General features: G+C 57.5%; 63 protein-coding genes (1 of these 63 only partly in view). 34 read left to right on the top strand and 29 right to left on the bottom strand.

The window, feature by feature from the left end; all coding sequences use genetic code 11:
* Together VEG30_14560 and VEG30_14555 are read left to right on the top strand one after the other, a co-directional pair.
* Positions 1-1,025 carry the 3' portion of an amino acid permease gene (locus VEG30_14560; protein ID HXZ81148.1) on the top strand. 370 nt of this gene lie to the left of the window's left edge, so 1,025 of the gene's 1,395 nt are visible here — the last part of the coding sequence; the start codon falls outside the window, past its left edge; its stop codon occupies positions 1,023-1,025.
* Positions 1,026-1,134: 109 nt separating this feature from the next.
* Positions 1,135-1,488 (top strand): PilZ domain-containing protein, encoded by a 354-nt coding sequence (locus VEG30_14555; protein ID HXZ81147.1) that lies wholly within the window; start codon positions 1,135-1,137, stop codon positions 1,486-1,488.
* A gap of 100 nt (positions 1,489-1,588) precedes the next feature.
* Here the strand turns inward: VEG30_14555 and glgA are convergent, their stop codons facing one another.
* The gene (gene glgA, locus VEG30_14550; protein HXZ81146.1) at positions 1,589-3,046 is read right to left on the bottom strand and encodes a glycogen synthase GlgA; all 1,458 of its coding nucleotides are present in this window, start codon (positions 3,044-3,046) and stop codon (positions 1,589-1,591) included.
* Positions 3,047-3,138: 92 nt separating this feature from the next.
* On the opposite strand from glgA, the gene rsmA reads away from it, so the two are divergent.
* Both rsmA and amrB read left to right on the top strand, forming a co-directional pair.
* A complete protein-coding gene (gene rsmA / locus VEG30_14545; GenBank protein ID HXZ81145.1) occupies positions 3,139-4,065 on the top strand; it encodes a 16S rRNA (adenine(1518)-N(6)/adenine(1519)-N(6))-dimethyltransferase RsmA in 927 nt (308 codons plus the stop codon).
* A 291-nt stretch (positions 4,066-4,356) separates the two neighbouring features.
* Positions 4,357-5,169 carry an AmmeMemoRadiSam system protein B gene (amrB, locus tag VEG30_14540; GenBank protein ID HXZ81144.1) on the top strand — a complete coding sequence of 271 codons (813 nt, stop codon included), beginning with the start codon at positions 4,357-4,359 and terminating at the stop codon, positions 5,167-5,169.
* 153 nt (positions 5,170-5,322) lie between these two features.
* Here amrB and VEG30_14535 read toward each other — a convergent pair whose 3' ends face one another.
* The 4 genes from VEG30_14535 to VEG30_14520 form a co-directional block, all read right to left on the bottom strand.
* On the bottom strand, positions 5,323-6,801 hold the full coding sequence (locus tag VEG30_14535; GenBank protein ID HXZ81143.1) for a FecR family protein: 1,479 nt from the start codon (positions 6,799-6,801) through the stop codon (positions 5,323-5,325).
* A gap of 126 nt (positions 6,802-6,927) precedes the next feature.
* Entirely contained in the window at positions 6,928-7,653 is a 726-nt protein-coding gene (locus VEG30_14530; protein HXZ81142.1) for a hypothetical protein, read from the bottom strand.
* 37 nt (positions 7,654-7,690) lie between these two features.
* A complete protein-coding gene (gene ruvC, locus VEG30_14525) occupies positions 7,691-8,191 on the bottom strand; it encodes a crossover junction endodeoxyribonuclease RuvC (protein HXZ81141.1) in 501 nt (166 codons plus the stop codon).
* A 54-nt stretch (positions 8,192-8,245) separates the two neighbouring features.
* Positions 8,246-8,602 carry a DUF962 domain-containing protein gene (locus VEG30_14520; protein HXZ81140.1) on the bottom strand — a complete coding sequence of 119 codons (357 nt, stop codon included), beginning with the start codon at positions 8,600-8,602 and terminating at the stop codon, positions 8,246-8,248.
* A gap of 207 nt (positions 8,603-8,809) precedes the next feature.
* Between VEG30_14520 and VEG30_14515 the strand changes: the two genes are divergently transcribed.
* The 10 genes from VEG30_14515 to VEG30_14470 all read left to right on the top strand — a co-directional run bounded on the left by VEG30_14515 (position 8,810) and on the right by VEG30_14470 (position 16,236).
* Positions 8,810-9,901, top strand: coding sequence for a 6-phosphofructokinase (locus tag VEG30_14515; GenBank protein HXZ81139.1), 1,092 nt, complete (start codon positions 8,810-8,812; stop codon positions 9,899-9,901).
* Between the two features lie 209 nt (positions 9,902-10,110).
* The gene (locus VEG30_14510) at positions 10,111-10,584 is read left to right on the top strand and encodes a helix-turn-helix domain-containing protein (protein ID HXZ81138.1); all 474 of its coding nucleotides are present in this window, start codon (positions 10,111-10,113) and stop codon (positions 10,582-10,584) included.
* 96 nt (positions 10,585-10,680) lie between these two features.
* Positions 10,681-11,280 carry a DinB family protein gene (locus VEG30_14505; protein ID HXZ81137.1) on the top strand — a complete coding sequence of 200 codons (600 nt, stop codon included), beginning with the start codon at positions 10,681-10,683 and terminating at the stop codon, positions 11,278-11,280.
* Between the two features lie 173 nt (positions 11,281-11,453).
* On the top strand, positions 11,454-11,915 hold the full coding sequence (locus tag VEG30_14500) for a hypothetical protein (protein HXZ81136.1): 462 nt from the start codon (positions 11,454-11,456) through the stop codon (positions 11,913-11,915).
* A gap of 151 nt (positions 11,916-12,066) precedes the next feature.
* Complete coding sequence (locus tag VEG30_14495; protein ID HXZ81135.1) at positions 12,067-12,438, top strand: VOC family protein; 372 nt, start codon at positions 12,067-12,069, stop codon at positions 12,436-12,438.
* A gap of 47 nt (positions 12,439-12,485) precedes the next feature.
* Positions 12,486-13,628 (top strand): exo-alpha-sialidase, encoded by a 1,143-nt coding sequence (locus tag VEG30_14490; protein ID HXZ81134.1) that lies wholly within the window; start codon positions 12,486-12,488, stop codon positions 13,626-13,628.
* The gene (locus tag VEG30_14485; protein ID HXZ81133.1) at positions 13,625-13,921 is read left to right on the top strand and encodes a MoaD/ThiS family protein; all 297 of its coding nucleotides are present in this window, start codon (positions 13,625-13,627) and stop codon (positions 13,919-13,921) included. The genes VEG30_14490 and VEG30_14485 overlap by 4 nt, the downstream gene beginning before the upstream one ends.
* 258 nt (positions 13,922-14,179) lie before the next feature.
* Positions 14,180-14,506 carry a hypothetical protein gene (locus VEG30_14480; GenBank protein ID HXZ81132.1) on the top strand — a complete coding sequence of 109 codons (327 nt, stop codon included), beginning with the start codon at positions 14,180-14,182 and terminating at the stop codon, positions 14,504-14,506.
* A 131-nt stretch (positions 14,507-14,637) separates the two neighbouring features.
* Positions 14,638-15,000, top strand: coding sequence for a hypothetical protein (locus VEG30_14475; protein ID HXZ81131.1), 363 nt, complete (start codon positions 14,638-14,640; stop codon positions 14,998-15,000).
* A 321-nt stretch (positions 15,001-15,321) separates the two neighbouring features.
* On the top strand, positions 15,322-16,236 hold the full coding sequence (locus tag VEG30_14470; protein HXZ81130.1) for a pirin family protein: 915 nt from the start codon (positions 15,322-15,324) through the stop codon (positions 16,234-16,236).
* A gap of 5 nt (positions 16,237-16,241) precedes the next feature.
* Here the strand turns inward: VEG30_14470 and VEG30_14465 are convergent, their stop codons facing one another.
* The 7 genes from VEG30_14465 to VEG30_14435 all read right to left on the bottom strand — a co-directional run bounded on the left by VEG30_14465 (position 16,242) and on the right by VEG30_14435 (position 21,745).
* Positions 16,242-16,478, bottom strand: a complete 237-nt coding sequence (locus VEG30_14465) for a hypothetical protein (protein ID HXZ81129.1) — start codon at positions 16,476-16,478, stop codon at positions 16,242-16,244.
* The gene (locus VEG30_14460; GenBank protein HXZ81128.1) at positions 16,475-17,665 is read right to left on the bottom strand and encodes an ArsA family ATPase; all 1,191 of its coding nucleotides are present in this window, start codon (positions 17,663-17,665) and stop codon (positions 16,475-16,477) included. The genes VEG30_14465 and VEG30_14460 overlap by 4 nt, the downstream gene beginning before the upstream one ends.
* Positions 17,662-18,300 carry a hypothetical protein gene (locus tag VEG30_14455; protein HXZ81127.1) on the bottom strand — a complete coding sequence of 213 codons (639 nt, stop codon included), beginning with the start codon at positions 18,298-18,300 and terminating at the stop codon, positions 17,662-17,664. The genes VEG30_14460 and VEG30_14455 overlap by 4 nt, the downstream gene beginning before the upstream one ends.
* Positions 18,297-18,767, bottom strand: a complete 471-nt coding sequence (locus tag VEG30_14450; GenBank protein ID HXZ81126.1) for a MarR family winged helix-turn-helix transcriptional regulator — start codon at positions 18,765-18,767, stop codon at positions 18,297-18,299. The genes VEG30_14455 and VEG30_14450 overlap by 4 nt, the downstream gene beginning before the upstream one ends.
* A gap of 74 nt (positions 18,768-18,841) precedes the next feature.
* A complete protein-coding gene (locus VEG30_14445) occupies positions 18,842-20,428 on the bottom strand; it encodes a class I adenylate-forming enzyme family protein (GenBank protein HXZ81125.1) in 1,587 nt (528 codons plus the stop codon).
* A 15-nt stretch (positions 20,429-20,443) separates the two neighbouring features.
* Positions 20,444-20,689 carry a glutaredoxin family protein gene (locus VEG30_14440; protein ID HXZ81124.1) on the bottom strand — a complete coding sequence of 82 codons (246 nt, stop codon included), beginning with the start codon at positions 20,687-20,689 and terminating at the stop codon, positions 20,444-20,446.
* A gap of 102 nt (positions 20,690-20,791) precedes the next feature.
* Positions 20,792-21,745: a thiamine pyrophosphate-dependent enzyme gene (locus tag VEG30_14435; GenBank protein HXZ81123.1), complete on the bottom strand. Its 954-nt coding sequence runs from the start codon at positions 21,743-21,745 to the stop codon at positions 20,792-20,794.
* Between the two features lie 108 nt (positions 21,746-21,853).
* On the opposite strand from VEG30_14435, the gene VEG30_14430 reads away from it, so the two are divergent.
* The 7 genes from VEG30_14430 to VEG30_14400 all read left to right on the top strand — a co-directional run bounded on the left by VEG30_14430 (position 21,854) and on the right by VEG30_14400 (position 27,275).
* Positions 21,854-22,207 (top strand): metalloregulator ArsR/SmtB family transcription factor, encoded by a 354-nt coding sequence (locus tag VEG30_14430; protein HXZ81122.1) that lies wholly within the window; start codon positions 21,854-21,856, stop codon positions 22,205-22,207.
* Positions 22,204-22,770: an SRPBCC family protein gene (locus VEG30_14425; GenBank protein ID HXZ81121.1), complete on the top strand. Its 567-nt coding sequence runs from the start codon at positions 22,204-22,206 to the stop codon at positions 22,768-22,770. Before VEG30_14430 ends, VEG30_14425 begins: the two co-directional genes overlap by 4 nt.
* Positions 22,771-23,121: 351 nt before the next feature.
* Positions 23,122-23,562 (top strand): DUF1801 domain-containing protein, encoded by a 441-nt coding sequence (locus tag VEG30_14420; protein ID HXZ81120.1) that lies wholly within the window; start codon positions 23,122-23,124, stop codon positions 23,560-23,562.
* A gap of 352 nt (positions 23,563-23,914) precedes the next feature.
* Positions 23,915-24,679 carry a TlyA family RNA methyltransferase gene (locus VEG30_14415; protein HXZ81119.1) on the top strand — a complete coding sequence of 255 codons (765 nt, stop codon included), beginning with the start codon at positions 23,915-23,917 and terminating at the stop codon, positions 24,677-24,679.
* 239 nt (positions 24,680-24,918) lie between these two features.
* Positions 24,919-25,326, top strand: a complete 408-nt coding sequence (locus VEG30_14410; protein ID HXZ81118.1) for a nuclear transport factor 2 family protein — start codon at positions 24,919-24,921, stop codon at positions 25,324-25,326.
* 153 nt (positions 25,327-25,479) lie between these two features.
* Positions 25,480-26,337, top strand: coding sequence for an NAD(+)/NADH kinase (locus VEG30_14405; GenBank protein ID HXZ81117.1), 858 nt, complete (start codon positions 25,480-25,482; stop codon positions 26,335-26,337).
* Positions 26,338-26,420: 83 nt separating this feature from the next.
* Positions 26,421-27,275, top strand: coding sequence for an alpha/beta hydrolase (locus VEG30_14400; protein ID HXZ81116.1), 855 nt, complete (start codon positions 26,421-26,423; stop codon positions 27,273-27,275).
* An 81-nt stretch (positions 27,276-27,356) separates the two neighbouring features.
* Here the strand turns inward: VEG30_14400 and lysA are convergent, their stop codons facing one another.
* The 3 genes from lysA to hpt form a co-directional block, all read right to left on the bottom strand.
* Positions 27,357-28,673, bottom strand: coding sequence for a diaminopimelate decarboxylase (gene lysA, locus VEG30_14395; protein HXZ81115.1), 1,317 nt, complete (start codon positions 28,671-28,673; stop codon positions 27,357-27,359).
* Entirely contained in the window at positions 28,670-30,454 is a 1,785-nt protein-coding gene (locus tag VEG30_14390) for a GAF domain-containing protein (GenBank protein ID HXZ81114.1), read from the bottom strand. Before VEG30_14390 ends, lysA begins: the two co-directional genes overlap by 4 nt.
* A 79-nt stretch (positions 30,455-30,533) precedes the next feature.
* Complete coding sequence (hpt, locus tag VEG30_14385; GenBank protein ID HXZ81113.1) at positions 30,534-31,079, bottom strand: hypoxanthine phosphoribosyltransferase; 546 nt, start codon at positions 31,077-31,079, stop codon at positions 30,534-30,536.
* 222 nt (positions 31,080-31,301) lie between these two features.
* Here hpt and VEG30_14380 point away from each other — a divergent pair, with 222 nt between their 5' ends.
* Genes VEG30_14380 through VEG30_14370 form a run of 3 tightly spaced genes read left to right on the top strand, consistent with a single transcriptional unit; the run spans position 31,302 to position 33,146 of the window.
* Positions 31,302-32,024 (top strand): metal-dependent hydrolase, encoded by a 723-nt coding sequence (locus tag VEG30_14380; protein HXZ81112.1) that lies wholly within the window; start codon positions 31,302-31,304, stop codon positions 32,022-32,024.
* A 35-nt stretch (positions 32,025-32,059) separates the two neighbouring features.
* Positions 32,060-32,749 (top strand): O-methyltransferase, encoded by a 690-nt coding sequence (locus VEG30_14375; protein HXZ81111.1) that lies wholly within the window; start codon positions 32,060-32,062, stop codon positions 32,747-32,749.
* A 19-nt stretch (positions 32,750-32,768) separates the two neighbouring features.
* Entirely contained in the window at positions 32,769-33,146 is a 378-nt protein-coding gene (locus tag VEG30_14370) for a nuclear transport factor 2 family protein (GenBank protein HXZ81110.1), read from the top strand.
* A 24-nt stretch (positions 33,147-33,170) separates the two neighbouring features.
* Here the strand turns inward: VEG30_14370 and bshB1 are convergent, their stop codons facing one another.
* From bshB1 to coxB, 10 genes are all read right to left on the bottom strand, one after another.
* Positions 33,171-33,995, bottom strand: coding sequence for a bacillithiol biosynthesis deacetylase BshB1 (gene bshB1 / locus VEG30_14365; protein ID HXZ81109.1), 825 nt, complete (start codon positions 33,993-33,995; stop codon positions 33,171-33,173).
* Positions 33,992-34,873, bottom strand: coding sequence for a farnesyl diphosphate synthase (locus VEG30_14360; protein ID HXZ81108.1), 882 nt, complete (start codon positions 34,871-34,873; stop codon positions 33,992-33,994). Before VEG30_14360 ends, bshB1 begins: the two co-directional genes overlap by 4 nt.
* A gap of 74 nt (positions 34,874-34,947) precedes the next feature.
* Positions 34,948-35,319, bottom strand: coding sequence for a hypothetical protein (locus VEG30_14355; GenBank protein ID HXZ81107.1), 372 nt, complete (start codon positions 35,317-35,319; stop codon positions 34,948-34,950).
* Positions 35,320-35,388: 69 nt separating this feature from the next.
* On the bottom strand, positions 35,389-35,628 hold the full coding sequence (locus VEG30_14350) for an exodeoxyribonuclease VII small subunit (protein ID HXZ81106.1): 240 nt from the start codon (positions 35,626-35,628) through the stop codon (positions 35,389-35,391).
* A gap of 147 nt (positions 35,629-35,775) precedes the next feature.
* The gene (locus tag VEG30_14345; GenBank protein HXZ81105.1) at positions 35,776-36,009 is read right to left on the bottom strand and encodes a hypothetical protein; all 234 of its coding nucleotides are present in this window, start codon (positions 36,007-36,009) and stop codon (positions 35,776-35,778) included.
* Positions 36,006-36,338 carry a cytochrome C oxidase subunit IV family protein gene (locus VEG30_14340; protein HXZ81104.1) on the bottom strand — a complete coding sequence of 111 codons (333 nt, stop codon included), beginning with the start codon at positions 36,336-36,338 and terminating at the stop codon, positions 36,006-36,008. Before VEG30_14340 ends, VEG30_14345 begins: the two co-directional genes overlap by 4 nt.
* 9 nt (positions 36,339-36,347) lie before the next feature.
* Positions 36,348-36,971 carry a cytochrome c oxidase subunit 3 gene (locus VEG30_14335; protein ID HXZ81103.1) on the bottom strand — a complete coding sequence of 208 codons (624 nt, stop codon included), beginning with the start codon at positions 36,969-36,971 and terminating at the stop codon, positions 36,348-36,350.
* A gap of 220 nt (positions 36,972-37,191) precedes the next feature.
* Positions 37,192-37,941, bottom strand: coding sequence for a cytochrome c oxidase subunit 3 (locus tag VEG30_14330; GenBank protein HXZ81102.1), 750 nt, complete (start codon positions 37,939-37,941; stop codon positions 37,192-37,194).
* 39 nt (positions 37,942-37,980) lie between these two features.
* Positions 37,981-39,738, bottom strand: coding sequence for a cbb3-type cytochrome c oxidase subunit I (locus tag VEG30_14325; GenBank protein ID HXZ81101.1), 1,758 nt, complete (start codon positions 39,736-39,738; stop codon positions 37,981-37,983).
* Entirely contained in the window at positions 39,739-40,542 is an 804-nt protein-coding gene (gene coxB, locus VEG30_14320; GenBank protein ID HXZ81100.1) for a cytochrome c oxidase subunit II, read from the bottom strand.
* A gap of 527 nt (positions 40,543-41,069) precedes the next feature.
* Here coxB and VEG30_14315 point away from each other — a divergent pair.
* On the top strand, positions 41,070-42,368 hold the full coding sequence (locus VEG30_14315) for a di-heme oxidoredictase family protein (protein HXZ81099.1): 1,299 nt from the start codon (positions 41,070-41,072) through the stop codon (positions 42,366-42,368).
* A gap of 515 nt (positions 42,369-42,883) precedes the next feature.
* On the opposite strand, the gene VEG30_14310 is transcribed toward VEG30_14315, so the two are convergent.
* Positions 42,884-43,993: a radical SAM protein gene (locus VEG30_14310; protein HXZ81098.1), complete on the bottom strand. Its 1,110-nt coding sequence runs from the start codon at positions 43,991-43,993 to the stop codon at positions 42,884-42,886.
* Positions 43,994-44,157: 164 nt separating this feature from the next.
* Between VEG30_14310 and VEG30_14305 the strand changes: the two genes are divergently transcribed.
* The 7 genes from VEG30_14305 (at position 44,158) to VEG30_14275 (ending at position 49,875) form a co-directional block, all read left to right on the top strand.
* Entirely contained in the window at positions 44,158-44,793 is a 636-nt protein-coding gene (locus VEG30_14305; GenBank protein ID HXZ81097.1) for a class I SAM-dependent methyltransferase, read from the top strand.
* 204 nt (positions 44,794-44,997) lie between these two features.
* Positions 44,998-45,480 (top strand): PaaI family thioesterase, encoded by a 483-nt coding sequence (locus VEG30_14300; GenBank protein ID HXZ81096.1) that lies wholly within the window; start codon positions 44,998-45,000, stop codon positions 45,478-45,480.
* 372 nt (positions 45,481-45,852) lie between these two features.
* On the top strand, positions 45,853-46,770 hold the full coding sequence (gene pdxS / locus VEG30_14295; GenBank protein ID HXZ81095.1) for a pyridoxal 5'-phosphate synthase lyase subunit PdxS: 918 nt from the start codon (positions 45,853-45,855) through the stop codon (positions 46,768-46,770).
* 90 nt (positions 46,771-46,860) lie between these two features.
* The gene (gene pdxT / locus VEG30_14290) at positions 46,861-47,451 is read left to right on the top strand and encodes a pyridoxal 5'-phosphate synthase glutaminase subunit PdxT (protein ID HXZ81094.1); all 591 of its coding nucleotides are present in this window, start codon (positions 46,861-46,863) and stop codon (positions 47,449-47,451) included.
* A 142-nt stretch (positions 47,452-47,593) separates the two neighbouring features.
* Positions 47,594-48,964 carry a tRNA (N6-isopentenyl adenosine(37)-C2)-methylthiotransferase MiaB gene (miaB, locus tag VEG30_14285; GenBank protein ID HXZ81093.1) on the top strand — a complete coding sequence of 457 codons (1,371 nt, stop codon included), beginning with the start codon at positions 47,594-47,596 and terminating at the stop codon, positions 48,962-48,964.
* Positions 48,965-48,993: 29 nt separating this feature from the next.
* Entirely contained in the window at positions 48,994-49,482 is a 489-nt protein-coding gene (locus VEG30_14280; GenBank protein HXZ81092.1) for a bifunctional nuclease family protein, read from the top strand.
* 84 nt (positions 49,483-49,566) lie between these two features.
* Positions 49,567-49,875: a hypothetical protein gene (locus tag VEG30_14275; GenBank protein ID HXZ81091.1), complete on the top strand. Its 309-nt coding sequence runs from the start codon at positions 49,567-49,569 to the stop codon at positions 49,873-49,875.
* Here the strand turns inward: VEG30_14275 and VEG30_14270 are convergent.
* The 3 genes from VEG30_14270 to truB all read right to left on the bottom strand — a co-directional run bounded on the left by VEG30_14270 (position 49,872) and on the right by truB (position 52,249).
* On the bottom strand, positions 49,872-50,603 hold the full coding sequence (locus VEG30_14270; GenBank protein HXZ81090.1) for a hypothetical protein: 732 nt from the start codon (positions 50,601-50,603) through the stop codon (positions 49,872-49,874). The genes VEG30_14275 and VEG30_14270 overlap by 4 nt on opposite strands.
* A 206-nt stretch (positions 50,604-50,809) precedes the next feature.
* A complete protein-coding gene (locus VEG30_14265; GenBank protein HXZ81089.1) occupies positions 50,810-51,187 on the bottom strand; it encodes a rhodanese-like domain-containing protein in 378 nt (125 codons plus the stop codon).
* A gap of 177 nt (positions 51,188-51,364) precedes the next feature.
* Complete coding sequence (gene truB, locus VEG30_14260; GenBank protein ID HXZ81088.1) at positions 51,365-52,249, bottom strand: tRNA pseudouridine(55) synthase TruB; 885 nt, start codon at positions 52,247-52,249, stop codon at positions 51,365-51,367.
* A 90-nt stretch (positions 52,250-52,339) separates the two neighbouring features.
* Between truB and VEG30_14255 the strand changes: the two genes are divergently transcribed.
* A complete protein-coding gene (locus tag VEG30_14255) occupies positions 52,340-53,044 on the top strand; it encodes a rhomboid family intramembrane serine protease (protein HXZ81087.1) in 705 nt (234 codons plus the stop codon).
* Between the two features lie 171 nt (positions 53,045-53,215).
* On the top strand, positions 53,216-54,732 hold a 1,517-nt coding region (locus VEG30_14250), incomplete at its 3' end, for a carboxypeptidase regulatory-like domain-containing protein (protein ID HXZ81086.1).

The raw sequence follows: 54,732 nt of genomic DNA, 5'->3' as shown, positions 1-54,732 counted from the left end.
TGCGCATTCTGGGCACGTTTGCGCCTCTGGCATTTCTGCCGCAGGTGGTGATCCGAAACCCCGTCGTCATCACTTGGGGCCAACTGGTCGCGATCGGCGCCATCGCACTCATTTCTTTCATCAACTACATCGGGGTGAAGCGGGCGGGAGAATTTCAGCTATTTTTCACCCTGCTGAAAGTTGCCATCATTTTCGGGATCGTGGCCGCGGGATTCAGCTACTCGCGAGGCAGTTGGACAAATTTCGCCACCACATATCCGCAGGCAGTCGGTGGTTTTGCGGGATTTATGACTGCACTAATCGCCGCGCTCTGGGCCTACGACGGCTGGAACCTGGTGACGACGGTTTCAGCGGAGATGCGTGACCCGCAGCGCAGCCTTCCCATTTCCCTGATCTTTGGTGTGGCCACGGTGGCCGCGCTCTACATGCTGGTGAACGCGGCTGTGCAGTTCGTGATGCCGGCGGGAGCGATCGCCTCATCGCCGCGTCCGGCATCGGATGCCATGGCGCGAGTGGCAGGACCGCTGGGCGCGGGCGTCGTGTCGGCTGGCATGGCTCTTTCAATGCTGGTGACGCTCAACGGAAGCACCTTAACCGGGGCCCGCATTCCCTTTGCTCTGGCGCGCGACGGCTATTTTTTCCGCTCCATCGCCCGCATCCATCCTCGCTTCCATACGCCCTCGACCTCCATCCTGGTACAGGCCCTGGTGGCGTGCCTGCTGGTGCTCTTCGCCGGCAATTTTCAGCAGCTGTTTTCGCTGACTCTGTTTGCAGAGTGGCTGTTCTACATGCTGGCAACGGCCTCGGTCTTCATCTTCCGCGTCCGGGAGCCAAACGCGAATCGTCCCTACAAGACCTGGGGATATCCGCTCGTACCGGCAGTTTTCATCCTGGCATCGGCAGTACTGCTGTATTACTCCTTTATGGCCAACTGGAAAAATTCGATCATCGGCGTGATCGTGATTCTGGCGGGTATCCCTGTCTTCTACCGCTTTTCCTCCAAACGTGCTAGCCGGGAGAGCTAATACTTGCCTGGGATGGTTCGCGAACTCGATCCACAAGCCCTGGAGGTTGCGAAGCCACGCCTCTTAGCTTAAGCTTCGGTTCGCAGTCTCAGCCACTTCGGGAGAAGAAATGCCAAGTAAACCCAGGAACGAACAGCGGCGCGCCAAGCGCATTTCCGCCAGCGTCCCCGTGTCAGCAAAGCGGATGGGCGATGGCGCATTGGAATTAACGGGCCAGACGCGCGATGTCAGTATCAGCATGCGCGGGGTATTCATGTATTTAAGCAATCGTGTTGCGGAGGGCTCTGAATTGGAGCTGGTTTTTCCTATGCCGCGCGGTGTCTCGCCGGCCGAGGATACATGGGTGCGTTGCAAGGCTCGCGTCTTGCGCGTTGAGAAAGAAGAGAATGGAACCCGCTTTGGGGTAGCCGCGGTGATCGAGACGTACGAAAATCTGGCCGACACCGTCGCCCACCCGGCCTAATGACTCTGAAAGGCGAGGCTTCAACCCAACATCAGCGGGCGAAGCATCTGTGCATTAAGCGGCCAACGCGGCCGATATTCCCACCAGACAGTCCCGCTAGCTAGGTCGACTCCCGGATCTGCTTTGCCCGCTCATACACTTCAACGTACTTTCTGGCCGAGGCCGTCCACGAAAAATCCTTGTTCATGCCGTTGCGCATCAGCGTGTGCCAGTTGGTCTGATCGCGGTAGGCCGCAAGTGCCTGCTTCAGCGTGGCAAACAACGCGTCTCCCGAATACTCGGTGAATTTGAAGCCGGTCCCTTTACCGGTCTTGGGATCCCAGGGTTCGACCGTATCATCGAGTCCGCCAGTGGCGCGCACCACGGGGACGGTTCCATACCTAAGGGCGTACAACTGGTTCAGCCCGGACGGTTCATACCTCGAAGGCATGAGGAACATGTCCGCGCCTGCCTGAATCTTATGTGCCAACGGCTCGTCATAGGCGAACTTCACTGCGAATTTTTGCGGATATTGCTTGTTCAAACGCCGGAAAAGATCCTCGTAGTGCTTGTCGCCGGTGCCGAGCACAACTAACAGCAACTCCTCGCGGGCCAGGCGGTCGGCGATTTGCGATAGCAGATCGAATCCCTTCTGCGCGGCGAAGCGTGCCACGATGCCGATCACCGGCCGCTTCACCTCCGAGCCGTCCTGTCCAAAAACACTCAACAGGTCTTTCTTGCAGTCGGCTTTGCCGCTCAAATCCCGCGCCGAATAATGATGGGCGAGGTATTTGTCTTTTTCCGGATTCCATTCGTTGTAGTCCACGCCGTTCAGGATGCCGGTTACGGTTGCGGCTCGGCCCTTCAGCACTCCTTCCAGACCGAAGCCGAATTCAGCCGTCTGGATCTCCTGGCTGTAGCGCTTACTGACGGTGGTGATGAAGTCGGAAAACAGCAATGCGCCTTTCAGAAAGCTTACTTTGCCGAAGAATTCCATCTTGCCGATGGTGAACAGGTCCCAGGGAAGCATAAGCAGTGGCAGTATGTCGGCAGGAAACTGGCCCTGGTAGCCAATGTTATGGATGGTAAACACCACCGGGACTTGCTGGAACGAAGGATCCTCGTCGTACATAGTACGCAGCAGAACCGGGATCAGCGCCGATTGCCAGTCGTGGCAGTGAAATACCTCCGGCGCCCCCAGAATTTTGGAAGCCTCCAACACCGCGCGGCAGTAAAGTGCAAAGCGCTCGGCATTGTCGCGATAATCGCCCAGAGCAGTCCCGTAGAGTGCCTCCCGATCAAAGTAGGGCGGATAATCTATAAAATAGAATTTGACGCCATTGCGTGAGCCACCGTCGAGGATGGAACAAAAGCGGTACTTATCATCAAAGGGAATGGTGAGACTGGAAATGACCTTTCTTGTGTCCGGGGGAAGCTGGGTTTGTTTGTAAAGCGGCAGATAGACCGTAACCTGATGCCCCAACTCCACCAGGGCCGCCGGCAGTGCCCCCACGACATCGGCCAGTCCTCCGGTCTTGGCAAACGGCACACATTCAGACGCTGCAAACACAATTCGCATCTATGGGAATGCCTTTCATTGCGGAATGGGAAGATGATTGTGTGCCAGAAGGTTCCAGGTTCGGCTAATTAACATCCGGAAGGTGAGTCTAAATGGCCAATGGAAATAGGGTCAACGCTGAGACAGCCGCTGAAACAGTTGGCCCAGCAATGCGCAGGAATGGCACGGCCAACGGCAGGCGCCCGCAGAAGCCCAAGCTCGGTCAGCACTTCCTAAGCGATCCCAAAGCTGCGAAGAAGATAGTAGAGGCTCTCGGAGACATCTCGCATCAGATCGTTGTGGAAATCGGTCCCGGCGGCGGAGCCCTCACCGATCTGCTTGTGCAACGCGCCGGTCATCTCATCGCCATTGAGCTGGACCGCGTGCTGGCTGCGCAAATGCGGCTGCGCTATACGCGCTTCCCCAACGTGGAGATCCTGGAAGGCGACTTCCTGAAGCTCGAGTTCCCAACCGTGCTGGGTCATCGTCCGGGCCTGCTCACCGACCGCTCGCCTCACACCCAGCTCTCCACTGCGCGCGTCGTCGGCAACATTCCTTACTACATCAGCTCCGACATTCTGCTGCGGCTGTTCGAGTTCCACGACCGTATCGATACGGTGGTGATCATGCTGCAGAAAGAAGTGGCTGACCGCGTTGCCGCCCGCCCTGGCGGCCGCGAGTATGGACTGCTGTCCGCAACTGCGCAGCTCTACGCCAATGTCGAGAAGTTATTCACTCTGCCGCCGGGAGCCTTCTCGCCACCGCCGAAGGTCCACTCGACGGTGCTGCGGCTTACTATGGCTCCACAATTCCAGGCTCTCGGAGTGGACGAAGAAGGCTTCATCGAGTTCCTGAAACTCTCCTTCGGCAAGAAGCGAAAGATGCTGGTAAATAATCTGAAAGAGCGCTACGCAGGCGAGTCGATTCGCGCCGCGCTCAAGCAGGCGGGTGCGCGCAGCGACGTCCGCGCCGAGGCCTTGTCGCTGGACAAGATGGCAGCTTTGTACGGGGCGCTGGCGGTGAAGGTGGTGGCGGGCTAGCTGCCATCAAGTTTTGTACTGCCTTTCGCGGGATAAGCATAAGCGATTGGTTTGTCAGCACGAGACTGCAGAGGCATCGAGGAATCTGCACTTCCTACACTGGGTCGTTTCTGAGCGCGGCGCGACCAGTTCTTCCCCGCACGCGTAGCGCGCGGTCGCACCGAGCGAAGAATCTCTGCTTTTCAAAGCGTGATGACAGTTCGAACCCCATAGTATAATTCGCTGGAATCAAGCTGAGCTCTTGCCGGCTCCAGCCTTTGGCTCCGAAACCTGCTTTACGGGAGATGAACCATGGCCACGTTCATCCGCCCACCCGCTGTCGCCGGACAGTTCTATCCCGGCAAGCCCGAAACTCTTCTGCGTGAAATTCACAGCTACACTGATGTTGGTGGGGAAAAGCTGCGCGCCCTCGGCTGCGTCGTGCCTCACGCGGGATACATGTATTCGGGTCATGTTGCGGGCGCGGTTTACGGGAGATTGGAGCTTCCGCAGCGCTTCATCATTCTCTGTCCCAATCACACCGGCTACGGCGAGCCGCTCTCGATCATTCGCGAGGGGCGCTACCAGACTCCCCTGGGCGAAGTCGCCATCGACTCCGAATTGGCAGAGGAACTGATGTCCAAGGACCCCTTGCTCAGCGAAGATTACGATGCCCAGCGCCACGAGCACGCGCTCGAGGTGCAGCTTCCATTTTTGCAAAGCCTGCTTCCGAGTTTTGGGTTTGTGCCCATCACGGTGGGCGTCCGCCGCTACGAGTATCTCGAACAGTTAGGGACAGCGGTAGCCGAGGTAGTGAGCGCGCAGGCTGAGCGCGTGATGATCATCGCCTCCAGCGACATGAACCATTACGAGACCGACTCCACCACGCGCGTAAAAGACCGGCTGGCCATCGATCGCATTCTTGCACTCGATGCCAAGGGGCTCTACGAGGTCGTCATCAACGAGCAGATCAGCATGTGCGGATTCGGACCGGCTACGGCGATGCTGACCGCAGCAAATTGGCTGGGAGCAAAGTCGGCGGAGCTCATCAAGTACGCCACCAGCGGCGACATCTCCGGCGACCGCAAGACCGTTGTGGGCTACGCTGGGATTGCGGTCTGCTGACCAACTCCTCACGCTTGCCAGAATAAAGGCGGCCACCCCCTATGCGACCTCGTTCATCCTGACGGGTCATTGTGAGCGACGCGCGGCAGCTCTCTTCGCAGGCGCAGCCCGCGGTCGCGCCGAGCGAAGAATCTCTGCATTTCAAAAAGCAGACTACTTCGACTTGCCACCACCATGCATCCCCGATGATGAGTGCATGGAAGAGGATCCCGAAGAATGAGCCCCCGTCGAGCCGGAGGAGTGCATCCCGGACCCCGACATCGAACCCGTCGCTGAATGTGAGGACGAATAGCTCCTGCCTCCGGAAGCTGGCGACAGCCCTGTAGCGTGCGGGGTACGCGACACACCCGACCCGACCGGCGCGATTCCGGAGACCATCGTCGGATGCCACGGCTGGCTCGATACCGGTCTAGCCTCCGGTGCCAAACTGCTCGCCGGAATGCTCATCGAGTTCGCCTGCGTTACCCACGCTCCCGTAGCGGCGGAAACGGCGCCATGGTTATTGGGCTGCGCGATCCGCTCAATGCTGTCCTGCGTGACTACCAACGGTGCCCGCACATTAGGATTTGGCCTGGGACCGAAGCTATTCACCGGGACATTTCGCACGATGGTTGTGCCCGCAGTTGGCGGTGTCGTGGGAGAAACCGGACGCGCCCAATACGCCGGAGGATTCACCACCACCGGCACTGGTTGCCATCCATTGAAGTGACCCGGATGCCAGCACCAGCCGTAGTTGCCCACCCAAACCCAGCTGCCAAACCGGTAAGGCGTCCATCCCCAGGGATAGCTGGAAACAAATGTGTAACCGTAACCGGGGTAGTACGCCCACGCTCCGTAATCGAATGGATCCCAGAACGGGCTCACTCCGAACGGCCGCCATAATGAGCCATAGCCGGGCACCGTTGACCAAGAACCGTAATAGCTCAGATCATTCCAGCCGTATTGATACGGCGAAGGATTGTTAGCAGACGCGGTCTGGTTGTACGCGGCCTCGTAGCGCACCCTCTCGCTATCCCAACCATCAGTAATCTCTGGCGTAATCTCTTTTGCCAGAGCGAATTTGGACGGACCGCTCAAGTCTATTGTTAGGCTTTCACCCTTGCGTACCCACGCGATTTCCCGATCGTTGCTGACCGGCAGCTCACCGCCGAACACAGCGAATTCTGCCCGCCGACTGTCTACGGAGACACGAAAGTGGACGGCGTGGTCGAGCCTAATGCGCTGATCGGCAAAAGCGAGAGTGAACTCCTGGCTGCCTTTGCGCAGATAATTCACATATGCCGTGCCTTCGCCGATCCTGACCAGATCGATCAGAGTCCCCGAATCCTGCAGGCTGAGCTCGTCGAAGCTGACTTGGGAATTCTCGAGCAGCCGTAGTGTGCTTCCGTTTTCAAACTCGACTTCCACCCGGCCATCGGCGCCGGTCTCCAGGCGCACACCCTGCGTGACGGGAAGGTTGAGAATGGCTTTCTCGAAACCGTTGCCGGTGTTGCGGTCGATCTGGACATCGCCTTCGACGTAGCTGAGACGCACGAATCGCACGTGCGAATCGGAAAACACCGAGATCGGCCACATGAGGATCAGAATTGCGGCAGCAGAAAGGAGAGCACGTACCGTCCGCCTGGTGAACATAGTCGCGCCCCGCGTCGATCTTACTTATTAGACATATTAGACACCCAAAATGGGTGCTTCCGGACGCGTGCAACACAAAAAAACAGCGCCCGGCGACCCCCGTTTCAACCTGGCCCCACTTCGCTTCTAGGGCCGCTCGGATGCCGACGACGAAGGCACGCGGGCCAGAATCGCTTCAGCACGCCTCCGGGCTATGTTGATCACAGTGTGATCGGCGGCAATTTTCTCCAGCACCGGCGCTACCACTTGCAGTTCCGTCAGGTCGCCAGTGCGAGCCATCTCTTCCATGCGTTTCAATTCCGCATCCATCCCCAGTTTGTCATATTTATGCAGATCGCTCAGATGCCGCCCCATTTCCAACGTAGTTGAGAGATTCTGGAAGAATTGCGTCACCCGCTGGATGCGCACATCCTGCGACCAATTGTAAGTGGTCGAACCCTGCTGCTCCGGGCTGGCGAATTCCAGTTTCTTGGTTCCGGTAAAGGCAATTTTTGACTTTCGGTAGTCGAAGTCGCCCCGGAAATAATTCAGTTCACGGGCAGCGGCGAACAGGCTGTCACGCCCAGCATCCGATACGCGAAATTCAATGTGGTAGGGAGGATCGTCGGGATCCTGACTGTGGGATTCATAACTGGCATGGCCACCGGAGTCCACCACGATGACGTAGTGGCTGGGATCAATTTGGGGCATGTCAAAGGTGAAGGTGATGGCGCCCGACCTTGCAGACTCGATGGGAGCAGCAGGCGATTGCGCGGCGCCGCTGGAAATTCCCACACCGAGCGCCAGAAGAAGCAAACAGCTGAAGAAGCGGACAATGCTAATGTCCTTGCGAAACAATCCAAAGGCTCTCACTAGATAAACATTGTAATGGTTGCAAGCGCGAGAGACTCTAGTGGACCCCCTTCATGCGCCTGAGTGTCCCATCCGTGTGCAGATGGCAGATGGCGATGGCCAGGGCATCAGCGGCATCGGGCGATTCCGGCGGTTCCGGCAACTTCAGCAAGACTGTCACCATGTGCTGCACCTGGCTTTTGTCCGCGCGGCCGTAGCCGACCACCGCAGACTTGATCGACAAAGGCGCGTACTCTGCCACCTCCAATCCCTGAGAGGAAGCAGCCAGCATCGCCACACCGCGCACTTGTCCCAACTTGAGGGCGGATTTTGCGTTTACGGCGTAGAAGACGTCCTCGATCGCCACCATGTTGGGGTGATGCTGCTCAATGATGTCGCAGAGGAAGCGAAAGACCTGGCCGAGGCGCTGCGGCATGGGCTGCTTCGGCGAGAGCTTCACTGTTCCGCAGGTCACGAAGTGCAGAGTGCCGTCGGCAGCTTGCTCCACCACGCCATATCCGGTGTATTCGCTGCCGCAGTCGATGCCCAGCACACGCATAAGCGCGAGTGTATATCGGCATTGCTTGAGATGGGTATTGCCATCGCGCAGTCCTTAATGAGGAAGATTGGCGGAAGAGCCACTGACAGATCGCGCCATCCATTTTCCCAACTGCCCGGTCATCATCAGGTAGATCATCCGAAAATCGCTCATCAGCGACCACCAGGGATGACCAAGGGTGGCTGGGCGATTACCTTCTACAACGAAGTGGGAGAACCAGGCAAACCCGTATCCGATGAGCGGGAAGAGCAGGATTCCCCAAAGCTTCCCGGCGGCCACGGTGACGACAGCCACAATCAGTCCCAGCGTGGTGCCGCAGGCGTGCAGATAACGCGTGGCTGGGCGGCTGTGCTCGCGCAGGTAGAATACAAAAAAGTCATCGTAGCTGGTGAATTGGTAGGGCTCTTCCATCGCGTCCTCACCCCCAGGGTGAAAGTCAACCCCTGGTAGGGGACATCTTATCCTTTGTCCCATTCTGGTAACAGATTTCCGCGCCAGGAGGACCGGGGCGTCGCTGGAGTCCTGGTACAGAACGACAGGCCATTGGACAAAACGGTACAATCTTCGGCAAACTCGAACGTTCATTCCGAATGAATCTGTCTTGACTGAGGAGCAGTCATGAAAATCGGCATCCTGACCGGCGGCGGTGATTGTCCCGGCCTGAACGCGGTGATCCGTGCGGTAGTCCGCAAAGGCACTTTCCACTACGGCGATAAGTTCGTTGGCTTCCTCGAAGGATGGCGCGGAGTCGTCGAGAACAAGGTCGAAGTCCTGGACCTGACCAAGGTAGCCGGCATCCTGCCTCGCGGCGGCACGATCTTGCGCACCTCCCGCACTAATCCCGCCAAGCGGGAGGGCGGGCTGCAGCGCTGTGTGGACAATCTCCACCGCAACGGGGTCGATGCCCTGATTACCATTGGCGGTGACGACACCATGTCCGTCGGGCTCAAGCTGAGTGAGATGGGTTTGAAGGTAGTGGGTGTTCCCAAGACCATTGACAACGACCTTAGCGGCACCGATTTCACCTTTGGCTTCGACACGGCGGTCGAGATCGCCACTGAGGCCATTGACCGCCTCCACACCACCGCCGAAGCTCACAACCGCGTGATCGTGGTGGAGGTGATGGGGCGCGACTCTGGCTGGATCGCGCTTTACAGTGGGATTGCCGGTGGCGCGGACGTCATTCTGATCCCCGAGCGCCCCTTTGACATCAACAGCGTGGCTGAAGCGCTCAAGCTGCGCCACGCGCGGGGGCGCTATTTCAGCATCGTGGTCGTAGCGGAAGGCGCGACCTTCGCTCCCGTAGCCTCACGCGACGGACACGCGATCACGCAAGACATCGGGAAAGACGAGTTCGGGCACGTCCGCCTCGGTGGCATTGGCAACCTGCTGGCGAAGGAGATCGAACACCTGACCGGATTCGAAACCCGCGCAGTAGTACTGGGCCACGTGCAGCGCGGCGGCTCACCTACGGCGTTTGATCGTGTGCTGGCCACCCGCTATGGCACCGGCGCCATCGACATGGTACATCGCGGTGACTTCGGCAAAATGGCGGCTCTCCGCGGTAACGAGATCGTGGCCATTCCCCTGCAGGAAGCTCTGAGAGAAAATCGCAAGGTCGATGAAGGCCTGATCGCTGTGGCCCTGGGCCTGCACGACAAGATCGGCACAGAAAAGGAACCGGCGCCCGAGGTCATTACCTCGACATAGCATGCCGAACACCAGAATGTTCTGCGACCCGCGTGACCGTTAGCCGTAATGACCTTGGATAGGGAGAGGGCGATGAGCAGCGGGCATCGCCCTCCACCGCTTTTCCCCCTCAACCGACCCTTTCCTATCGCTTGCTTTTTGCAAGTGACATCTGTTAAGGTATCGCAGTGCATCGGAGGCCTAAGTCAAAGCCGCGCTCCGGCTGTCCCGTGAGTGTTTCCCTTGAGGTGTTCGGGGATCGCTGGTCGCTGCTCATCATCCGGGATCTGATGGTTCGTGGATTCCGCACCTTCAAGCAATTCCAGGAAGCGGGCGAGGGAATCGCAACCAATGTTCTCGCAGATCGTCTAAAAAAACTTGAAGCCGCAGGGATTATTTCTCCAGAACCGGAAGAAAGCGATGGGCGAAGGGTAAATTACCGGCTTACGGAGAAGGGAATTGATCTGGCGCCAGTAATGCTCGAGCTACTTATTTGGGGTGCGCGCCACCAGCAGACCGCGGCTCCCTGCGCACTCATCGCCAGGATGGAAAAGAACCGGGAGTGGGTGCTGGCGGAAGCCAGAAGACGGTGGAAAGAGCGAGATGCGACTCCACTGATACCGTCATTCGTGGAGAGAAGAGTCGATCGAGGTGGGGTCAGAGGCCGAAGGGCGGGCGCACCTGCCGTTCGAGTGCGCGAGTAGACGCGATGTCCGCAGGCCAGTTCAGGATTAGCGATTTCCGGGGCCGATTTATGTCTTACAAGTCCTGCGTCTTACGAAAGCCAAGGAGAAAACACGATGAGGAAAGCATCGCTACTCTTCTGCGTTGTGCTGCTGGCGAGCGCTGCGGTATTCAGTCAAACGCTCACTTCAGCCGACCGTGATAAGGCGGAAACGTACCTGCAGCAAACTCGTGACGGCGTGATTGCGGCAACGCAGGGCCTTTCGGAGGCGCAGATGAAATTCAAGCCGGCACCGGACCGGTGGTCGGTTGCGGAGGTGCTGGAACATATCGTTCTGGTGGAAGACTTTACCTTCCAGAATGTCACGGACAAGGTAATGAAAGCGCTGGCGGGACCTGGCGATCGCGACACCGCCAAAATTGATGCCATGGTTTTGGCCCTGGTTCCGGATCGCACCAATAAGAGGCAGGCGCCGGAAGGAGCCAGGCCCACCGCTCGCTGGACACCCGCGGAAAGCCTTGATCACTTTCAGAAGAGCCGAGCCCGAACGATTGCTTTCCTGGAATCGACTCCCGACTTGCGGGAACACGTTGGTGATAGTCCGCTGGGGCAGTTAGACGCCTACGAATGGCTGCTGTTCATGGGAGCACACAGCGAGCGGCATACCAAACAAATCCTGGAAGTGAAAGCGGATCCCAATTTCCCCAAGAACTGAAGCGGTAACACGCAACATTTCGATCCAAAAATTCTCTGGATACAGGTCGATTTATAGTGAGTGTGATCGTCGTTAGAAGGAGGCTGACATCTGGAGGTCACCCGGGTGCCAAGTCTGAAACTGAGGAGTAGTTAATTCATAACAACCACAAAAACATAAGAGGGAGATACAGTATGGAAACAAAGCCGACGCACGAACAAGCACAACTCCAACTGCAGCTTTACGAGATGCGGCGTGAGGCACGTTTGCGCCAGGCACGCGACTGGTTCTTCAAGAACTACTTTGTGAACAACCTCGATGACGCCATGCGCCTGGCTGCGCCGGGAACCGAAACTGGCGCATTCGCGGCCATGGTAGTCAGCTATTGGGAACAGGCATGTGCCTTGCTCAACTACGGCCTGCTCCACGAGGATCTGTTCTTCGAAACCAGTGGCGAGTTCTTCGGAGTTTGGGAGCGCGTGAAGATCGTCGTTCCACTTTTCCGCGAAAAGTTCGCCTACAAGGGCTACCTGGCGCAAATGGAAAAGGCTGCGCAGCGGTATGAGACCTGGGTGGAAAAGCGCTCACCCGGTCACCTCACCGCCATGCGTGAATTCATGAAGCAAATGGAGTCGCAGCTGAAAAAGGCTGCCTAAACCGAAAGCAAAAGACAAAAGATAGAGGTGAAGATACGAGGGAGACCTGCGTTGCTCGCGGCAAGAGAGCTCAAAGACGGGGCCGCTTACAACGCAGGTCCCTATCCCCTGAATCTATTTCCTGAATCACCGCAAAGGAGAAGAGATCATCATGGGCAAACCTGTTGTTCATTGGGAGCTGATGTCCAAGGATCCTGAGAAAGTCGCGGCTTTTTACGAGAAAATCTTTGATTGGAAAATCCAGAACATGCCGGAGATGAACTATCGTCTGGTTGACACCGGAGGTGAAGGTGGCATCAACGGCGGCATTCTAAAACCGGACCGCGAAGGCCCCTGGCCCGGCGACATGACGTTCTACATCGCCGTGGATGACTTGGCGACTTACCGCAAGCGTATTGTTGCCGAAGGCGGCAAGATTTGCGTCGAGGAGCAGGAAGTGCCCGGGATGGGGTCGTTCACGCTCTTCACCGATCCGGAAGGACGGATGATGGGATTGTGGCGCAGTGCCCAGTCAATGAAGTAAGGGAAAGGACGATTGCTCGAATTCACAAAATCATTGAGGGGTGAGGTATGAGCAAAGTACGCGTTCTGGTGGGAACACGTAAAGGCGCATTCATTCTTACGTCAGACGGCAAACGGGAAAAATGGGAGATCAGCGGGCCGTTTTTTGCCGGCTGGGAGATGTATCACCTGAAGGGATCGCCTGTGAATCCCAATCGAATTTATGCATCGCAGTCGAGCGGCTGGTTCGGGCAGCAGATGCAGCGCTCCAACGATGGCGGACAAACCTGGGAGCCGGTGGGCAATAAGTTTGTCTACGACGGTGTCCCGGGGACGCACCAGTGGTATGACGGCACGCCACATCCGTGGGAGTTCAAGCGAGTCTGGCATCTGGAACCGTCGCTGACGGATCCCGATACGGTGTACGCCGGAATTGAGGACGCGGCTCTGTTCGAATCGAAGGACGGCGGGAACACTTGGCAAGAGCTGGCTGGCCTGCGGGGTCACGGTTCAGGTCCGAAGTGGCAGCCGGGCGCGGGCGGCATGTGCCTGCACACGATCATTCTCGATCCCCGCAATACCGGGCGGATCTATATCGCCATTTCGGCTGCAGGCGCATTCCGCAGCGATGACTGCGGGAAGACGTGGCGGCCGATCAACCGCGGGCTGCATTCGCAATATATCCCCGATCCCACGGCTGAGGTCGGTCACTGCGTCCACCACGTTGCCATGCATAAGTCGCGTCCGGATGTGCTGTTCATGCAGAAGCACTGGGACGTGATGCGCAGCGATGACGCGGGCGAGAATTGGCGCGAGGTAAATGGCAATCTCCCAACCGATACGGGTGCTCCCGACGGCCGGCGCGGTTTCGGCTTCGTGATTGATGTGCACGCGCACCAGCCGGAAACCATCTATGTTGTCCCTATTAAGAGCGATAGCGAACATTTCCCGCCGGAGGGAAAGCTGCGCGTCTATCGCAGCCGCACCGGCGGGAATGAATGGGAGGCACTCACCAAGGGCCTGCCGCAGAGTGCCTGCTACGTCAATGTGCTGCGCGATGCCATGGCCGTGGACTCGCTCGATAAATGCGGTGTGTACTTCGGCACAACCGGTGGGCAGGTGTACGCTTCGGCTGACGCCGGAGACACCTGGGCGCCGATCGTTCGCGATCTTCCCGCAGTGCTCTCGGTTGAGGTCCAGACGCTGTCATGATCCGGGTGGTGCTTCCGACACATCTGCGGACGTTGGCGAAGGTCGGCGGCGAGGTGAAGCTGGAGATCGAGGGCCGGGCAACGCAGCGCTCGGTCCTCAACGCCCTGGAGGCTCAGTATCCCATGCTGAAGGGCGCGATCCGCGATCACGTGACCCAGCAGCGGCGGCCCTTTCTGCGCTTTTTCGCCTGCGAGCAGGATCTCTCCCACGAGCCACCCGATACACCGTTGCCGGATGAGGTTGCGTCGGGCAAGGAGCCGTTGCTGATCATTGGGGCGATCGCGGGGGGATAGGTGAGAATCCGAGGGAGCATTGCGGGTCCTGCGCCCTGATTTCTGGGAGATCCTGTTGACGACGGATCGCAATTCTTGCCCCACCCTTCGCTGCGCTCAGGAATGGGGCACCCTCAGTATTGTGGTTGCGGGAGAGGTGGGCCAGTCCAGCCGAGCCGCGTCTTATTGCTTTTTGTTGGCTGAGTTATGATGTCGTCCTCAGTAAGTCCTTCAGCGTCCCTAGCACTCTGAAACTCAAGTCTGAAAGGTGGGTTAAAGATGCAAGAAGAACAAAAAGATACCTATTCCTTTACCTCTAAGGACGGCAAAGTCTGCTGCTTTAAGGATCCTGCCGCCGACCAGACATTGACCAAGCTGTGGGAAACAGTGGAACTGACGGCTTTTCATGATGCCGAATTGGCCCAAGCCACCAAAGAAATCAACGCCATCTTGAGCGAAGTCGAGGAGAGCAACAAAGACTCGAAGCGGAAGCTCTCGTTCATTCGATTCCAGAACCGTCAGCTACTCGTGTGGGCAAGTTACGCGGTCGGACCCCACGATGATGACGAAAACATCATCAAGGCGCTCAGATTGAAGGTGAGGTAAGCCCTGGGGGAGATAGTTCGCAACCAGCCGGAACCAGACTCCGCTCCCTAGCAGAACCGCTCGACGGGCCCGCAGCAATCCTCAACGGTCACGCTAAGGAAGAATACGTTCCAGAGCGAGGAGAGTTGAAAATGATTGATACAGGTGGCTCAAAACCAACTGAAACATACCAGTGGCTGTGCGCCGACCAGCAGTGTAAGGTGTTGGAGTGTTTCATCAGCAAGTGGAATTCGCAGAGCGTGTGCAGTCTCTGGGAGGTGAATCAGCTATCCGCCGCCCATGATGCCCAACTGGCGGAGGCGACCAAGCGAATTAACGCGATTATCAGCAGGCTGGACAAGGGCAATAAGGATCGGAACCGAAAACTCTCGTTTGTTCAGTTTCAGAATCGTCACTTGCTTGTCTGGGCGAGGTACGGTGCGGTGGGTCCTAACGATGACCCAAAGAAAGTCATCAAGGCGCTCGGACTGAAAGTTCCGAAACGGCGTAAGTGAACCAATGTCCGCCTGAGTGCCCCAAGTGTGAAGTTGGATCGGGTGAAGTAAGAGTGAGTCGAGGCTGGCTCGCCCTGAATGGACGGGACGTCCGTTCCCACGTATTTCCGTTCTCAAGCCAAAGCAAGCTCGAGCAGGCCACTCTCCCGGGGTGGCCCAAACTTGTTGCGGCAAAGGTGGACCACCACTTTAATCTTGTGTATGGAGCGATGATTCTAGCCACCCTGCGCTGCGCTCATGATGGATCACCCACCGTATCGGGATGGCAGAGAGTCGTTCATGGTTGGCGTGACATCAAAGCTTCTGTAACAGGGAGCTGCCATGTCAATTCGACCTATCAAGCGGTTGATTAAATCCAAGCCGACTCTGGAAGGCGCGGGAGTGCACCTGCGGCGCGCTTTCGGTTTTGGAAACAGCAAAGACTTTGACCCCTTCCTCCTGCTTGACGATTTCCGCAACGATGTTCCTGAAGACTACCTTGCCGGCTTTCCCTGGCATCCTCATCGCGGGATCGAAACCATCACCTATGTGCTGGCGGGGACCGTCGAACACGGCGACAGCTTAGGAAACAGCGGCGCCATTGCGGCGGGAGATGTGCAATGGATGACAGCGGGCAGCGGCATCATTCATCAGGAGATGCCTAAAGGCGATCGCACCGGCAGGATGCACGGCTTTCAGCTGTGGGGGAACCTTCCTTCGTCGCTGAAGATGACTGCGCCGCGTTACCAGGAGGTGAAGACTCAGGACATCCCCGAGGTCACGGATGACGACGGCACCCACGTGCGAATCGTGTGCGGAAGTTTTTGGGGAAAGAAAGGGCCGGTGGATGGCGTAGCCGCCGATCCAATCTATCTTGATGTGTCGGTTTCTCCACTCAAGAGGAAAACTCTTCCGGTGGAGACGACCCGGCACGCGTTTGCTTACGTTTTTGGGGGAAGCGGAAAGTTCTGCAATGCATCCGAGCCTCTGGCCGTGCCGACTGAGCCGGTCAAGTGGTTGGACACGAGACCTCCTACGGAAGCAGACAACCGCTCGCTCATACTGTTTGATCGCGGCGACGAGGTCTCGGTGCAGGCGGGAGAGGATGGAATCCGATTCCTGCTGATTTCGGGGAAACCCATTGCAGAGCCGGTGGCGTGGTACGGACCCATCGTGATGAACACGCAGGAGGAGCTGCGGGAGGCGTTCACCGAGCTCCAGGAGGGAACGTTTCTCAAGGAAAAGTCGCGGCAGTAGATTCGCTACTCGACTGCGACTTTGGTTCCCGGCTGCGCCTGGCTCGATAGCCGATCGATGCGCTGGGTGAGAGCCTCGCGGATAGCCTTGAGGAATTCCACCCGCGAATTAATCAGGTGCTGCCGCACCTCGGGAGAAATCCCGAAAATTTCCTTCACGGTGTTGACGACTTCGCGGCAGGGGCACGGTTCATAGACTGCTCTCTCGCTTGTCGTTGATTCAGTTTTGTTGGTGTCGTTCATGGTGTCTCCTTCATTTCGACCGTGAGGGTTTTGCTCTGCAGCCTGGCGCGGGAGGGCGACAGGGCTGCCATTGATCGCGGCAGGCCGATGTGACGGCGAAAAGTGCCGACCTGCACTACCAATTCGTCACCTTTCTTGAATAGTTCGATCTCGCCCTTGGTGGCGAATGGTAGCAGAACTCGAATCTCGTAGATACCGTCGCGTTTGCCGAAAGTGTAAGTCCTCTCCGTTCGGGTTACGGCCGCCGGATCTTCGTTCTCAGCATACAGCACTTGCGCCAGATCCTCTAGCCGCTGCTTGCCCAGGACTTCGTGAGCGAATAGCGGCACTTTCTTTACCGGAACTGGGGCGAAGTAATCTTCGATCTCGTGCATGATCGTGGCTTGAGAACTGTGCCACTCATTGAACCACGTGTCCATGATTTCGGCAGGAAGCACCCGGTTCACGATTACGGTGTCCACGGTGAGGCCATGGAGAGAGAAGTAGACGAAAGCGCGTTGCGTCTCCCGCAACACCATCTTCTCGGGATTGGTCACCAGGCGAACGCTGGTGACTTGAGGATCCTCCATGACCTCATCGACGCCTTCCAGCTTCTGGAAGAGGTCGCGGATGTTGCCGAAGTAGGTGTCGGGCGGCAATTCGATGGGCCCCACGCGGTTGGCGATGGGCCGCACCGCCTTGAGAAGACTGCGCTGGAAGGGAAAGATGTGCTTCATATACCAGTCGAGCGTGGTGGGCATGCTGATGAAGCGCATGGATTCGGCGGTGGGAGCAGCATCGAGCACGATCACGTCATAGCGGTGTTCACGACGATATTGGTTGATGTACATCATGGCGCTGAGCTCTTCCATGCCGGGGAGGATGGCCAGTTCTTCCGCTTCCACGCCGCTGATCCCGGTTGTTCGCAGGACCGAGCTCACGTAGGAGGAGATCTCCTGCCAGTGGCGCTTGATTTCCTTTTGGATATTCAGTTCCTGGATCGAGAGCTGATCGTTGATGGGAAGGGGATCGGAGGTCTGAACGTGGAAGAGATCAGTTTCGAGATCGAAGGCATCGCCCAGGCTGTGCGCCGGATCGATGCTCATCACCAGGGTACGATATTTCAGTTGTGCGAGTTTAACGCCGGTGGCGGCGGCGAGGCTGGTCTTGCCTACGCCGCCCTTTCCGCTGAACAGCAGGATCCTCATCCCACCATTCTAATAGCCTGCGTCTGTGGCAACGAAGCCGGGCGCACCGCCTTCTTCCATGATTTGGCCTGGGCGATGCAGATCACGTGCAGAATGAAAAACAGCGGCACCAGGAAAGTTGGGATCAGGCTCAGCGGCAGCACGGTCATCGGGGTCATCAGGGGACCATGTGGATCAAGCAGCCGCGCGGTCGTGCCGAGAGTCACTGCGGTTAACAGATCAGTGATCCCGAGTAGCTGCCAGACGATGAAGGTATTTCGATAATTGGGTTTCGCAAGCCAGAGTGCGACCGAAGAGGCCGTTGCTCCGATGAAGATGTCGCCGTATCCCGCAGGTAGAGCGAAGATCGCAGGCAGGATGCCACGCGCCTCCATGAGAACGAATACGACCCCGACGACCCGCCAGGATTGCAGCGACGTCAGACTCTTCGAGTCCAGCGACAAGGTATAGCGGCGGAAATTTTCCGAAGTGGCAAACCACAGAAAGAAGATCAGAATGGGACTGCTGGCGGAAAGAGCTACGGCGATTCCAATCTGATTCGCTGCATTTGTGAAAAGATGTAATGCCGAGCCGACAAGAGCAAACGTAAACCAGCCGGCTAGCAGGGCCGTCAATAGCTTTCCATATCTGGTCATAACCGGTCTCCTTTATCGGTTGCGATAGTTGCCAAGTTGGTGGTGGCGCGGAAGAGATAATTCCAAGCTTTATCCCCGAGTTCGGCTTGCAGGTGGGATTGCACTTTCTCCCAGACGGGTAAAGCACGGTTGAGTTGGAGCTCCCCGGCCTTGGCCAAGCGAATCCAGCGTTCCCGCCGATCCTGCCCACGCCGCTCCGCGATCCAGCGGTGCCGGCGCATGATTGCGAGCGTCCGAGTCAGGGTGGTGGTGTCCAAGGCCAGAATTTCACCCAATTGCCCCTGTGGCACTTCTCCTGCGATCGAGAGTGCCTGCAGAATTGTGAACTGCGTCGCATGCAAACCGAACGGGCGCAGCGCGTAAGCGTAGTGTTGCGTGAGCGCTCGTGCAGCGCGCCGGAAGCTGGCGCACATACATGGAAGTTGTGGCAGGGAGGCGCTCATATAGGAAGATAGATGTATATACATATATATGAGGATTCACGATTTTGAGCCGAGTTTGTGCTCCAGGTCTCAGTGAGGGGACATAGGGGACGAACTGGCTAGAGCTGGTTGCGAAGTTCCCGGCGCAGAATCTTGCCGGACGGATTGCGGGGAATAGCGGGCACAAAGCGGACATCGCGGGGCTGCTTGTAGCTGGCAATGCGATCGGCAACGAAAGCGCAGAGTTCGTCCTTTAGTTTGCCGGAATCTACAAAGCCATCGCGAAGGACAATGAAGGCGCAGGGCACCTCGCCGGCACAGTCGTCGGGACGTCCAATCACGCCGCAATCGCGCACCGCGGGATGCTCGAGCAGAGCAGCCTCGATTTCCGCGGGAGCGACCGGAAAGCACTTGTACTTGATCATCTCTTTGCGGCGATCGACGATGTAGTAGAGGCCGAGATCATCTTTGCGCGCGACATCACCCGACCAATACCAGCCATCGCGCAGCACGTCGGCGGTTGCCTGCGGATTCTGCCAGTAACCGAGCATCATTTGCGGACCACGCATGACCAGCTCTCCTGGCTGGCCACAATCGGAGTCGACTTCCGAGTCGGTGCGCGTCACATCAACGATTCGGCAATCGGTCAAAGCTACTGGATGACCGATGGAGCAGGGATTGTCGAGCGGCGGCTTGGTAAATCCAACATGGGTGACAGGCGAAGCTTCCGTCATACCATACCCCTGCGCGATGGTGACGCCGGTGACGGACTTAAGACGTCGCGAGAGCTCGGCGGCCAATGGCGCCGCGCCGGACTTCACCCAGCGCAATTTATGGTTGGCGGGAAATAATCCTTGTTCCGCCGCCTGGATCATGAGATTCACAACCGGGGGCACGCAGGGAAGAAGGGTGACCTGTTCCGAGACCAGCAATTGGAGCGCGCGCGTGAGGTCAAAACGGGGCATCAGCACCAGCGTGCCGCCGGTGATCAGGGATGGATTCATCACCACGTTGAGCCCGTAGATGTGGTAGAGGGGCAGAAAGCATAGGGCGACGCCGTCGTCATATACCGGCATGCAACCAGGGCCATGCATCTGGTAAACGTTGGCGAGCAGATTGAAATGCGAGAGCATCACGCCCTTGGGCAGCCCAGTGGTGCCGCTGGAGTAGGGAAGTGCGGCGATGGTTTCTTTGGGATCGCGGTCGGGTGAAGGGAGCCTGGCTTGGCTAGGACAGAGCAGAGAATCAAAGCTGGAAGATGCAGGAGTGTGCTCGCGGATGGTGTAGACCGCGCGCAGTTGCTTCAATCCCGAGAGATCAATACCCGCGATCAGCGGCCCATCGCTGATGAGCATGACGGCATCCGAATCTTCGAGCTGGTAGCAAACTTCACGCTGTCGATAGCTTGGGTTCAGCGGAGTGGATATGCCGCCGGCAAGCGTGATGGCGTGACAAGCCACGACGAATTCCCAGCAGTTGAACAGGAGAATCGCAACAGTCTCACCCGGCTTGAGTCCGGCGGCCACCAGGCCACGGGCAAGTTGTGTCACCATTTCGCCCAATTCGCCATAGGTGATGCGCCGCGGACCTCCGGCAGCAAACGGATCGACAACCGCAGTTCCCTGCGGCACACGGTGGCAAGTGGCTAGCACCACGTCGTGTACGAAGCGTCCCTCAGGGTTCGCGTAGAGTTGGGTGCGCAGCATTATTCGAGAAGATAGTCAGGAAGAGATTTTTCGCAGAAACTCCCGTTCGTCCATACGATATTTGAAGGCCTTGCGCCCATCGATGAAAACAACCGGCACTTCGTCGGTGAAGCGACGGCGGAATTCCTCGTTGCTATCGACATCCACTTCCTGCCAGCGGAAACCGCCACGCCGCGAGAGCTTCATCAGCGATTCTTTGACGACCTCGCAGAGATGGCAGCCTTTCCTCGAATACAGAACGACTTCGCGGTCCTCTGGCACGGGGGCAGAGTGTAGCACGATTGGGAGGTACGCTACGGACGATCAGTGCTCCGTTCCGCGGCTAAGGAGAGGTGGCGGGACGCTGGCTGGCTCTCCTTTCGCTCAGCGAGCCATATGAGCAAATGCTTGTTGGATGTCGCGGCGGTGAGCTTCCAGCAATCGCTGCTGCCAGCCGTCGTCCCAGGCAGCATGTTTCTTCATGTAGAGCTCCATGTGTCGCAGGGGATCCGTGGGCTGGCTGATGGGTGTACCCAGCGATCTGGACCCCTGGTTTGGCTTTGGCGCGAACCAAGGCTGGCATTCGATCAGCGTAGGTCCATATCCTTTGCGGGCGTGATCAACCGCCTCACGGGTCACCCGATAAATGGCAACCGCATCGCAACCCAGGACAGGAATTCTGGGGAATCCGTGTAACAAGCTCGTGGAATCGTCATGCTGGCCGACAGGCCGTGCCGGTCGGTGGTTGTTGGGAGGAGACTCGACCAGCAATAGCAGAGGCAGCTTGTAACCCCCCGCATAAGCCATTGCACTCTGCCAGCGTGCACTGCTTGCGGACATGTGATTCGCGATCACGAGCACCACATGGGGACGCCCGTTCAGCTTGTAGCCCAAAGCGAGGCCCATGCTGAGGACGAGATCACCTCCCATTACCACCATAGACTTATCAAGCGGGAAACCGAGTTCGCCATTGCGCGTCTCAACAACCGGCGAAGAATTCTGGAATACTTCCGACACTGCCGCGCTGAGCCTAGCGCCGCGGGCGATGGGAATCATGGCATTGGGAGCGGGCAACACTGCCACATCCTGTGGCTGGAGGTCGATGGCTGCGGCGACGCGAGAGGCTTCACAGCCGATCGCCGTTGCGTAGGGGCGAGGCAGGCGCAGCTTAACAGCACGCTGGTCCACCATGCGGCACAGCAACATGGACGAGTAAAGCCGTCGCAGAAGATCACGCCCCAGGGGATGGTCAGGGATACGGGCACCGGCTGAGGATGAGACCGCGGATGGAGGAGAGGGTGGCAAGGCACGAGTCTCTGGCTGCGTCGGGCGCGTCATGGTGCTGGAATTTTAGCTTAGACGGCCGCGCGTCACGAATTTGCTGGCCTGACCATTTGTTCTTAATATACCTTGACACGTATATGTCCAAAAGAGTATATAAAGAGAGTGGAATCTGCCTTCGAAATCATTGCGGAGCCGAACCGCCGCGCGATATTGAGCCTGCTGGTCTGGTCACAACGGTCGGTGGGAGAGATCGAGCGCCAGCTTCGTATGCCGCAGCCGACCGTGTCAAAACACCTGCGGGTTCTGCGCGAGGCCGGTTTCGTGGAGTCCACCGTGGATGCACAGCGCCGTCTTTACCGGCTGAAGCCTGAACCGTTTCGGGAGGTGGATGCCTGGCTGGCGCAGTTCCGCCGACTCTGGAACGCTCACGTAGATGCTCTCGAACGCCACCTCGACCGCATGGATCCATCCACAGCAACGAAAACGAAGGCAAGGAAGACAAGGAGAGGAAAATGAGCGATCGCGCGCAGTACACGCCGGGTCCGGCCAGCGGGGCGCAGATAAAGAAGGAAGAGACACAGAACGGCAAAGACAAGTGGACGCTCATTCTCGTCCGCGAACTGCGCCACCCGCCGGAAAGAGTCTGGCAGGCGCTTACCGATCCGGTGCATTTGCGCGAGTGGGCTCCCTTCGACTCCGATGAGAGCCTGGGTAGGGTTGGAACGGTGAAACTCGCCTGGGTGGGAACGCCGCAGGTTGTGGAGATCAGAGTGACGCGAGCCGACGCTCCCAGGTTGCTTGAGTACGACGATATGCGCTGGGAACTCGAGGCCGTTGGCAGCGGCACGCGCCTGACGTTGTGGCACAACATCGATCGCCGCTTCATCTCGTGGGGCGCCGCGGGCTGGCACATCTGCTTCGACGTCCTTGAGCGGCTGCTCGCGGGAGAGCCGATTGGCCGCATCGTCGGCAGCGACGTCATGAAGTTCGGCGGCTGGCAGCGATTGCAGGCCGAGTACGCCAAGCAGTTCGGTGTTGAAACACCCAACCGGCCGCCTGAGGCGGCTCAAGAGTCGTAAATCGAGGAGATCATGACCCCAGGCACGCAACGTACGATTTTTCGCTGGATTCACATCGTCTTTGCCATTCCGATACTCGGCTATATCTATAGTCCGTTTGAAAGGCTCCCCGATTACGCTCCCGCAACTCGGTTTGTCTTCCTTCCTGTGATGGTCCTTACAGGATTGTGGATGTGGAAGGGCCATGTCGTTCGACGACTGATTTCGAAAAGATCGGTTTGACCGAGGTTAGCGTCCAAAAACGGGACGGCGGATATTCCTCTACCCGGTTGAGGGCGCCCGTCCCTACATGAGCGGAGATTGCAGGCCACGCTAAGCGAAGCTAAATTATCTGCGAGAGTAGGAGCTAACATGAAAAATCCCATTTCGCTGGAATCTGCCTCTGCATCAATCGACCAGAAGATCAAGGAACTTGGCGACTGGCGCGGGAAGACGCTCGCCAGAGTGCGCGAAATCATGCACGAGGCGGACCCGGAGATCGTCGAAGAGTGGAAGTGGGCCAAGGCGACATCGCCGGGGACACCCGTCTGGTCCCATGGGGGCATCGTCTGCACGGGAGAGACGTACAAGAACGTCGTCAAGATGACGTTTGCCAGGGGAGCGGCGTTGCCGGACCCTTCCGGTCTATTCAACTCCAGCCTGGAAGGGAATGTCAGGCGCGCGATTGACTTACACGAAGGCGACATGATCGATGAGGTGGCCTTGAAGGATCTCATTCGCGCTGCCGTGGCGCTCAATCTCGAGGGCAAAAACCAGCCAAAGCCCAAGCCCCGGCACCCGGGCAAGACCTGAACATCCCCACTCAAGCCAAAGGTGAGATTGAATGGGGTACCCGCCGGGTACCTTCATCACAACAAGTCCAGGCTGAAACAACTTCCACCAGGCGTAGGACTGTAACCGTTCAATCCAGTTGCCAATCGGCGGCGGCATATTTCAACATGGCTGTGGATTCCCTTGTGGAAAAGCGGGGTCAAATTTGTGTAACTCCATTAAGCTCCCGTTATTTCTACGGAATGCACTTTATGGGGTGCGAAGAATTTCATCAGGCGATCGTTGAAGTGGCATAGACATAAGTTGTTATCTTGCAAAGAAGTTACAAATATGCTGGTGCGATTTTCCCGAAAAAGGTCGCTGAGGCAGCGTTTTGAAGAACCGAATTGACAAGTTGCTGGTGGAGCTCGGGCTGGTGGCTTCGCGCGAGCGCGCCCAGGCACTGATCCTCGCCGGACGCGTGCTGGTGAACGAACAGAAGGTAGAAAAGGCGGGAACTGCCGTGGATGTCGGGGCGCGGATACGTCTGCTGGGCGAGGATCTCAGATACGTGAGCCGTGCGGGGCTGAAGCTGGAGGCCGCGCTCGAGCACTGGCAAATTGATGTTCGCGGTCTGACCTGCGTCGATGTAGGCGCCTCAACTGGCGGCTTCACCGACTGCCTGCTGCAACATGGCGCTGGGCGGGTGATCGCGATCGACACCGGCTATGGACAGATGGATTTGAAAATTCGCGAGGATCCCCGGGTGCGGCTCCGGGAGAAAACCAATGCACGCTACTTGCAAGCCGGAGATCTCGGGGAACCAGTGGATCTGATTGTCATAGATGTCTCGTTCATTTCGGCGACATTGGTGATTCCTGCCGTGGTGGAGGCAGCCATACAAAATGACACGCGTGATCAGGCGCGACCGAAGCAGATGATCGTGCTGGTGAAGCCGCAGTTCGAGGTCGGGCGTGAGCATGTCGGGAAGGGAGGAATCGTGCGCGACACGGAGCAGCAGGCGTCAGCGGTGGCCAAAGTTCGACAGGCGGTGGAGCAGTCCGGCTTCGACACGGGATCGGAAATCGAATCGCCAATCCTTGGGACAGAAGGGAATCGTGAGTTTTTGCTGTACGGCAGGCGCAAGCAGGGGAACTAGCGGGGCGGCATGCAGACTCAATCCAGCGGTGGAGCTGCATACGTAAATCACACCCTACAATCTTCATGTGCTCGGCACCTTTCCTCCGAGCCTTGGTTCGTTGAGCGCACCAAGTGTACGCGGCGGCTGGGAGCCGACACGGTTATCGAATCAGCCCCCAATTCTCAAGTACGAATTTGATCCTCTTGAAACGAGGCCATGCGGGAGTCTAAGCTTTGGGCATAGCGCAGGAGGGTAAGATGCGAGATCAACAGATACGTGCGGCGCTGGATCAGCATTGGGCGGCCTCCGACGCCAACGATTTTGAAACAGAGCACCGCATCTATCACGAGGACGCGGTGCTGGAATACCCACAATCAGGCGAGCGAATACCCGGTCGCCTCAACATACAGATCACCCGCTCTATCCAGCCGAACAAGAAGCGCTTTACTGTCCAGCGAATCATTGGCAGCGGCGACCTTTGGATCACCGAATTCATCCTGTCCTATGACGGCAAGCCATCCTACACCGTGAGCATCATGGAGTTCAGGGGCGACAAGGTTGCGCGAGAAACGCAGTACTTTGCGGATCCATTCCAGCCCAGCCCAGCTCGCGCTCAGTATGTGGAACGGATGGACACGCAATCTCAAAGCGCGGGGACTCGCTAATCACACCGGTGGTTTGCGACAACCTCGCGGCGCCTTCAAACCGCAAAGGGAAATAGCACTTGTACCGTACAGCACGCGCAAGTAGGAGAACTGTCCCGGTTACCATTTGGCGATTACGACTGAAATCGATCCATTCTGTACAATCCCAGCAACATGAAATCTGCAGGCATCGTATCCAAGCCGGAGAAGCCGGAGCTGTCGAAGCTGGTGCCGGAGCTGACCCACTGGCTCGAAGACCATGGATATCAGGTGTACATCGACCAGGAGACCGCCACCTACGTTCCGGGAGGCGGCGAAGTGCTGGAACGGGAGAAGCTTTCATCGAAGCAATTAAACTTCGTAGTCGTACTGGGAGGGGACGGAACCCTGCTCTCGGCGGCGCGCGCCGTGGCGGCTGCGGGCACTCCGATTTTGGGGATCAATCTCGGATCCCTGGGTTTTCTGACGGAAGTTCCGACTGGGGAGATGTATGCGACACTGAGGGCCATCAATGAGAACTGCTGCGAGGTGGAAAAACGATCGATGCTACAGTGCTGCCTGATGCGCGGCGAGCGCTGCGCTTCCGACTACCTGGCATTGAACGATGCCGTCGTAGCCAAGAGCGCCATAGCCCGCCTGGCGAACTTTGATCTCTATATCAACCGTGCCTTTGTGTCCAACTATCGCGGCGACGGGCTGATTATTTCTACCCCAACCGGTTCGACGGCGTACTCTTTGGCCGCAGGCGGACCGATCCTGATGCCTTCAGTCGAGGGACTGGTAATTTCTCCCATCTGCCCGCATGCTCTCACTCATCGTCCGCTGGTGATCCGCGATTCGGTCGAGATCGAGATTGTCGCCAAAAGCTCAGGCGAGCAGGTATTTCTGAGCATCGATGGTCAGGTGGGCATGCCGGTGGAGGATGGCGATCGCATAGTGTGCCGGCGATCCCAGCACGTTACTAAGCTGCTGCGGCTGCATAAGACTTTTTTCGATGTCCTCAGAACCAAGCTAAAGTGGGGGCAGCGTTAGGCGGGTTCGGGGCGCGTCAGGCAAGCCCAAGGACATGATAATTCGCTGAAGGGTCCCGTAATCAGGCTGTAACTTGGAGGAAGATGGTACGCGAACAGATTCTTGATTCCGGCAAGCTGCCGATTAACTATGCAGAAGGACCGGATTCGGGCCCACCTCTGCTGCTCCTGCATGGCCTCTCGCAGCGCTGGCAGGTGTTCCAGCCTGTCCTGACCGACCTGGCCGACTTCTGGCACGTTTATGCGCCCGATTTTCGCGGACATGGAAAGTCGGGACGCGCGCCGGGAGCCTACCGCGGAGAAGACTACGCGGCCGATGTCATCCACCTGATCGAAACTAAGATCAGCAAGCCGGTGGCGATCTTCGGGCATTCGCTGGGCGGAATGGTGGGAATGTACATCGCTGCCCAACATCCGGATCGAGTGAGAGCGCTTGCACTCGGGGATACGGGAATCCACCTGGAAAGCTACGAGAGCAGCTCTTATCGTTCGCTGTTTGAAGGCGTGGAGAACCGGCTGCAGCCGGGCATGAAGTTGAAAGAGCTGGCGGCGGCAGTCTCTGACATGTGGGTGGATTTGCCGGATGGCGCACGCGCACAACTCAAGCACATTGCGGGTAACGACGCGGCGACGCTACGCTGGTGGGCCAGCAGCTTATTGCAGCTCGATCCCGATACCATTCGCATGACCCTGGACGGACGCTCCGGACGCAACTGGGACGCCGAGGGCATCATGAAGAACATCGCCTGCCCCACGCTGCTGATCCAGGCCGATCCTGCCCGCGGTGGCGTCATGACTGACCGGGATGTCCGCAGCGCGCTAACCCTGCTGCGCGACGCGTTACATGTCCGGTTGAATGGCGTGGGGCATTCACTGCAGCGGCACGAACCTCAGGTGGTGCTGCGGGTACTGATGAATTTCCTGGGGGCACTGGAGTAGCCCTTGCATGCCGCGGTGCAAACATGATTGCCACCCATCCTTTGCCAACGCTCAGGGTGGGGCACCCGCTGAGATGGCTTCTCACAGAGCTTCTTCTTCGATCGTAAGCTGATCATTGATGTTTTCGCGGCGGCGGATGAGCTGCGAGCTGTTGCCTTCCACGAGCACTTCGGCGGCGCGAGGTCGGGTGTTGTAATTCGACGAAATCGACATTCCGTACGCACCCGCGTCGAGGATGGCGAGTAATTCGCCTTCGGAGGCGCCGGGTAGCCGCCGGTCGCGTGCAAAAAAGTCTCCTGTCTCGCAGATGGGTCCCACCACATCGAACTTGTGGCTTGGCTGACTGGAGGGCGCGACGGGAACGATTTCGTGGTGCGCGCCATACAGAGATGGGCGAATGAGGTCGTTCATAGCGGCGTCAACTACGAGAAAGCGCTTCGAGCCATTGCGTTTGCGGTAAAGGACGCGTGTGAGCAAGACGCCGGCTGGCCCGACAACCGCCCGCCCGGGTTCAAGTAACACTTTAACTCCCAGAGCGGCTAGAGGCTCGGTGATTGCGCGGGCGTAAGTGCGCAACCGCACGGGAAAATCCGCGGCTGAGGATTCGTGGTAGGAAATCCCCAGACCTCCTCCGGCATCGACATAACGAATCTGGTGGCCATCGGACTTCAAAGCACGGACCAGGCGGGCCACCCGCTCGATGGCGGCTCGAAAAGGATCGGGAGAGACAATTTGCGAACCGATATGAACGCTTACTCCCGCAACCTCCAGCCCGCGAAGACGAGCCATTTCGAGGTAAAGCTTGCGGGCGGCGGAGATTGGGACTCCGAATTTGTGTTTCTGGAGGCCGGTAGATATGTAGGGATGGGTTTCCGCAAACACGTCGGGATTCACGCGCAGGGCAACGCGGGCGGTTTTGTGGAGATGGGCAGCCCGTTGCGCGAGCAGGGTCATCTCACCTTCACTCTCCACGTTGAAGAGCAGAATGCCGGCATTGAGGGCCTGATCCATTTCTTGCGCGGTCTTACCGACGCCGGAGAAAACCACTTGCTCCGCCGCTCGCGGGGCAACTCGCAGAACGCGCTCCAGTTCGCCGCCAGAGACGACATCGAACCCCGATCCCAGGCCAGCCAGAAGTTTCAGGATCGAAAGATTGGAGTTCGCTTTGACTGAATAGCAGATGGCATGGGGACATTCGCCGAAATCCGCATCAAAGGCCAGGTAACGGTCACGAATCGTGGAGGCGGAATAGACATAAAGGGGAGTGCCGTAGGTCCCAGCCAGGCGTTGCAGGGGGATATTCTCGCAATGCAGAACGCCTGCGGACTTTGCTTTGCCGGACCCTTTGTAGGCGAATGCGGGTGGCCGCCCTGCGAATTTCGAATGCCGTGCCGTCATTGGGACTGGGCAACAGCGGAATCAACCACCTTGAGCGCAACTATGGTTTGATCGTCGAACTGGGGAGCTCCAGCAACATGCTGACACACGGCGTCAAACAGAGCCTGGACGATCTGGGAAGCGCTGTCGTCGCAATGACTCTTGACGAGTTCTTCCACACGTCCGCGGCCGAACAGCACGCCGTGAGGATTGGCTGCGTCGGAGATACCATCGCTGAAAAAGAGAAACACATCGCCGGGCTCGCCCTGAAAGCTGAGCTCGTCGTAGTCCACCTTGTCAAAGAGTCCCAGAGGAAGGCCGGTAGCTTCGATGCGCTGGACCTCGCCATTATGACAATAGATGGGCCTCGGCATGCCTGAATTGGCGACTTTCAGCACTCGTTGATCATCCTGCCAGATGGTGTAGAGCAGGGTGACGTACTGGGTGTCTACTCGCCGCTCCCCGAGCGACGCATTAATGCGCTGCAACATCTCGGCAGCGCCGGGCCGCTCGGCAGCCTCGGACCGCAAAATTCCGCTGACCAGTGAGGCATAAAGAGCAGCCGCCGGACCCTTGCCGCTGACGTCGCCGATAGCCACAGCGGTGCAGGATGTGCATCCCTGGGAAGTTGTGGGATAGGTGACGAAGTCGTAGAGATCGCCTCCGATTGCCTGTGCCGGCTGAAACTTCGCCGCTACCTGCGCGCTACGAAGGCGGGGGTATCCTGCCGGCAGCAGGCGGAATTGCAATTCACGCGCCAAGGCAAGATCGTGCTCTAAGCGCTGCTCCTGCCGGGCGACTTGCTCGTACAGGCGGGCATTCTCGATGGCGATCGCAATCTGGGCTGCCAGCGTGGAAAGGGTGCGCAGGTGATCTTCATTGAAGTAGCGGCGGCGAGTGTGCTCCAGGTCGAGAACCCCGATCACCTTGCCTTTGTAAATCAGCGGGACTGCCAACTCGGAACGAGTCTCGGGATTGACGTTGATATAGCGTGGGTCCTTGGTGACATCCGGCACCAGCACGGGCTCATGGTGGGCCGCGGCGTATCCGACAATTCCATGACCGATAGGGATTTGCTTTTTGATGTTGATGCTTTCCTTGAAGCGGATCGAAAAGCGGTGTTCGAGCTGTTTTTTCTCGTCGTCGATGAGCAGGATGCTGAACATCTGGTAGTCGATGAGCCGGCTGAGGTCCTCCGCGATGCGCTTCAGTAATTCATCGAGATTCAGAATGGAAGTGATTTCCCGGCTGATTTCGTTTAACAGTTGCAGCGTCTTGGCCTGACGGGAAACACGCGTGTAGAGCCGCGCATGCTCGATGCCAATCGCGATGCGCGAAGCGATCAAGGTGAGAGTCTGCGCGTGCTCGGGCGTGAAATAGTCTGGCTGCGGCGCCTCGATGTCGATCACTCCGATGACACGGTTCTTGAAAATCAGAGGGATTGCCAGCTCCGACCGTACATGGGGATTTCCCTCGATGTATTGCGGTGCTGTTCGGACGTCGTTGACCAGCACGGGTTCGCGGCGCTGGACCGCCAATCCGGTAACTCCATGTCCGACCTTGATGCGCATGCGCTCCACCACTTCTTGTTGATAGCCAACAGCGAAGCGGAAGCGCAATTCCTGAGTTTTGTCGTTCAACAGAAGAATGGCGAAGATTTCGTAATCGATAATGCGGCGAACCAGTTCCGCAATGCGGCGCAGAATGGTGTCAAGATCCAGCGTGGTGTTGACGAGATCCGCCACCTGGAGCAGCAAGGCCTCAACATCGGGCGCGGGGCGCTGGATTTCTACGGAACTCATATGCCTGGATCAGCCCCATGATAGCAGGGTGATTAGAAGGACCCACTTCGACCCGGGATGGGGGCGCCTTTCCTGAAGTCTACTGCATTTCCGGGGGCAGGACGCAAACATCGGGCAGATTGCGGTAGCGCTCGGCGTAGTCCAGGCCATATCCGACGACGAATTCATCAGGAATGACAAAGCCGACGTAGTCAGCCGTCACCGGCGCAATGCGTCGCGAGACTTTGTCGAGTAGGGCTGCGATCTTCAGCGTCCTCGGCTGGTGGGCCAGGAACTTCTTGCGCAAAAAGCTGATAGTCAACCCAGTATCGAGGATGTCTTCCACCAGGATGATGTTCCGGTCCTGAATGGACTGATCCACGTCTTTGACGAGGCGGACTTCACCGCTGCTCTGCTTTTCGGTCCCATAACTGGATACGCTGATGAAATCGAAGGTGGCGTCCAAGCTAATCTGGCGCGCCAGGTCGCCGAGAAAGATGCTGGCTCCCTTCAGCACGCCTACCAGCACGACCGATTGTCCGGCGAAATCCCGCGAGATCTCGGCGCCCAGTTCGGCCACGCGCCGCGCAATCTGCTCGCGCGTGTACAGAACCTTTAATTGAACAGTAGGGGCTGTGGAGGGCATGCGTCAGTTTAAAACAGCACTGAGCAATCAGCAATCAGTCGGAAAACGTTCACACCCCACCCTGTCGCGTCAAAAGCAGACGACGAGGATGGGGCAACCCGGCACCTCAGCAATCAGACTGTTAGACTCAATTTAGGCTTCAGCCGATCTCGCGTCAGACTCGGTTTGATGCGCTTCGCGCCCGCGGCTACAATGCTCGGTCCTACTGGACGAGTGCTACTGATGGGTGCAAGCATGAATTTGAAAGGCGTGAAGATCACGTGGTTGGGACATTCGACGTTTCGCATCGAAACCCCCGCAGGTAAAACCATCTACGTGGATCCCTGGGTGCAGGGAAATCCTAGGTGCCCCGAGAATGAGAAGCAGCCGAAGAAGGTCGACGTGATGTTGTGCACGCATGGGCATGGCGATCATATTGGCGATGCAGTGGCGATCGCACGGAAGTTCAATCCCACGGTGGTGGGAATATACGAGCTATGCCTGTGGATGCAGAAGAAAGGCGCCCAGACCATCTCACCGATGAACAAGGGCGGGACGCAGACGGTGGCGGGAGTCAAAGTGACCATGGTCCATGCCGATCACTCCTGTGGCATCCAGGAGGATGATGGCTCGATCGTCTATGGCGGTGAGGCCTGCGGCTATGTGATGGAATTCGAAAACGGACTGAAAATTTATCATGCCGGCGACACCGCCGTATTCGGTGATATGGAGATTATTCGCGAGCTGTATGCGCCGGAGATTGCCATGCTCCCCATGGGAGATCATTTCACCATGTCGCCGCGTGAGGCAGCTTATGCCTGCCGCCTGCTGCACCCGAAGGCGGTGATCCCGATGCACTTCGGAACGTTCCCCATGCTCACAGGCACGCCCGCGGATCTGAAGAGACTCACGGCTGATCTGGGAGTGCAGATCGTAGAGATGACCCCCGGCCAGACACTGGGATAGGGGATGCCTTCGGAATTTCAGATCGTAAGGAAACTATGCGATTCAATCAAAGCAAGTATCCCGATGCGCAAGTGATCACCGGCGAAGAAGTCGAGAACTATCTTTATTCCATGCTGCCGGAACGCGATGAGGTTCTGCGCGAGATGGAAGCACAAGCGGAAAAGCGCAACATCCCGATCGTGGGCCCAGTGGTGGGCAGGTTTTTCTATCAACTGGCAGGGATGATCGGGGCCAGAAGAGTATTTGAGATGGGTTCTGCGATCGGGTACTCCACCATCTGGTGGTCACGAGCGGTGGGCAAAGAGGGCAAAGTCGTTTACACCGATGGCAGCGCAGCGACCGCCGAGGAGGCGCGCGGATACTTGAGGCGCGCGGGCGTGGCCAGCCAGGTGGAAGTCAAAGTCGGGGATGCGCTGGAAATACTGTCGGAGCAGACCGGAGAGTTCGACATCGTGTTCTGCGATGTGGACAAGGAGGACTATCCGCGCGCCTTCCGGCTGGCGAAAAGCCGGGTGCGCAAAGGCGGACTGTTCGTCGCGGACAACGTGCTGTGGAGCGGGCGCGTAGCCTACGCCGCAGGAAATCCCGGGCTAGAGAAGAAGGCAGAGCCGCAGGACAGCACCCGGGCAATCGTGGAATTGAATCGCAGTCTCTACGAGGCAAAGGATTTCTACACGACCATCGTGCCTTTGCGAGATGGCGTGGCGATAGCCTGGAAGATGTGAGCCAACGACGGTAGACACGATGACACCAGAACAGTTCAGGGGCACGCTGCAAGGTCTCGCTGACGCCTGGTCGAAGAAAGACTACGAGCGGGCGGCGAGTCACTTCGCCCCGGATGTGAAGTACGGCGATCCCACCCGCTATCTTTTCGCCAACCGGGATGAGCTGCTGGCCTTTTTTCGCAATGATGAAGGTTATGATCAGCTGACGGAATGGCATCACGTGTTGTTTGACGAGAAGGCTCAGATAGGCGCAGTCGAGTACACGTATCAGGGCACCTACCGCTATCATGGCGTCGTGTTAATCAAGCTAGCTGGAGACAAGATCACGCACTGGCGCGAGTATCAGCACATTTCCCCTAAAGGCTGGCGGGAGTTCGTGGGCGCGACGTGGTTTTGAAGATTGCCTCTCTTAATGGCTAACCTACATACTGGCCACCGGAATCGCGGTCACATCCTCCACTAGCCCGACTTCTTTCTGCAGGAAGGGTTCCGCGTATTCGACGCCGGCCAGCAAACCGTAGAACCGGGCCATAGTTTCGATCTGCTGGCGGATGTCCCGCTCGGGGACGAAGACGTCCGATCCCGCCTCTTGTGTCGCGTATTGCGATTTGTAGGCCATGAGCGCGCGAAAGCGAGCTTCGAACTGCTCGCTGATATCCACTACGAAGGTTGGGCGGACGTCGTAATACAACGTGGCGTAGAGAATTTTGTTCGGACGGTGAGGCGAGCCGGTTGCGGGAAGTTGCCATCCGGCGGGCCAGGGCGGAGGCGAATACGTCATCTCGAGGCTCGCCGCGGTCACCGAGCTCAGATCAAGCTTCTTCAGCCCCGCGAGGAAACACGCTTCGTAGCCGAGAGTGGAGGCCGTGTAGTGGTCAGGATGACGGCCCTGCCAGTAGGGAAGTATGACTACCTTCGGCTGGAGTGCGCGCACTACGGCGGCGATCTTCAGGCGGTTGGGCAAAGTGTTCTCCAAACGGCCGTCAGGGAGGTCAAGAGCGCCTCGCCAGGAGACGTACAGGATGCGAGCGGCTTCCGCGGCTTCGCGGCGCCGGTCGTCGGCGGTGCCGCGGGTGCCCATCTCCCCACGCGTAAGGTCGAGAATCGCGGTGCGATGACCGCGTTGCGCCATCTTCAGCAGCGTGCCTCCGCACGTCTGCTCGACGTCGTCACGATGAGCGGCAATGGCGAGAATGTCGGCTTGCGGGGCAGAAGCGGCGGGCACTCCCGGCGTCGCTGGCGTCACTTTTTGCGCTCAATCAGGAAATGGGCGAGGTCTTTGAGCGTGCCGGCGCGCGCTCCGAAGGGATCGAGCATGGAGCAGCCGGACTCGACCAGAGCGCCAGCTTTGCGGATCGATTCTTCTAATCCAAACAGTGACGGATAGGTCGCTTTGTCGGCGGCGGTGTCTTTGCCGGCGGTCTTGCCTAATTGCTCGGAGGTCTGGGTGACATCAAGCACATCGTCGATGATCTGGAACGCCAGCCCAGCCGATTGGCCGAAGCAACGGATGCGCTGGATCTGATCTTCGGAAGCTCCGGCATAGCGGCCACCGCTGGTGAGGCTGGCAGTGATAAGGGCGCCGGTCTTGGACCGGTGAATGTATTCCAGCGTATGGGCGTCAGGGTGTTGGCGCTCGGCCTCGAGATCCATCACCTGGCCGCCGATCATGCCATCGATGGTGCCGGTAGCGTGGGCGATGTCGGAGATGATGCCGACGCGCGCTTCCGCAGAACAGGCGAGCCCGGCCAGGACCTCGTAGGCGTAGGTTTGCAGGGCGTCGCCGGCGAGGATTGCCGTAGCTTCGCCAAAGGCTTTGTGGCAGGTAGGCACCCCACGGCGGAGATCGTCGTTGTCGAGCGCGGGAAGGTCGTCGTGGATGAGCGAGTAGGTGTGGAGCATCTCCAGGGCGGCGCCCAGGTCAGCGATCCCGTCGGGCATGGTTCCTGCCACCATGCGGCTGGCCTCCATGCAGAGGATAGGCCGCAGCCGTTTACCACCCGCGAAGACTGAGTGCCGCATTGCCTGATGGATTGAGGGGGGAAACTGCGTGGCAGGCGGCAAAAGGTGTTCCAGAGCCTGGTCGCAACGAAGGCGCCCCTGTTCGAGAGTCTCCTGCAGCATAAGTTGCTCAGTATAAAACACGGCCCCGGACGGTGGCCCGGGGCTCAAATGGCTGGGATTTGAAGGCAAGAACTCTAAGCCGCCGAGATATGAGAGATCTCGGCGTAGTGACGGGCGGCATAAGTGATGCCGGCCACGTCATTGGTAGAGCAGCAATCGACTGCACCAACAGCCAGCACTCTGGCCCATAACTCTTCATCCGCCAGGCGGTGGATACACACGAAGCCAACTTGCGGAAAGTCATGACAGAGCTCTTCGAGTTCCGCAGGAGCCAAGAGTTCCAAGTCGAGAACCGCAACGTCAATAGCTTGCTCGGCCATCGTGGATCGCATGTCATCGATAGAACCGACCATCCCCACCGAACGAAAATGCGAGCGCAGAGACTTGGCGAGCGTTGTTGCAGCCACGAAATCCTGATGCGCAACGACAATGCGGAGAGGCTGCATGAACGGACCCCTTGTGAAATGGTTGGTCTGTGGCGAACCACAGAATTTAAGGTGAATTGACGAGGGACGTTACTTCCTGGTTTCTGCTTTATCAGCCAGAGCTTCGAACGACTCTGCCTGCATTTTGCCGTTTTGCTTCAGCAGGATCTCAACCTTGCCTTCGGCCTCTTCGAGTTCCTTCCGGCAGGAGTTCGACAATTGCACTCCTTCTTCGAAAAGCTTGAGGGCCTGCTCCAGAGCAATATCGCCGCGTTCGAGTTCGTCAACGATCTTCTCCAGCCTCTGCAGACACTCCTCAAATTTCGGCAAGCCCGATCCTCACAAACCAATTCTACTGCAAAGGTCGGGATCAAGATTCAGAAACGCAAACGTTTTTACAAATTTCGGACACCTGTTTTGGAAGGCGCTTCAGGACAGGGAGAGCTGGCTCGGGGGCGAATGTGCGACGCTCTCAGTTCAGAGATCCCCATTCCGGGATTCGTCGCGGCGTCTGCCGTAGACCATTGCCAAGCCAACCATGCCGCCCATCAGCCCGAGGGTAGGGAAGAGCATTACTGCGACCGCGCGGCTGAGCGCGTTCTGGCTGCGGTGGTCCGCATGCTTGGCTGAGGCATAGCACATTGCACAGCCCTGGGCGAAAGCAGGGGAAACGGAAAGCACAAGCCCGAGCATGGTGATCGCGGCTCTCATTGAGCACCTAGTTTCAGGATCCGGTATGCGTCGGGGAAGAAGATGCACATCAGGCACAAGCAGACTACCCCGGAGATCATGATGATGCGGCGCATGCGGGGCATCTCATACTTCATGTGCATGAACCAGGCAATGATCAGCGCAGCTTTCACGATCGATAACGCCATCAGGAAGCTGAGCATACGCACCGGCGATAGCTGCTGATAGGCCAGCATGACTTCCATCCCGGTAAGAACCAGCAGCGAAATCCAGACTACGTAAAAAGGCGTTTTCGAATGATGCCGATGGGCATCTTCTACCTGCGCAATCACCGCGTCTTCGCTTGCCATCCCCAACTCCTATGTAATCTTGGTAGACATCAGGTAGACCATGGGAAAGATGAACATCCAGACCAGGTCTACGAAGTGCCAGTATAAGCCGCTGACTTCCACATCTTCCGGTTTGAAATACTTGCTGCCGGTGCGAATCGCGATGATTCCGAGATAGATCACCCCGATGGTGACATGTGCCATATGCAACCCGGTGAGTGTGAAGAAAGTCCCTCCAAATTGTGGAGCGCCCCAGGGGTTCTTCATTGGGGTCATGCCTTCGGAGATCAATCCCATCCACTCGCGCAGGTGCAGAACGATAAACATAGTTCCGCAGAACATAGTGGCGAGCAGCCATCCGATGGCGGCCTTCCGGTTATTAAAGCTGGCGGCGGAGACGGCCATGACCATGGTCAGCGAGCTGGTAAGCAGGAAACCAGTCATCACGGTGGCATTGATGATGCTGCCGGAGTGGAAGGGAGTGGGCCAGTCGGGGTTGGAGATGCGCCCGTAGGTGTAGGCAAAAAGCAGGGCTCCAAAGGTCAATGAATCGGAGAGCAGAAACAGCCACATGCCGATCTTTTTCGAGTAGGTCCCGAATAAAGACGGCTCATATGGCCGTTCCAAAGCATGCTCCACTACAGTATCCGCCATACGTGAGCTCCAAAAACAGCAATCAGTAGTTCGCAATTAGGAGTCGAGGCTGCGCCTCGACCTCCCAACCTAGCCAAAAACGGGCTAGGATGGGCACCCGCCGCAATTAGCACTAAATGCATAGATCCTTCGCCCGGCGAGCGGGCTCAGGATGACTTCCTCTAAAGCGGAACTGCGCTCCGCCTGAACGGACGGGACATCGGTTCCCACACGGTTCTTTTCAAGCTTCGAACTTCAACAGCGCGAAAATATAAAGCCACAACAGAGCCATGAAGTGCCAATACCAGGCGGTGATGTCCACGATGATGCGCCGGCGCTCCAGGGCTCGTGTGCGGAACGTCACCATTGTCGCTGCGTAGAGCAGGGCGATCAAGCCTCCTATCAGGTGCAGGCCGTGCATTCCGGTCAGAACATAGAAGAATGAACTGCTGGGATTGCTTGCGAGATAGAAGCCGCGCCGTGCCAGCTCCTTCCAGGCCATCCACTGCCCGATGAGAAATGCGAAACCCAAAAGCAGCGTGAGCTGCAGCCAGGGAATGGAGGTCCGCTTCCCGGCCGCGATTCCAGGGATAGCCACCACAGGAGCGATCACCGCCGCCTGAAAGGCGCTTCTGCGGGCCATCTCAATGGTGAAGCTGGCAGCCAGAATAAAGAAGGTGTTGATCATCAGCAGGCCCATGGGCAGGCTGAGCGGCCGCCAATCGTTGACGTAGGTCTGCGTTTGCGAATCCCAGGTTCCAAGGCCCTGACGAACGATATACGCGCTGGTGAAGGAGACAAAGAGCATGAGGACGGCCGCGAGTCCTACGGCAAGACCCAGGCGGTAGCGCCGCAGGGTCTCGCCAAAATCGGGGGCATTGTCGCCGCGCCCGCCGCCGCCACCTCCGCCGGGATAGCGTGAGATCGGGCCTCCGCCGCCACCACCGATCCGTGGCTTCGGTTCCGTAATGGTTGAACTGAATGTCGACATAACACTTCTTGGATTGGATTCTCCGCCGCCTCGTTGCTCCTAGTGTTTGGCCACGGGAACCGCGGGATCGGTCTGCATTATGTAATCCTTCGCGGCGCCCGGCACCCCGTACTCATAGGGACCATTGTTTACCACTGGGATCTTCCCCGCAAAGTTGTCGTGCGGCGGAGGAGTGGCAGTGGTCCACTCTAATGTTGTCGCTTCCCAGGGGTTGTCGGATGCCTTCTTGCCTTTGAACATGCTCCACAACAGATTGAACAAGAAGATGAACTGAGCCGCAATGGTCAGAATCGCCGCGAGGGTAATGAAGAACTCAACGGGCTTCAAAGGATGCAGGAACTGCACCACATCCAGTGACGAATAGCGGCGCGGACGTCCGGCGAGCCCCTCGTAGTGCATGGGCATGAAGATGGCGTAGGTGCCGATGAAGGTCAGGAAGAAATGAATTCTTCCCAGCGTCTCATTCATCATTCGGCCGAACATCTTCGGGAACCAGTAATAGGTAGCCGCAAAGATCCCGAAGATGGCGGCAACACCCATGATCAAGTGGAAGTGAGCCACCACAAAAAACGTGTCGTGCAGCGGAATATCCAGTGCGGGTTGTGCGAGGAACGGCCCGCTCAATCCGCCGGATACAAACAGGGAAACGAAGCCGATGGCAAACAGCATCGGCGTCATGAAGCGGATCTTGCCCTTCCACAGCGTTCCCAGCCAGTTAAATGTTTTGATTGCCGAGGGTACGCCGATCGCCATGGTCATGAAGCTGAAGGCGAATGCCGAGTAGGGGCTCATGCCACTCATGAACATGTGGTGCCCCCAGACCACAAAGCCCAGGATACCGATACCCATCATGGCGTAGACCATGGCCTTGTAGCCGAAGATCGGCTTGCGCGAGAAGGTCGAGAGGACCTGTGAGGTCACACCCATCCCGGGCAGGATGGCGATGTAAACCTCGGGATGGCCGAAAAACCAGAACAGGTGCTGCCACAGCAGCGGCGAACCGCCTTTATGCTTGATGACGACGCCACTAACGTTCAGTCCACCGGGCACAAAGAAGCTGGTTCCCACATTGCGATCCAATAACAGCAGGACGCCCGCGGCTAGTAAAACCCCAAAAGCCAGCAGGCCGAGAATCGCGGTCACGAACCAGGACCAACAAGTGAGCGGCATGCGCATCAGCGTCATACCTCTCGCACGCAGATCCAGCGTGGTGGTGATGAAATTCAGAGCGCCCAGCAGGGAAGCGATGCAGAACAGCGCGATGCTCGTGATCCACAGATCCATGCCCGTGCCCTGGCCGGGTCCAGCCAGCGGAATCGCACTGAGCGGAGCATAGGCGGTCCATCCGCCGAGCGGGGCACCTCCTGACACGAAGAAGGCCGCGATGAGCGCGACAAAGGCCAGGAAGGTTGTCCAGAACGACAGCATGTTCAGCGTGGGGAACGCCATGTCAGGGGCACCGATCTGAATCGGAAGGAAATAATTTCCGAAGCCGCCCTGCGGCGCTGTGGTTAGCACGAAAAACACCATGATGGTGCCGTGCATGGTCAGCAGCGTGAGATAGCCCTCAGGCTTGATGTCACCAAAGAAAGGAATCTGCAGATTGGGCCACACCAAGTGAATGCGCATAAACAGCGAGAGGATCATGCCCACCCATACCGCCGTCAGCGCCAGGAAGAAATACTGCAGCCCGATGACCTTGTGGTCTTTGCTGAAAATATATTTGCGGATGAACCCGGTGGGCGCCGCGTGCACGTGCATAGCAGCTCCCGCCCCGTGACCATTGCTGTTCGCCATTTATTGCTTCTCCGCGATCCGTTGTGCCATCCAGTTGTCGAATTCCGATTGACTGACGACGCGCATCATGGCGCGCATCTTGTAGTGACCGAGGCCGCAAAGCTCGGCGCAGGCGACCTCATAGTCGCCTTCTTTGGCAGGCGTGAGGTGCATGTGGATCATCAGGCCGGGAACGGCGTCCTGCTTGAAGCGCATGGCGGGGACAAAAAAGCTGTGAATCACGTCCACGGAACGAAGCGTAAGATCGATCTGGTGGTTGACCGGCACTACCATAACGCTGGTGACGACGTCGTCCTTGGCGGCCGGATCTGTCGTATCAAGGCCAATGGCTGCTTCAGAGCCCGCGGAGGGATCGATGTTCTCGGCCAGCGTGCGCCCGTACTTGGCGTCCTTGCCGGGATAGCGGAAATACCAGGCAAACTGCATGCCGGTGACTTCCACCTGGAACGCACCAGGCTCAGCCGGCACAAAGCGCTCCGCTGCCCATATCTGCGCACCAACCGCCGCCAGACCAAGAAATAGCAGCGCCGTCAGCGCGGTCCAGATGACTTCCAGGCGGGTATTGCCATGGGAGTACTCGACCTTGGTGCCGCTTTGGTCACGGTACTTCCAGACGAACAGTCCCAACCCCACTTGAGCAGCTATGAACACAATGCCCATCGCGACGAAGGTGCGATTGAACTGTGCGTCAATTGCGCCCCCGGTCGCCGAAGCCAGTGGCGGGAGCCACCACGTGTGTGCAGCAAAAAAGTAGGAACTAGCGAAGGTAATAGCCCAAATCACGAGCAGGAGCGCAAGGCCCATCCTTACCAGTCCTCCGAACGTCAGAAATTTGTCTCTGAATCACAGCCGCCGAGTCCCCACGTGTGCGCTAGAACGATGGCGCGCAGTCTATCACAAAACGATTACCTGTGGTTACCCGGGGGCAAGCGGTAAGGGTGATCGGGTGAACCAGGTAAGTCGAATAGATTGCTTCACAATTAATGCAGTGATACTTCACACTTCACTCGATCCGAACTTCTTACTACTAACTTCACCCAATCACACTTCGTATACTTTGTTCCACGGTCATCGTCCATCCGTACAGGTCCGAAAAAAAACTGCGCGACATCGGGTTTTCTGATTTAGAGTGTCGCCCTCCCGCTGCTGCCACCGGGAGATGGGCAGCAGCTTCCCTCCTCAACCTGCGGATCTGATCCCGCAGGCCGCGCGACCCAAGCAAAGCTGCTGAATCCCAGCGTCACTCACCAAAGCACGATCTAAGCACGATTCACAACAAGCACGGCCACTCCCAACACGGAGCCGCAGTGTGCTCCGGAAAGGAAACTCGCATGTTGCAGTCGAATCTATTGCGGGTGGCGAGTGCAGTGTTTCTGACGCTCGCGCTCGGTGCATTTAGTCTGCTCGTTAGCCAAAGTCCTCACCAATCTGCCCAGGAAGCCCCGACAGGCTTCACTACTCCCACCTATGAGGATGGTCCTGGCACCAGAAGTGTCAGCAACGGCATGCCAGAACCCGCAGGAGACAGTTTTGCTGAAGACCAGGCCACATTCGAAGAGCAGGAAGGATTCGAAAAAGGGCTCGGGCCGGTATTCAACGCCCAAGCTTGTGTCGCCTGCCACCAGAACCCCGTGACTGGCGGAACCAGCCAGGTGTCTGAACTGCGTGTAGGGCACAAGGATGGGTCGGGAAATTTCGTAAATCCAACGGTTACGATCAACAACGGCCAATCGCAAATCTCTGGTCGCTCCCTCATCAATGACCGCTCGATTTGTGCCGAAGCACAGGAGCGCACACCCAACAGCGAGACTCTCCGCACCTTCCGCATGTCGCTGAATACCCTGGGCGATGGCTTCGTGGAAGCGGTGGACAGCAACGTGCTGATCGGTATTTCACTCAGCCAGCGGGTAATCACTCGGGGACAGATCGCTGGCGAGGTGATCCAGGTTCCGGTTCTGGAAGCTCCTGTGACCACTCGTGTGGGGCGCTTTGGCTGGAAAAATCAACACGCCAGTCTCCTTTCTTTTGCCAGCGATGCTTATCTGAACGAGCAAGGCATTACCAATCGCTTGAATCCAACCGATACGACCTCGGTGTGCAAGACGACCTCTGATCCCGAGGACACACCTGACAGCAACGGCATGGAGGATATCGACCGTTTTGCTACCTTTATGCGAGCCACGCAGGCACCGCCGGTGGATGCGGCACTGGCAGCCACTCCCGATGCCCAGGCAGGATCGAAGTTGTTTGACCAGGTCGGCTGCAACACTTGTCATGTGCGCACGCTGATCACGTCGCCGGCGGGCACCGCGATCAACGGCGGGACGTTCACCGTGCCGCCCGCCCTGGGCAGCAAGATGTTCCATCCCTTCAGCGATTTCCTGCTGCACGACGTGGGAACGGGCGACGGGATCGTACAAAACGGTCCGGCTGACACGGCGAACAAATTCCGTACGGCGCCGTTGTGGGGTCTGCGCACGCACGATCGCCTGATGCACGACGGGGGATCGTTAACCCGGAGTGACGCGATTCTACGCCACGCTGGGGAGGCATCGGGCGTGATTAATAACTATCGTGGGCTCTCTCCCCACCAGAAGAACCAGTTGCTTACGTTTCTTGATTCCTTATGAGTGAATGCCGGGCGCGATCGAGGGGATCGCGCCCACTTTTTCTCGATTATTCCTCAGGATTTCTTCAGTTCTCGAACCCGCGGGAAAAAAATAAGGGTGTAGCTACGGCCTGAAAGTGCACGCCGGCGACCCATCGAATGCAACTTGCCTGGATGATCCTGATGTAATTCTAGAAAGGCTAGTTCATTTCGAGCGCTTAGAGATTGTTCCCGAAGCATGGAACGGAGTTGTGTCAGGTAGCGGCTGGATTCCTCGGGATCGGTGCTGGCTATCGCATTTTCACAGAGCTGCAGGACCTGATCTTCAGCGATAGTCATGGGCGCACAACGGCTTCGTATAATGCCGGAAAACAAGTGTCGATGGCGATACAGTCTTAAGGGTAGGAATTAATTTCCATGCCAGTGGGTTGAGTGAAAGCAATTTTCCGCTGATGAAAGTGAAGAGTTGGGAATAAGTTCCCAGCTCTTCACTTCGCTCTAAGTTCTAAGACTGGCGCGGTCTTACGTCCTGCCTGTCTAGGCTTCGGCCAGTTGTGGACGCTGATCCCCACTCCAGCCGTGCAGGCCCTGCTTGAGGATCCAGCGGACTACGTTGGAATTGTTGTAGTAGTAGCCGAGCACATACTGGCAGGTAGAGAGGCAGTGCGAGTTGCATACCTTCTTCATCTCGTCCAGTTGCTGGAAATCGAACTTGGGTTCCCAAATCTTGCCCCAGTCGGTATGAGCCGAATACATCGGGAAGCAAGGGGCAAGCGAGCCATCGGTGCGAATGACGCAGGAATTGTGTCCAGCGCGGCAATTCCAAGGATAAGTGATGCCACGCATGAAGTCCTTCATCTTGCGCATGTGATCCTTGGAATTGACCATGATGTAGCCTTGGGCGTTCTTCTCGATCAGCCAATCGAGCAACTCATCCACCTTGGGCCAATCCTGCGGAAGGATGTAGGTGACATTGTCATTCAGGTGCTGGAAGTGCGGCTGCTCGATATAGGGAGGCTCGTTGATGTGGACGTCGGTGGAGATGCCGTTGTCATGCGCAATTTCGGTGAGCACGCGCACGTCGTCCATGTTATTGCGGCAGATATTGGTGTTGAAGACGATCATGTAGCCGTACTTGCGCTGCTGCTGCACCAGGTATTTGAAGTTCTTCTCGATGCGGCGAAAATTCTTCGGCAGCCCGGGCTTTTCCTCGACGCAATCTACGGCGAGATTGATTGCCGCGACACCGCGGTCCCCGACTTTGTCGATGAAGTCCTCGTTCATGAGGATGCCATTCGTCGGCAAATAGACAAAAAAGCCGTTCTTGGTGCCGTAGTCGACAACCTTGAGAATCATGTCGCGGCGCAATAGGGGTTCGCCGCCCATGATGGCTATGACCCGGCAACCAACCGACTTGAGCCAGTCAATCGAGCGGATGGCAGTCTCTTCGGTCATTCCTTTGACTTTGTTGTTGAAAGCCCAGCAGTAATGGCAGTCGACGTTACATTTCCACTCAGTAAACAGATAGGAAAGCAGCGGCCGGAATTTGTCCGGCATGACACGGGACTGCACGTAGGGCACAAACCAGCGGCGAAAAGCGCGCAAAAAGTTGTTGGCGTGATAACTGCCAGTGTTTAACTCCGGCATCCTGCCTCCTCCTTGGCGGAGTTGATAGTACAGCACCGACGTAGGCAAAGCGCTAGTAACGGTTTAAGATACACCATCAACATATCGCAAGGGCGCGAGTGAGCCTGTGCGTACAACAGTGTTCAGCAGCCCTTGCCCGCTGAAAGGTGCAGTTAAGGGATTGAATGGAAACCAGAAAAGACTCAACCGCTGAGGTTCCTTTGCAGGATCGCTGCTGGGAGTTCGATCCCAACGAACGGGAAGCCTGGAACCGGCGCTACTCCCAGCATCCCTCCATGTCGTTTGAGCCGGACCCGTTCCTGCTCGAAGCCTATGAGCAGTTCGTGCACCCTCTGCATCCCAAGGCAGGCGCGGCACTGGACATTGCCGGAGGCATGGGAAGGCACGCCATCTGGCTGGCGGAGTTGCGCTGGAATGTCTCGGTGGTCGATATTTCCGAAGTTGCCTTTGAAAGGGCGCAGAAGAAAGCTGACGAGCGCGGGGTCAATATTGATTTTCTGGTCCGTGACCTAAACACCTGGAGCCCCGACCGCAAGCGCTACGACCTGGTTCTGGTCTTCTACTATTTGCAGCGTGATCTGTTTGCCGCTCTGGAAGCAGCGCTTAAACCCGGCGGCCTGCTGATCTATGCCAGCTATACGGGTGAGCAGCTTAACTATCCCACAGGACCACGCAATCCCTTGCATTTGCTGAAGCAAAATGAGCTGCTGCACGCCTTTCCCAATCTGCGGACCCTTTTTTACCGCGAGACAATTCAGGAGAAAGCGGTAGCGGAACTGGTGGCGCTGAAGCCGAAGTAAGAGCACTCAGCATTCAGCCTTCAGCAATCATTCGAAATCTGCCCAGGCTAGCGCCGAAACGCGCAGCGCCAATCTGGGGCCACCCGCGCATCTACCATTCGGTATTGTCGAGGCTACGCCTCGACCTGAACGGACGGGACGTCCGTTCCCACGTGGTTCTAGCCCTACCGCACGTACATTGCTCCATCCTGTAAAATCCGCTGAATGGCGAAGAGCAAGACGGTCCATGGGCATGGTACCGCCCAGCACAACCTGCCGCGCAACTACTGCTTTGCCTGCGGCAAAGACAATCCTGACGGCCTGCAGTTGAAATTTGTGCTCGACGAAAAGGCGCGGCGCTTTCGCTGCAAGTTCCGCCTGGCGCATCGCTATTGGGGTCCGCCGAAACATGCCCACGGTGGAATCGTCGCCACGGTTCTCGACGAAGCCATGGGCAAGGTGAATAAGCTGCGCCATGTGATCGCTCTGACCTCGGAGATGAGCGTGAACTACCTTAAGCCGGTACCGTTAGGGAAATGGCTGACGGCCGAAGGCTGGGAAGAAAAGGTCGTCGGCCGCGAGCACTACAATCTCGCAGAGATTCGCAACGGCAACGGGGAAGTGCTGGCACACAGCCGGGGGAAGTTCATTGCCATTGATCCGCAAAAGATGTTCGCGAAGTATCTCGCCAAGAGAAGTGAGAAGTAAGATCGGGTGAAGTAAGAATTTGAGTCGAAGCCGCCTCGACCTGAACGGACGGGACAGTCCGTTCCCACGTGGTTCTCGCTGTTCCCACTCAAGCCGAAGGAGGGCTTTCAGGGGAACACTCCGAGTTTCCTGATGATCAAGGAAAAGCAAGTCCCTCCGGGGGGCGATTTGATCGCCGAGGCGATCCAATCTCTTGGTCGGGGTGAGAATAGAGGAAGGACGTCCTGCGGCACGGCTGAAGTCGTGCCCCTTCACTGCCGCCACGCCCCCTGCGAAATTGCTACAATAAAGATGTCCCGTTAACCCTGGCGTGCCCGCGATTCCTGCAGCCGAGGCGCGCCGATGGCTATCTAAATTCTGGGAGTACGTCACATGTCAACCAACAACGGAAGCAGCGGCCTTCGCCTGAAAGTGGGCCTGGCAGAAATGCTCAAGGGCGGAGTGATTATGGACGTCACTACCGCCGAACAGGCGGAAATTGCTGAACGCGCTGGCGGCGTAGCGGTGATGGCGCTAGAGCGTGTGCCCGCCCAGATTCGCGCCGAGGGCGGGGTGGCCCGGATGGCTTCTCCCAAGAAGATCAAAGAGATCATGGAGACGGTTTCGATTCCTGTGATGGCTAAGTGCCGCATCGGACACTTCGCCGAGGCGCAGATCCTCCAGGAACTGGGCGTCGATTACGTTGACGAATCCGAGGTGCTGACGCCGGCTGACGAAGCCAATCACGTGGATAAGCATGCCTTCACAGTTCCGTTCGTCTGCGGCGCCCGCAATCTTGGAGAGGCGCTGAGGCGGATCGCAGAGGGCGCGGCGATGATCCGGACCAAGGGTGAGGCTGGCACTGGGGACGTGGTGCACGCTGTAAAGCACATGCGGCAGATTATCGGTGAGATGAAACAGCTCACGGTGATGGGCGATGACGAGCTGTATACCGCGGCCAAGAATCTGCAAGCGCCCTATGAGCTGGTGCGGATGGTGGCCAAGAACGGGAAGCTGCCGGTCCCGAATTTTTCCGCGGGTGGAATTGCCACGCCTGCCGATGCGGCGCTGATGATGCAGCTTGGGGCGGAAGCAATCTTTGTCGGCTCGGGTATCTTCATGAAGAATTCCACCGAGTTTGCTGACCCTGAGGACGCGTTCAAGCGTGCCCGCGCCATCGTGCTGGCTACCACTCACTTCAATGACCCGAAAGTTCTGCTCGAGGTCAGCCAGGACGTGCCTTCCTCCATGAAGGGTCTGGCGGTCTCGACGCTGACAGAGGGACAGCTGCTGCAAACGCGGGGATGGTGAGGGGAATTTCCAAGTTAGATCGGGTGAAGATTGCGTGGTATGTGGGACAGGCAATCTTGCCTGTCCTTCTTACCCGATTACAATTTCCGTATGAAGATTGGGGTGCTTGCCATACAGGGGGATTTCGCCGCCCATCGCCGCCGATTGGAGGAGCTCGGGGCTGAGGTCGTCGAAGTGCGCAAGCCGGAGCAGTTGGATGAGATCGATGGCCTGATTATCCCCGGAGGCGAATCCACTACCTTCCTTAAGGTGCTGGGAAAGGCCGGATTCCGAAAGCTGCAGGATTTTGTTCAGTCCAGGCCGACATTCGGGACCTGTGCGGGAGCGATCATGCTGGCCTCGCGGATTGAAAATCCCAGCCAGCAAGGCTTGGGTGCGCTCGACGTCACAGTGCGGCGCAACGCCTACGGGCGGCAGATCAACAGCTTTATCGCCAGCGGCTCGGCGGTTGCGGAGATGGGAGCCGGGGGTCCGCTGGAGATGGTTTTCATCCGCGCACCGAAATTTGAGAATATCGGCAGGGAAGTGGAGATACTTGCCCGCCAAGGCGAGGATCCGGTTCTTGTCCGCCAGGGCAAGGTCATGGCTTCAACCTTTCACCCCGAACTCAGCGATGATCCCCGTGTTCATGCTGCCTTTCTCAGCCTGGTAAGTAACGGGCACCCGGAAAAAGCGAAGTAGTCGAGCTGGCGAAACCAAAACGAGAATTGCGCAGGACCGCGAAATCCGCATCTAATGCGGAGTACGCCGTTAGCGGGCGATGGGTGGCTAAGAACTTGATGAGTGAAGTTCGGCCATAATCACGCGTATACTTGGCTTAGATATGGGGGCGGGATCTCAAAAGAGCTTCTACCTGGAAACCTTCGGTTGCCAGATGAACGTGCATGACTCGGAGAAGGTCATCGGCACGCTCCTGGCGGAAGGTTATCAGCAGGTAGAGACGGTCGAAGAAGCCGACCTGATTCTCTACAACACCTGCTCCATTCGCGATAAGGCGGAGCAGAGAGTCTTCCATCGTCTGGCTGATTTCCGCAGACTGCAGGAGCAAGGAAAGAAGTTCGGAGTGCTCGGTTGCGTGGCCCAGCAGGAAGGCCAGAAAATATTTGAGCGCGCGCCGCACGTGTCGCTGGTGTGTGGGTCGGCATCGTACCGAAATCTGCCGCAAATGCTGGTGCAGATCGAGGCAGGGAACAGCCGCGTAACCGGATTGGACGACCGCGAGACCGACGAGTGCTTTGAAACCGAGTTTACCGCGCGCAGCAATCCGCATCGCGGCTACATAACCATCATCGAGGGCTGCGATAAGTTCTGCGCTTATTGCGTGGTTCCTTTCACACGCGGCAAGGAGCGCAGCCGTAGCTCGGATTCGGTCTTGCGGGAAGCTCGGCACATGGCGGAGGAGGGCTATAGCGAGATTCAGCTCCTCGGGCAAAATGTGAATTCCTACCTGGATCCTGCTGGAAAAAAGAGCTTTGCGGACCTGCTTGCCGCAGTTGGACAGGTCCCAGGCATTCGCCGTGTCCGCTTTACCACCTCCCATCCGCGCGATTTCACCCGCGACATCGTGGAAGCCATCGATTCCGTTCCCACGCTATGCGATCACGTCCATCTGCCGGTGCAGAGCGGCTCAAATCGAGTGCTGGATGCCATGCAGCGCCTTTATACACGCGAGCAGTATCTAGAGCGCATCTCATGGATGAAGCAAGCGAAGCGGGGCATCAGCATTACTACGGACATCATCGTAGGCTTCCCCGGAGAGACGCCGGACGACTTTGAGCAGACGATCTGGCTGCTGGGAGAGGCGCAGTACGACGGCGTGTTCGCTTTCAAGTATTCACCCCGTCCCAACACGCCAGCGTTGAAGTTCGCCGACAGCATCGCCGATGAGGAGAAGGGCAGGCGTTTGCAGATTCTTCTCGACCAGCAACGGCAGATACAGGCGGCAAATAACCAGCGTCACCGCGACGAGGTCACCGAAGTGATGGTTGAAGGCCGCAATCCAGCCCGTAAACAGTGGAATGGGCGGACTTCCCAGAATAAAGTGCTAAACTTCACCGCACCTGAGGCAGTTTCGCTTCTGCCGGGAAGCTATGTTCAGGTTCGGGTTACGAATTGCTTCCCCAATAGTCTGGCCGGGGAATTGGTTGAGGAGGAGAGGGGCCCCATCGAGCCCGCAAGAAGCCTGCCGGTATAAAGGCGGCACGATTAATCCACGGAGGATCCATGGAAGTCGAGATGAAAATTCGCGGGCTCATGATGGACCCGGTCACCAACATGCCAGTCGTCATCCTGAAAGACGTCGGAGGCGACGCGGTACTCCCCATCTGGGTGGGGATATATGAGGCTAACGCCATAGCCCTGGAAATTGAGAAGATCGCGACTCCTCGTCCCATGACCCACGACTTGCTCAAGAATCTGCTGGTAGGGGTGGACGCCCAGGTGCGCAAAGTGGTGGTCAACGATCTGCGAGATGACACGTTCTTCGCGGTGATCTGGCTGGAACGAAACAGTGGGCAGATCGTCAGCATCGACTCGCGTCCCTCGGACGCTCTTGCTTTGGCGCTACGCGTGGATTGCCCGATCTACGTTGAGGATGAGGTGCTGAAGACTTCGAAGGTGGCCAGCTCCGTCTCCGATAAGATTTCCAGTGAAGAGTTGCGAAAGTGGCTGGAGAATCTGGGCGAAGAGGATCTGGGACGATACAAGATGTAGAACAACGATAATCGGGTGAATTGCAAGCTGGAAACTTAGAACCGTTACCTCATGCATTTCAAACCTACCGTTCGCGAATGATTAATGCCCGATCCCGCTGAACAGTTGCAGCGGCTGTTCCTTGCCGGCTTTGAATTCCAAACCTTCGATCGATTTCCCGATACCGTCGGTGCCCTGAAAGGCGGGTGCATAGCGTTGCTGCGGCCCACACCAGAGGGATTGCAGATCGTCGGAACACCGGGATGGCGCATGGGTGAGGTCATGGGCGTGCTGGTGGAGAGGGAAGGCAAACAGGTATTTCAATACAAGAATGAAATTGTCGAGGCGACAGCGGAGAAGGTGGAGGAGTTGCGGCGGTTCGCAGATGAATTGAGAGAGACTTTGGCCGCCTAAACCTGCCCACCCGGCTTACTCGGATCAGAGCGACTTAACTGGCGAATTGGCCTGAGCTTGTTCCAATTGCCGAACCGGCTGCGCCACCACGCCCTGATCCATTGATAGCCCAGGATGAAGATCACGATGGTGAGCGCATGCGCGAATAGCAGGCCGTAATTTCCCTCCCGAATTTCGCTGATCAACAACTTTGGCGAGAAGAGTGCCAACAGTGCGGCTTGGCCTAACGCAACCGCCAGCACAACTGCCAGAAGGACGGCGAGCAATAGCATGGCGATCAGAGCTCCCATCACCATCGACGGTTCCAGGTGCATGCGGCGAGTCGCCTGCTTCTCGTCCAGCCCTTCTCCCAGCCAGTTCTTACCTAATCGTGACTTAAAGGCAGAGAGCACATGCTCGCGGCGTGGCCCGCTGGGATCGATGAGGAGTTTGATTTCCTGCTTGCGGCCGCGCTCATCGCGATAACCGATCATCAACGGATCCATTGTCTGTGCCACATGCATTCCTTCTTCAATGGCCTGGGCAAGCGCGGGGGAGAACTTTTCCAGCTTGGCTTCGGTGGTGCGGTCGGAGAGCTGCTTTTCGTCGCGCCGAAGCAGGCAGGCGCCAATGACGCGCTCCCAAGGGATTGCAACCTGCTTGAATCCCAGATTGGCCGAGATCCCCCGGTCGTCGAAGCTGTAATTGATATTCAGCCCGCCGAGATGGAATTCGAAAGATTCGTTCATACAAAAGCAGCATCTAGCAATCAGCACTCAGCAGTCAGCCCTGGATCAGGAATCCCACACTCCGCCAAAAGCGGGCGGAAGGGTGAGCCACCGGGGAAACCCATGATGAGAAACAAGCACCAGATCCTTCGACTCGGGCCGGGGCTGCTATACCCGGCCCTCGCTCAGGATGACAGTTGAAGGGCCAACCTGTTAGAGGAACGAGGTTAGCCTTTGGTCAGCGGCAGGCCCTTCTCACGCCACACACGGATTCCGCCGTCCATAGAGATTACGTTCTTGTAGCCCATTTTCTGCAGATTGTCGGCCGCCAGCGCGGAGCGGAAGCCGCCCCCGCAATAGAGGACCAGGGGCGTGTTGACGTCGGGAACTTTGGCTTCCACATCGCGCTCGATCACGCCTTTGCCCATATGAATGGCGCCGGGCAGGTGATCCTTGGCAAATTCACTTTCCTCACGGACATCCACCAAAGTGAACTTCTCGCCGCGATCCAGTTTCTCCTTGACCTCGTCGACGGTCCACTCGCGGACTCGTTTCTTGGCATCCTCTACGATCTGAAGAAAACGGGGAGTGTGCTGCGGGGGCATAAGAGTGCTCCTTTCGACGTTTTAATGGCGATATTGTACGGCAGAGGCTTCCGACACCACGGATTTAGCGGATTGCGCGAAAGTTAACATAATACTTGTTATCGGACATTGTGCGTGTCCAATGGATACGGCCGGTGCCGATAAATCGCCACCGTCAGGTATATCCGCGCCACATGGTTATGTTCCCTTTGCCAATACGACTTTGGGATGAAACAACGTTCCCGCTACGCGCGTGGCAATAGCGATCAGCTCGCTCTGCCCTGCGAACACCTTCACCTTTGGAGCTCGCGACATCTCCGGCAGGTTTACGGCGTGGCCGTGGCGGATCCTGCCGGCACTTTCTTCGGTCGCAGTGACCGACGGAAACTGCGGCAACAGTTTTCGGGGATGGACCAGAATCTCCTCCAGCCTGTCAGCCTTTACACACTGTTCCACTTGCTCCAGCGTGCTGGACTCTTCAATATGGAATTCGCCGAGTGCGACACGCCGCAACTCAGCAAGATGGGCGCCGACGCCCAGGATTTGTCCCATCTCGTGGGCGATCGAGCGCATGTAGGTTCCCGAGCCCACCTGCGCCCTGAAGTGCGCCCGGTCGGCGTTTAGCTCCAGGATCTCGAATTCCTGCACCTCGACTTCGACCGGCTCGAGCGAGACCGGCTGCTGCTTGCGCGCCAGCTTGTAGGCCGGGACTCCCTGGACCTTCTTCGCGGAGAATGGCGGCGGCAGCTGCCGAAACACACCTTGAAAACGCGCCGCCACCGACCGTGCCTGTTCAAGTGTCACTTTAACTGTCACGGCAGGCCCGCAAGGCTCTCCATCTGCGTCATAAGTGTCCGTGGCATATCCAAAGCGGATTTGGCCCTCATAGGTTTTTGCCGACGTGGTATAAAACTGAGCGAGGCGGGTCATGCGGCCGAAAACCAATGGCAACACTCCTGTTGCCATGGGATCGAGCGTGCCCAAATGACCCACCGAGCGTTCTCCCAGGATTCGTCGCACACGGTTGACCACATCGTGCGAGGTCATGCCGCCCGGTTTGTTGATAATCAGGACTCCGTCCATGGTCGTCACTGTCGAGGCTAGGCCTCAACCTCTCACTCTGGCCCAAAGACGGCTAGAGTGGGGCACCCTAAGGATAACGGCTGCAATTGAATGATTCCCCTTCGCGACGATGCGCCACGTTATGCCACACCTTACATCAACTACTTTCTTTTAGCTCTGAACAGTCTCATCTTCCTCTTTGAAGTATCTTTGCCTCCGGGCACGCGAAATGGGTTCATCTTTGAATTTGGAGTGGTTCCGGCTCGCCTGACGGCTTTGATTCAAGGAAGTCCAGCGGTAGGGTTGGCGCCGGCGGTGCTCTCGGTTCTCACCTCCATGTTCCTGCACGCCTCGTGGATGCACCTCATCTTCAATATGTGGGCGCTCTACATCTTTGGCGACAACATCGAAGATTATCTCGGTCACTTTCGCTACTTGCTGTTTTATCTGCTGACCGGAGTTGCGGCATCGTTCGTGCACGTGTTGTTCAATCCCGGATCACGGGTTCCCAGCGTAGGCGCGAGCGGGGCGATTGCCGGAGTCATGGGCGCCTATTTCGTGTTGTATCCAACAGCGCGCGTGCTGACGCTGGTTCCCTTCCTGTTCGTATTTTTTCTCTGGCTGCCGGCCTGGGTCGTGCTGGGATTCTGGTTTCTAGCGCAATTCCTGAGTGGCGCTGCAACTTCCATCGCTTATTCCAGTCAGACGTCCGGAGGCATCGCGTTCTGGGCGCATGTTGGTGGTTTCCTGGCAGGAGTTGGCCTGATCAAACTCTTCCCTTCTCGTCCGCGGCGTTATCGCTACTTCCGCTGGTAAAAATCTTTTTCCTGCCTCTGTACACATCCGCACATTCAAGGTCTATAATGCGCGGATTCTCAAAACCCTGTCGCGAACAAAAAGAGTGCCAGCCGCAAAGGCAGGGATGATGCCAGGACACGGAAAAACTTGGCACGTCTGTGAACTTTAACGTCTGGGAGGCTTGGGGTGATGCGCACACTGCGAAACGCGGGGCTAGGTCTGTTTGTTCTGTTGCTTGTCTGCTCTCAACTCTTCGGTCAGGCACAAATCACAACCGGTACGATTTCAGGCACGGTGACGGATCAATCCGGTGCTTTGGTTCCGGGCGCGACCGTCGAAGCGAAAGAAGTCGATACCAACTTCACACGAACGCAGTCCACCGATAATGATGGACGCTTCGTGTTTCTGCTGATGCCTCCGGGAAACTACACCGTCACGGTTTCCGGCAAGCAGGGCTTCACCTCGCTGGTGCAGGAAAATGTCGTCTTGCTGGTGGGACAGACTATCAGCCTGAATCCTTCGCTGAAAGTATCGTCCACGGGCGAGCGAATCATAGTCACGGAAACGCCGGTGGTTGAAGTAGAGCGAATAGAGAACAGCACCACGCTCGACCAGCGCACACTTGCCAATACCCCGATTCTGGGCCGCAAGTTTGAAGACTTCCTGACGCTCACGCCGGGCGTCAGCATCGTGCAGGGTCCGGATGGCGACGAAATCAACTTCAATGGCCAGCGCGGGATTTTCAACAACGTCAGCCTGGATGGTGGCGACTATAACAACGGCTTCTTCGGCGAGCAGATGGGTGGACAGCGCGCCGCCATCGATATCACGCTCGATGCGGTTCAAGAATTTCAGGTGGTGGCCAACAGCGCCAACGCCGAGTTCGGCAGAACCGCTGGTGGCGTCGTTAACGTGATCACCAAGTCCGGCACTAACGACCTTCACGGCAGCGCCTACTACTACCAGCGCCTGGAAGCGTTGTCGGCCGACACCTCCGATGGCAAGCCGCTGAAGGACTTCAAGCGCGAACAGTTCGGCGGCACGGTCGGTGGACCCATCAAGAAGGACAAGATGTTTTTCTTTGGGGCGGTGGAGTCGATTTTTGAGGACCTCACCCGCGACAACCTCAGCGTACAGACCGGGCCTACGGCTTGCCCTATCCCAACACCGACGGTACAGGCGGACGCAGCCCTGATTAACGCCAACGCAGACTGCCAGCGCCTGGCCGCGTTGAATTTTCTGCAGAGTTCGCGCGGCGAGAACGATGGGCTCCCAGTTAAGCATCCCATACGCAATACGGCAGTACTAGGGAAGTTTGACTGGAATATTACGAACAACAACAAGTTCAGCGCATCCTACAATTTCGACCATTCGGATAATACCAATCAAACTTTTGATGTGCCGACTTACGGAAACTCCGCTAATGGCATTGAGGGACCGTCGAAGATTCAGGCCGTCAATCTGAACCTTTTCACGACGCTCTCCGCCAAGAAGTTGAATGAGGCGCACTTCACCTATGGCCGCGAGAACCGGCCGCGCTCTGCGGTGACGTCCAATATCCCGGCCGATACTGCAATGGGTTTTGCCACGACGTTTCGTTTTGGGTTCCCTTTCTTCCTGGAACCGAATGTTGACGAACTTTTCTGGCGGACGCAACTGCGCGACAACTTCTCCATCGTTTCCGGAAAACACAACTACAAGTTCGG

The organism is Terriglobales bacterium, assembly GCA_035624455.1.
Taxonomy (GTDB): Bacteria; Acidobacteriota; Terriglobia; order Terriglobales; family Acidobacteriaceae; genus DASPRM01.
Note: the sequence above shows the minus strand (reverse complement) of the source record. Positions and strands in the feature narration are given on the sequence as shown.

What these genes read in the sequence shown, in the direction of transcription:
- VEG30_14555 (HXZ81147.1), top strand. Translation starts at nt 1,135, where the DNA reads ATGCCAAGTAAACCCAGGAACGAACAGCGGCGCGCCAAGCGCATTTCC.
- glgA (HXZ81146.1), bottom strand. Translation starts at nt 3,046, where the DNA reads ATGCGAATTGTGTTTGCAGCGTCTGAATGTGTGCCGTTTGCCAAGACC.
- rsmA (HXZ81145.1), top strand. Translation starts at nt 3,139, where the DNA reads ATGGCCAATGGAAATAGGGTCAACGCTGAGACAGCCGCTGAAACAGTT.
- amrB (HXZ81144.1), top strand. Translation starts at nt 4,357, where the DNA reads ATGGCCACGTTCATCCGCCCACCCGCTGTCGCCGGACAGTTCTATCCC.
- VEG30_14535 (HXZ81143.1), bottom strand. Translation starts at nt 6,801, where the DNA reads ATGTTCACCAGGCGGACGGTACGTGCTCTCCTTTCTGCTGCCGCAATT.
- ruvC (HXZ81141.1), bottom strand. Translation starts at nt 8,191, where the DNA reads ATGCGTGTGCTGGGCATCGACTGCGGCAGCGAATACACCGGATATGGC.
- VEG30_14520 (HXZ81140.1), bottom strand. Translation starts at nt 8,602, where the DNA reads ATGGAAGAGCCCTACCAATTCACCAGCTACGATGACTTTTTTGTATTC.
- VEG30_14515 (HXZ81139.1), top strand. Translation starts at nt 8,810, where the DNA reads ATGAAAATCGGCATCCTGACCGGCGGCGGTGATTGTCCCGGCCTGAAC.
- VEG30_14505 (HXZ81137.1), top strand. Translation starts at nt 10,681, where the DNA reads ATGAGGAAAGCATCGCTACTCTTCTGCGTTGTGCTGCTGGCGAGCGCT.
- VEG30_14500 (HXZ81136.1), top strand. Translation starts at nt 11,454, where the DNA reads ATGGAAACAAAGCCGACGCACGAACAAGCACAACTCCAACTGCAGCTT.
- VEG30_14495 (HXZ81135.1), top strand. Translation starts at nt 12,067, where the DNA reads ATGGGCAAACCTGTTGTTCATTGGGAGCTGATGTCCAAGGATCCTGAG.
- VEG30_14490 (HXZ81134.1), top strand. Translation starts at nt 12,486, where the DNA reads ATGAGCAAAGTACGCGTTCTGGTGGGAACACGTAAAGGCGCATTCATT.
- VEG30_14485 (HXZ81133.1), top strand. Translation starts at nt 13,625, where the DNA reads ATGATCCGGGTGGTGCTTCCGACACATCTGCGGACGTTGGCGAAGGTC.
- VEG30_14480 (HXZ81132.1), top strand. Translation starts at nt 14,180, where the DNA reads ATGCAAGAAGAACAAAAAGATACCTATTCCTTTACCTCTAAGGACGGC.
- VEG30_14475 (HXZ81131.1), top strand. Translation starts at nt 14,638, where the DNA reads ATGATTGATACAGGTGGCTCAAAACCAACTGAAACATACCAGTGGCTG.
- VEG30_14470 (HXZ81130.1), top strand. Translation starts at nt 15,322, where the DNA reads ATGTCAATTCGACCTATCAAGCGGTTGATTAAATCCAAGCCGACTCTG.
- VEG30_14465 (HXZ81129.1), bottom strand. Translation starts at nt 16,478, where the DNA reads ATGAACGACACCAACAAAACTGAATCAACGACAAGCGAGAGAGCAGTC.
- VEG30_14460 (HXZ81128.1), bottom strand. Translation starts at nt 17,665, where the DNA reads ATGAGGATCCTGCTGTTCAGCGGAAAGGGCGGCGTAGGCAAGACCAGC.
- VEG30_14455 (HXZ81127.1), bottom strand. Translation starts at nt 18,300, where the DNA reads ATGACCAGATATGGAAAGCTATTGACGGCCCTGCTAGCCGGCTGGTTT.
- VEG30_14450 (HXZ81126.1), bottom strand. Translation starts at nt 18,767, where the DNA reads ATGTATATACATCTATCTTCCTATATGAGCGCCTCCCTGCCACAACTT.
- VEG30_14445 (HXZ81125.1), bottom strand. Translation starts at nt 20,428, where the DNA reads ATGCTGCGCACCCAACTCTACGCGAACCCTGAGGGACGCTTCGTACAC.
- VEG30_14435 (HXZ81123.1), bottom strand. Translation starts at nt 21,745, where the DNA reads ATGACGCGCCCGACGCAGCCAGAGACTCGTGCCTTGCCACCCTCTCCT.
- VEG30_14425 (HXZ81121.1), top strand. Translation starts at nt 22,204, where the DNA reads ATGAGCGATCGCGCGCAGTACACGCCGGGTCCGGCCAGCGGGGCGCAG.
- VEG30_14420 (HXZ81120.1), top strand. Translation starts at nt 23,122, where the DNA reads ATGAAAAATCCCATTTCGCTGGAATCTGCCTCTGCATCAATCGACCAG.
- VEG30_14410 (HXZ81118.1), top strand. Translation starts at nt 24,919, where the DNA reads ATGCGAGATCAACAGATACGTGCGGCGCTGGATCAGCATTGGGCGGCC.
- VEG30_14405 (HXZ81117.1), top strand. Translation starts at nt 25,480, where the DNA reads ATGAAATCTGCAGGCATCGTATCCAAGCCGGAGAAGCCGGAGCTGTCG.
- VEG30_14400 (HXZ81116.1), top strand. Translation starts at nt 26,421, where the DNA reads ATGGTACGCGAACAGATTCTTGATTCCGGCAAGCTGCCGATTAACTAT.
- lysA (HXZ81115.1), bottom strand. Translation starts at nt 28,673, where the DNA reads ATGACGGCACGGCATTCGAAATTCGCAGGGCGGCCACCCGCATTCGCC.
- VEG30_14390 (HXZ81114.1), bottom strand. Translation starts at nt 30,454, where the DNA reads ATGAGTTCCGTAGAAATCCAGCGCCCCGCGCCCGATGTTGAGGCCTTG.
- hpt (HXZ81113.1), bottom strand. Translation starts at nt 31,079, where the DNA reads ATGCCCTCCACAGCCCCTACTGTTCAATTAAAGGTTCTGTACACGCGC.
- VEG30_14380 (HXZ81112.1), top strand. Translation starts at nt 31,302, where the DNA reads ATGGGTGCAAGCATGAATTTGAAAGGCGTGAAGATCACGTGGTTGGGA.
- VEG30_14375 (HXZ81111.1), top strand. Translation starts at nt 32,060, where the DNA reads ATGCGATTCAATCAAAGCAAGTATCCCGATGCGCAAGTGATCACCGGC.
- VEG30_14370 (HXZ81110.1), top strand. Translation starts at nt 32,769, where the DNA reads ATGACACCAGAACAGTTCAGGGGCACGCTGCAAGGTCTCGCTGACGCC.
- VEG30_14360 (HXZ81108.1), bottom strand. Translation starts at nt 34,873, where the DNA reads ATGCTGCAGGAGACTCTCGAACAGGGGCGCCTTCGTTGCGACCAGGCT.
- VEG30_14355 (HXZ81107.1), bottom strand. Translation starts at nt 35,319, where the DNA reads ATGCAGCCTCTCCGCATTGTCGTTGCGCATCAGGATTTCGTGGCTGCA.
- VEG30_14345 (HXZ81105.1), bottom strand. Translation starts at nt 36,009, where the DNA reads ATGAGAGCCGCGATCACCATGCTCGGGCTTGTGCTTTCCGTTTCCCCT.
- VEG30_14340 (HXZ81104.1), bottom strand. Translation starts at nt 36,338, where the DNA reads ATGGCAAGCGAAGACGCGGTGATTGCGCAGGTAGAAGATGCCCATCGG.
- VEG30_14335 (HXZ81103.1), bottom strand. Translation starts at nt 36,971, where the DNA reads ATGGCGGATACTGTAGTGGAGCATGCTTTGGAACGGCCATATGAGCCG.
- VEG30_14330 (HXZ81102.1), bottom strand. Translation starts at nt 37,941, where the DNA reads ATGTCGACATTCAGTTCAACCATTACGGAACCGAAGCCACGGATCGGT.
- VEG30_14325 (HXZ81101.1), bottom strand. Translation starts at nt 39,738, where the DNA reads ATGGCGAACAGCAATGGTCACGGGGCGGGAGCTGCTATGCACGTGCAC.
- coxB (HXZ81100.1), bottom strand. Translation starts at nt 40,542, where the DNA reads ATGGGCCTTGCGCTCCTGCTCGTGATTTGGGCTATTACCTTCGCTAGT.
- VEG30_14315 (HXZ81099.1), top strand. Translation starts at nt 41,070, where the DNA reads ATGTTGCAGTCGAATCTATTGCGGGTGGCGAGTGCAGTGTTTCTGACG.
- VEG30_14310 (HXZ81098.1), bottom strand. Translation starts at nt 43,993, where the DNA reads ATGCCGGAGTTAAACACTGGCAGTTATCACGCCAACAACTTTTTGCGC.
- VEG30_14305 (HXZ81097.1), top strand. Translation starts at nt 44,158, where the DNA reads ATGGAAACCAGAAAAGACTCAACCGCTGAGGTTCCTTTGCAGGATCGC.
- VEG30_14300 (HXZ81096.1), top strand. Translation starts at nt 44,998, where the DNA reads ATGGCGAAGAGCAAGACGGTCCATGGGCATGGTACCGCCCAGCACAAC.
- pdxS (HXZ81095.1), top strand. Translation starts at nt 45,853, where the DNA reads ATGTCAACCAACAACGGAAGCAGCGGCCTTCGCCTGAAAGTGGGCCTG.
- pdxT (HXZ81094.1), top strand. Translation starts at nt 46,861, where the DNA reads ATGAAGATTGGGGTGCTTGCCATACAGGGGGATTTCGCCGCCCATCGC.
- miaB (HXZ81093.1), top strand. Translation starts at nt 47,594, where the DNA reads ATGGGGGCGGGATCTCAAAAGAGCTTCTACCTGGAAACCTTCGGTTGC.
- VEG30_14280 (HXZ81092.1), top strand. Translation starts at nt 48,994, where the DNA reads ATGGAAGTCGAGATGAAAATTCGCGGGCTCATGATGGACCCGGTCACC.
- VEG30_14275 (HXZ81091.1), top strand. Translation starts at nt 49,567, where the DNA reads ATGCCCGATCCCGCTGAACAGTTGCAGCGGCTGTTCCTTGCCGGCTTT.
- VEG30_14270 (HXZ81090.1), bottom strand. Translation starts at nt 50,603, where the DNA reads ATGAACGAATCTTTCGAATTCCATCTCGGCGGGCTGAATATCAATTAC.
- VEG30_14265 (HXZ81089.1), bottom strand. Translation starts at nt 51,187, where the DNA reads ATGCCCCCGCAGCACACTCCCCGTTTTCTTCAGATCGTAGAGGATGCC.
- truB (HXZ81088.1), bottom strand. Translation starts at nt 52,249, where the DNA reads ATGGACGGAGTCCTGATTATCAACAAACCGGGCGGCATGACCTCGCAC.
- VEG30_14255 (HXZ81087.1), top strand. Translation starts at nt 52,340, where the DNA reads ATGATTCCCCTTCGCGACGATGCGCCACGTTATGCCACACCTTACATC.